Genomic DNA, 57,671 nt, shown 5'->3' on the forward strand with positions numbered 1-57,671 from the left:
CTCCACGGCGGTCTCGGCGCCGGGGTGCGGCCTTCGGTGAGGAGGCCGAGCCGCAGGCCGCCGCCGAGACCGCCGTGGAGGATGCGGCGGACGAGGCCGAGGAGCAGGCCGAGGACTCCGTCGAGAGTGACGAGGCCGAGGAGACCGGTTCGCGTCGTCGCCGTCGTCGCGGCGGTCGTCGCCGTCGCCGTGGTGAGTCCGCGGACTCGGGTGGCGAGGACGAGTCGGAGGAGGCCGAGGAGGTCGCCGCCGAGCAGGCCACGCAGGACGCCGAGGACACCGCCGAGCAGGTCGAGGAAGACGAAGAAGACGCCGAGGGCCGCGACGAGCAGGGCGGCGGGTCCGGCGGCTCCAGCAGCAGTCGGCGCCGGCGCCGTCGTCGCCGTCGCTCCGGTGACGGCGGGGATGCCGGTGAGCCGTCCGACGACGACCCCGAGCGCACCGTCGTCAAGGTCCGCGAGCCCCGCCCGAAGGCCGAGCCGTCCGACGAAGTGCAGTCCATCAAGGGCTCCACGCGTCTGGAGGCCAAGAAGCAGCGCCGCCGCGAGGGCCGTGAGCAGGGGCGCCGCCGCGTCCCGATCATCACCGAGGCCGAGTTCCTGGCCCGCCGCGAGGCCGTCGAGCGCGTCATGGTCGTACGGCAGAGCGGTGAGCGTACGCAGATCGGCGTCCTGGAGGACGGCGTGCTCGTCGAGCACTACGTCAACAAGGAGCAGGCGACCTCGTACGTCGGCAATGTCTATCTCGGCAAGGTGCAGAACGTCCTGCCGTCGATGGAGGCCGCCTTCATCGACATCGGCAAGGGCCGCAATGCCGTGCTCTACGCCGGTGAGGTCAACTTCGAGGCGCTCGGCATGGCCAACGGGCCGCGGCGTATCGAGTCCGCGCTGAAGTCGGGCCAGTCCGTCCTCGTGCAGGTCACCAAGGACCCGATCGGACACAAGGGCGCCCGGCTCACCAGCCAGGTCTCCCTCCCGGGCCGCTACCTCGTGTACGTCCCCGAGGGCTCGATGACCGGCATCAGCCGCAAGCTGCCCGACACCGAGCGGGCCCGGCTGAAGACCATCCTCAAGAAGATCGTCCCCGAGGACGCGGGCGTCATCGTGCGCACCGCCGCCGAGGGCGCGAGCGAGGACGAGCTGCGCCGGGATGTCGAGCGGCTGCAGGCGCAGTGGGAGGACATCCAGAAGAAGGCCAAGAACGGCAACGCGCCGACGCTGCTGTACGGCGAGCCGGACATGACCGTCCGCGTCGTCCGCGACATCTTCAACGAGGACTTCTCCAAGGTCATCGTCAGCGGTGACGAGGCCTGGGACACCGTCCACGGGTATGTCGCCCATGTCGCGCCCGATCTCGCGGACCGGCTGCAGAAGTGGACCTCCGAGGTCGACGTCTTCGCCACGTACCGGATCGACGAGCAGCTGATGAAGGCCCTCGACCGCAAGGTCTGGCTGCCCAGCGGCGGTTCGCTGGTGATCGACAAGACCGAAGCAATGATCGTGATCGACGTCAACACCGGCAAGTTCACCGGTCAGGGCGGCAACCTCGAAGAGACCGTGACCAGGAACAACCTGGAGGCGGCCGAGGAGATCGTGCGGCAGCTGCGGCTGCGGGACCTCGGCGGCATCGTCGTCATCGACTTCATCGACATGGTGCTGGAGAGCAACCGGGATCTGGTGCTGAGGCGCTTGCTGGAGTGCCTGGGCCGGGACCGGACCAAGCACCAGGTGGCCGAGGTGACCTCGCTGGGCCTGGTCCAGATGACCCGTAAGCGGGTCGGACAGGGGCTGCTGGAGTCCTTCTCGGAGACCTGCGTCCACTGCAACGGGCGCGGTGTCATCGTGCACATGGAGCAGCCGACCTCCACCGGAGGCGGCGGCAAGCGCCGTAAGCGCGGGCGTGGCGGTGACGGGCAGGTCCACGAGCACGAGGCCGCGGTCGTCGTCGAGGGCGCCGAGGCCTTCGAGACCGTCGAGCAGGAGGCGGAGAGCGAGGCCGAGGTGGCCGCCGAGGTCGCCGAGCCGGTCGCGCTGACCGCTCCTGACTACGCGCCGGACGAGGAGCTGTACAGCAGCGTCGCCGAGGCGGAGGCCGCGGTCGGACGAGGTCGTTCGCGGCGCCGGGCCGGCCGTCGGGCATCGGCTCCGGCCGGTGCGCCCAAACGCGAGGCGGACAAGGCCGACCGCGCCGAGCGGGCCGCCGAGGTCGAGCGGGAGGTCGAGCGTCCGGTGCAGCCGGAGTCGGCAGCCGAGGCGCACGCCGAGCCGGTCGCGGTCGAGGACCCGGTCGTTCCGGCCACGGAAGAGGCCGCGCCCAAGGGCCGTACGCGTCGCCGCGCGACCCGCAAGGTGTCCGCACCGGCCGGTTCGCCCGCGGGCGCCGAGGCTGCCGTGGTGACGGTCGCCGAGTCCGCGCCCACGGCCGTCGCCGAGCAACCGCGGGCCGAGGCTCCGGTCGAGGCTCCGGCCGCCGAGGAGAGCGCGGCTCCGGCCCGCACGCGGCGCCGTGCGGTACGGAAGGCCACCGCGCCGACCACGTCCGAGGACACGGCCGTGGTGGTCGTGCCGTCGGCCGCGGAGGCTGCCGCAGAGGCTCCTTCCGAGGCGCCTGCAGAGGGCGCCGAGGAGGCCGCTCCGGCCAAGAAGACGGCCCGTAAGACGGCCAAGAAGGCCACGGCGAAGAAGGCCGTCGCCAAGAAGACGGCGGCCACCAAGACCGCCGCCAAGAAGGCGACGGCCAAGAAGGCGGCGAAGTCCACCGCCACCAAGAAGGCCGCGAAGTCGACGGCGAAGAAGACGGCGGCGGCGGAGCAGGCCCAGTCCACGGTCTCCGCGTCGACGGAGGACTGATCCGCTTACCGCGCAAGGCAGTTGACGGCCCGTCCGGTTCTCACCGGGCGGGCCGCTTCTGTGTGCTGCCACGACATGCTCGCGATATGCCCCAGGTCTTCATGATGTAAGGGCTGCCTGTGGGGTTGCAGTGTCCTTTGTCACTCCCGGTGAAGCTATGGATGCATTGCGGTTCATGTTCATGCCACAACAGACTGACTCGGCCTTCTCAGAATCTTTTCATGTGGGGGAAAACGGGTGGCAAGAGTGGGGAAAGTGTGGCGGCGATGTGCTGCCGGAACGCTGTCGGCAGCGTTACTGACGCTTGGGCTCGGCTCAGGGGGGACACCGGCTGCGGCGGCTGTCGCCTGTCCATCGGGGGTGGATTCCGACTTCAACGGTGACGGGGCGCGGGACACGGTGATCGCCGATCCGGAGGCCACCGTGAACGGCGTGGCGCGGGCGGGCGCGGTGCATGTCGTCTACGGCGGCGGCAAGGGCAACCTTCAGCTGACTCAGGCTCTCGCCTCCGTGCCGGGGGAACCTGAGGTGGACGACCGGTACGGGTTCTCGCTCGCCGTCTACGACGCGAACCTCGACGGCTGCAGCGACCTGGTGGTCGGCATCCCCTACGAGGACATGGGGACCGTCCGGGACGGCGGCAACGTCCATCTCCTGTACGGCTCGACGGAGGGCCTCGGGAGCGGTGCCGCGGCCAAGGAGTTCTACCAGGGCACCGACAAGCCGCTCGGCAGCGGCCAGGAAGCCGGTGACTGGACCGGATACTCGGTCGCCGCCGGGAAGACCTCGGGGGGAGCGCCGTTCCTTGTGATCGGTAGCCCTGGCGAGGATGTCGGGACCGTGCAGGACGCCGGCATGGTCAGCTACGTCCGCGGGACGACATACACCGTGGCCAACTTCCACCAGGACACCGACACTGCCGGTGCCGTGCCCAGCGTCCCGGAGTTGAACGATCGCTTCGGGTGGTCGATCGCCGCAACTCCGACGCACTTCGCGATAGGAGCGCCCGGTGAAGGTGTGGGGCAAGGCCCTTTCGCGGGCATCGGCGTCATCTTCAATCACACCCTGATCTCGGGAGTTCCGGAGCCTCAGGTCGGCATAGCACAGGACTCTACGGGCGTTGACAGTGAACCCGAGATCGGCGACGGATTCGGCACTTCGCTCGCCATGGTCCCGTACCGGCCTTCCGGCGCAACCTCGACCACCGAGTCGCTGCTCGCAGTGGGAGTTCCCAACGAGGACACGGGCTCCGGAACTGACGCCGGTGTCGTCCACATCTTCCGGGTCCCTGCGACGGGGGCCGCGAGTGAACTGCAGTACGTCACCGAGGACGCGGAAAACGTGGACGGTGAGGCCGAGACCGGTGACTTCTACGGCCAGCGACTCGCAGCGGTGAACTCCGCTCCCAACTCGACCACCACCGGTACCACCGCCCGACTGGCCATCGGCGTCCCCGGTGAGGAGTCTGCGGAGGAGCACCCAGACAAAGGTGGCGTTCAGATCGTCCCGATGGTCGGCCCGCTCGGTGGCTCGGACCACTGGATCGACCCGGGGTACGGCATCGGCGACGTGGTCGAGCCCCGCATGCTCACCGGCATGAGCCTCGGGGCCAGCCCCTCCCTGCTGTACGTGGGCGTCCCCTACGGCCCAGCCTCGGCCCGCGCTGTCTACGGCTTCCCCTGGGACGTGGCCAACGGCGGGGCGCCGACGCAGACCTTCAGGCCGGGCGAGGGCGGCATCCCCGCCGGCGGCGTGGCCTTCGGCGCCGGGGTTCGGTGACGGCGGCATGACTGACTTGAAGCGATGGGGGAGTGGACGCGTGTCCGCAGACAGACCACGAGCGGTGTCCCGGATACCGAGGACCTTACGGCGCGCGGTCTTGGCAGGCATGGTCGCCGGCGCCGTACTGACCGGCACTCTGGGCGCCATGCCGGATGCCGTGCGCCCGGCGGACGGACCGGCTCCAGTCGCGGCCGACGAGCAGATCGAGACCGAGCAGGAGGCCTTGGCCGAGGCCAAGGAGAGCGGCAATCAGACAGAGGTCATCGGGCTGCGCACCGAGCACCGGGAGATCTTCGCCGAGCCCGATGGCACTTTCACGGCCCGCGAGTACACCGAGCCCGTACGTACGGTCAAGGGCGGCACGTGGGTCGACGTGGACGCGACGCTGGTGAAGCGGGCCGACGGCTCCTGGGGGCCGAAAGCCGCCACCGTCGACCTGACCTTCTCCGGCGGACAGGCCGACCGGCCCTTTGCGACGATACGACGGGCCGGTCGCGAGCTGGCTCTGACCTGGCCGTACGGCAAGCTGCCCGCCCCGAGGGTCGAGGGGGACACCGCCACCTATGTCGACGCCTTGCCCGGTGTCGACCTGACTGTCCGGGCCGAGGCCGACGGCTTCGGCCATCTGCTGGTCGTCAAGACACCCGAGGCGGCGGCCGACCCGAAGCTGACCCGGCTCGACCTCGGCTTGGCGACCGATGGCCTGAGAGTCGCGGAGAACGCCGGTGGGGCCATCGTGGCGGAGGACGCCGAGGTGGGCGGCACCGTCTTCGAGGCCGGTCGGCCCGCCATGTGGGACTCGGCCGCTGTCGAGGAGTCCGCTGCCAGAAGTCAGGGCCCCAAAGCCGTCGCCAGGGCGCTACAGGGCGCTGCAGCCGAGACCGCAACGGCTGGCCCCCAGGCCGACCAGGCCCCCGAGGCCGCCCTGGAGGGCCCGGGCGGTGGCGGACGCGTCGCGCCGCTGGATGTCGAGGTGGGCAAGGGCAAGCTGACCCTGATCCCCGACCAGAAGCTGCTGAAGGGCGAGGACACCGTCTTCCCCGTCGTCATCGACCCGATCCAGCGGACCGTCAAGCGCAGTGCCTGGACCGGCGTCATGTCGGGCATACCCGGCGAGCAGGACTGGAAGTACTCCGGCAGTGCGGGGGTCGGCAGGTGCCCCACTGACTACAACCCGGTCTCCTGCAACGGCGTCGGCGCCCGCCGCGTCATGTTCACTCTGCCGTTGTCCGCCTACAAGGGGAAGCAGATCCTGGGCACATCCTTCTCCGCCCGGGTCGAGCACATCTACAGCGCGTCCCCGACTGCCGAGCCAATCCAGCTCTACCGGATCGGCGGCCAGAACTACACCCTCAACTCGTCCAGCAACTGGTCCAACACCTCGGACGACTGGGACGACCACCTGCAGACCGTCGACAAGGCGATCTCCCCGACTTCCTGCTCCAGCCAGGCCAATCTGCACTTCGAGAGCGGGGAGACCGGCGAGCTCACCAGCGAGATCAAGACGGCTACAGCGGGTGGCTGGAACGCGATGACGCTGGGGTTGAGGGCGGCCGACGAGTCCCGCTTCGCCGAGTGGAAGCGGATCTGCGGCAACGCCTATCTGTCGATCAAGTACAACAACCTGCCGCGGCAGATCAAGACGTCCGATATGTACACCGACCCCGGCGGCACCTGCAAGTGGGGTGCGAACCGCCCGTACACCGATGTCCCGCCGAAGCTGCAGGCCATAGCCAGCGACCCGGACCACGCCGACGGCGAGACCGACAAGGTGAAGGTCCAGTTCAAGGTGGAGTGGGGCGGAGACAGCGCGGGTTCGTACACGTACACGACCCGCGACTGGCTCTCCCCGACGGACAAGACCAGGTTCACCCACACCGTCAAGTCGACGATCCCGCAGAACACCCCGATCTACTGGAGTGCGCGCGCCTACGACGGCGATGGCTACGGCCCGTGGAGCTCCACGGGCACGCAGCGCTGCGAGTTCATCTACGACAAGACGTGGCCCGGCAAGCCGGTCGTCGTGTCCATGCGGTACCCGTCCGACACCGTCTACCACGACGGCGTGGGCAGCTACGGCACGTTCACCTTTGCACCCAACCGGAACGACTCCATCCCAGACACCGATGTCGTCAAGTACCAGTACTCCTTCGACGGGGCCCCGTTGACCGACCTCCCGCCGGAGTCGCCGGGCGGCTTGGTCTCCGTCCAATGGATGCCGACACGGCCCGGTCGGCATGTGCTGGAGGTGATCGCCGTCGACAAGGCGGCGCACGCCACCAGCACTCCCTACCACTTCCTGGTGAGCGAAGGCGCCCCGGTGGTCGCCCAGTGGAACCTCGCCGACGAGGCGGGTGTCGCCGAGGCCCACGACGAGAGCGGTAAGTTCTCGGCGACGGCGGGCAGCGCCGTCACGTTCGGAGCGGGCGGCCCTGGTGGCAAGATCGACAAGGCGGCCCGTTTCGACGGGAGCGCCGAGTCGTACCTCGACACCAGCGAAACCGTGCTCGACACCGCCAAGAACTTCAGCGTCAGCGCCTGGGTGCGGCCCACCGCGCTGGACAGGGACATGGTGGTCGTCAGTCAGGACGGCACCGGCGAGCCCGGCTTCACCCTCGGCTACGACGCGGCCGCCCGGACCTGGAAGTTCGCGATCCCGGTCAACGACGTGGACACGCTCGGGGAGTGGAAGGCCGTGTCCACCGGAGCGTCCGTGGTCAAGGACCAGTGGGTGCTGCTGACCGGCGTGTACGACGGGCAGAAGAGCGATGGCGCGGAGCTCAGGCTCTACGTCAACAAGGACTCCAAGGGCGCCGCCAAGCGCCAGTCCACCTGGCAGTCGCACGGGCCACTGCAGATCGGCCGGGCCACGGCCAAGAGCGGCTACCGCGATCACTTCACGGGTGACCTCGCCGAGGTTCGCGTCTTCGACCGGGTCCTGCCGCCGGCCCAGGTCGCCGAGCTGATGACCGTCAAGCCGGAGCGCAAGGGCTACTGGCAGCTCGACGAGGTGAGCGGCGGTGCCTCCGCCGAGACCGGCGGAGGCCAGGCGCTGACCCTGGCGGGCAACGCCTCCATCTACCGCCCGGCCGGCCTGTTCGACCCCGCCGCCCTGGTCGGCGACGGCAACCTGGTCCTGGACGGCGCCGGGGACTACGCGTCCACCGCCACCGCCCCAGTCACCGGGAACAGCAGCTTCACCGTGAGCGCCCGCGTCCAGCTCACCACGCCGGACGCGGAGAAGTCGCAGACGGTGCTGTCCTTGCCTGGCGCCAACGCCAACCGCGTCCAGGTCCGCTACCAGGCGGCCACCGGCCTGTGGGAACTTGCTGTCGCCAAGACCGACGTGGCCGCCTCTGCAGTCGTCACGTTCACCGACGATCAGGAGACGCCCTCCGCAGACGGCTCCGGCCAGCATCTGGCAGTCGTCTACGACGCCTTCGCCAACTCGATCCGCCTGTATGTGGAGGGCCAACTCGTCGCTGGCGCTCACGGCAAGAACGACACCCTGTGGTCCGCCACCGGCGGTCTACAAGTGGGGCGTTCACTGCGCGGGGCGAGCGAGTACTTCGCCGGTGCCATCGACGAGGTGCGGGTCTACAGCGGGGCGGCCGACCGGATCGCCGTGCAGCAGATGGCCGCGCTGCAGGCAGTCCCCGATATGTGACGCCTCATCACATTCCCGGTGTGCCGGGCCGCTTGAGGCCCGGCACACCCCCCTTTTCTTCATGACTTTCTCCTCGACTTTCTCCTCCGACCAGGGAGTTGTCCGATGCTCTTCCGTGGCCGCTCACTGAGCCGCCGCATGCCCAGACAGATGGTCGTCGCGACAGTGCTCGGGCTCTCGCTCGCGCTGTCCGCGTCGTCGGTCCAGGCAGTGGCGCTCGACGATGGCGACCGGGGCCGTACGAGCCGCCCCGGCGTCCAGGACGATGGCGATCCCGCCCAGGGATCCGCCGCGAAGGCGAAACCCCGCCCCTCCGATCCGGCGCGCAAAGCCGCAGTCAAGGCACTCGACAAGGCGGTGTGGCCCGAGCAGGGCGGCGCCGAGGTGGCCGTGGGCGCGGCCGGTGCGACCGAGGCGGGCGGACTACCGGTCAAGGTCACCAAGGCCAGGGCGAAGGTCAAGGCCGGGCAGGCCGCCGACAAGGTCCGTGTCGACGTCTTGGACCCCAAGCGGGCCGCACAGCTCGGCGCCGGCGTCCTCCTGGGCGTCGAGCGCGCCGACGGTGAGGACAGGAGCGCCAAGGTCCGACTGACCGTCGACTACTCCGAGTTCGCCGAAGGCTTCGGCGGCTCCTACGCCTCCCGCCTCCGGCTGGTCCGGCTCCCCGCCTGTGCCACCGTCGCCGCACCCGGCAGCAAGGCCTGCCCGGAACAGCCTGAAGTGCTGCCCACGGTGAACGACGTGCTGACCGGCACCGTCTCCGCCGATGTGACCGCCGCCCCGGCCGCCAACGAGGGCGTCTCCACCATGGCGGCCGACGCGACTTCGCTGGTGGCGCTGGCGGCGGGACCGTCGAGCGCACAGGGCACCTACAAGGCGACGGCCCTGTCCCCGTCGGCCAGTTGGAATGTCGCCACCTCCTCCGGCGGGTTCAACTGGAACTATCCGCTTCGTACGGTCCCGACCCCGGGCGGCCTCGTGCCCACCGTGGGCCTCGGCTACTCCTCCCAGTCGGCGGACGGCCGCACCTCGGCCACCAACAACCAGGGCTCCTGGATCGGTGAGGGCTTCTCCTACGACCCTGGCTACATCGAGCGCCGCTACAAGCCGTGCGCCGACGACGGCCACGCCGCCTCGGGCGAGCAGTGCTGGGCGTACGACAACGCCACGGTCATGCTCAACGGCTCCGCCGGCGAACTGGTCAAGGACGACACCACTGGCAAGTGGCACATGTCGTCCGACGACGGCACCAAGGTCGAGAAGTTGACCGGTGCCACCAACGGCGACAACGGCAGCACGGACGACAAGGGCGAGCACTGGAAGATCACGACCCCGGAGGGCACCGAGTACTACTTCGGGCTCAACCGTCTGCCGGGCTGGGCCACCGGGAACGAGGAGACCAACTCCGTCTGGACGGCGCCCGTCTTCGGCGACGACTCCGGTGAGCCCTGCTACAACGCCACATTCACCAGCGCGCACTGCCAACAGGCCTGGCGCTGGAGCCTGGACTACGTCAAGGACACCCACGGCAACGTGATGTCCTATTTCTACGGCCGCGAGACCAACAACTACGCGCTCAACGGAAAGACAGACGTCGACGGCACCGAGTACCACCGCGGCGGCTACCTGAAGCGCATCGACTACGGTCAGCAGGACGGTAAGGTCTACGCGGCGAAAGCCCCGGCCCGCGTCGTCTTCAACACGGACGAACGCTGTCTGCGCACCGCCGACTTCGACTGCGCCGAGACCAAGCGCACCACGGCGAACGCCTCCCGCTGGCCGGACGTCCCGGTTGACCAGGAGTGCAAGTCCTCCGCCAAGTGCACCTCGCCGGTCCAGACCTTCTGGACCACCAAGCGCCTCAAGTCGGTCGTCACACAGATGCGCAAGGACGCCACGACCTACGCCGACGTGGACGCTTGGAACTTCGAGCACCTGTTCACCGACAACGGTGATGACTCCAAGACGTTGTGGCTGTCGAAGATCGAGCACGAGGGCCGCGCCGGCACCGCGGTGAAGCTGCCCTCCGTCGACCTCTTCGGCGAGCAGTTCGACAACCGCGTCGACGCGATCGGCGACAACATCGCACCGTTCCGCCGCTATCGGCTATCCCTGGTCCTCAGCGAGACCGGCGCCCAGCTCGACGTCAACTACGCCCCTGCCGACTGTGCCAAGGCCACGCTGCCCACGCCGGGCCAGTCGACCAAGCGCTGCTACCCGGTGAAATGGGCGCCACCGGGCTACATCGAGCCGATCACGGACTGGTTCCACAAGTACGTCGTGGCGGCGGTCATCGAGACCGACCGCACCGGCGGCAGCGACGGCATGGTCACCCGATACGACTACCAGGGCGACGCGGCCTGGCGTAAGGCGAAGCCGGACGGCATCACCGACGCCAAGTACCTGACCTGGGGCGGCTGGCAAGGCTACGGCAAGGTCAAGGTCACCAGCGGCACCGCCGATGTGCAGAAGACTCGGGTCGACTACACGTTCATGCAGGGCATGGACGGAGACAAGGACTCCGCGGGCAACACCCGTTCCGCGACGGCCAAGGACTCCACGGGAGCCACGTACACCGACGCGGAGGAGTTCACCGGGCATCAGCTGGAGGCCGCCGCCTACGACGGTGCGACGTTGGTCTCCAAGACGATCCAGACGCCCTGGAAGCACTACACCGCCACCCAGACCAAGAGCTGGGGGACCACCCGCGCGGCCATTGTGCGCACCGAGATCGGCCGTGGCTTCACTGTGAAGTCCGACGGCACTTGGCGCGAGACGAAATCCACGACCACGTACGACAAGGCGAACGGCACCGGCCGGGTCCTGGTGGTCGACGACCAAGGCGACGTCTCCACCACCAAGGACGACACCTGCACCCGCACCACGTACGCCGACAACACCGCGAAGAACATCCTCTCGCTGCCTGCGCGCAGTGAGAAAGTGTCCGTCAAGTGCTCGACGACGCCCGACCGTAAGACCCAGGTCCTGGCCGATGAGCGCACTTCGTACGACGACGGAGCGTTCGGCGCGGATCCGACGAAGGGTGACGCGACCAAGACCGAGCGGCTGGTCTCGCACAACGGCACTACTGCGACGTACCAGGTCACCGGTATCACGGATTACGACACCTTCGGCCGCCCGGAGTCCCAGAAGGACGCCAAGCAGAACGAGACGAAGACCGCCTACACCCAGACCAACGGCCTGCTGACGAAGACGGTCGTGACCAACGCGGCGGGCCATGAAACCACCACCGACTACGCCCCGGCCTGGGGCATGTCCTCGGGTCAGACCGACCCGAACGGCAAGCGGACCCAGCTCGCCTACGACGCCCTGGGACGTCTGACCTCGGTGTGGCTGGCGGACCGGGTCTCGACCCAGACGCCGAGCATCAAGTACTCGTACAACGTCCGCAAGGGCAAGGTCACCTCGATCAAGACCGAGAAGATCGAGAACGACGGTACCTACGGCGCCGAGTACCAGCTCTACGACAGCATGCTCAGGGCCCGGCAGATCCAGACCGAGGGTCCGGGCGGCACCCGGATGGTCGCCGACACGTGGTACGACGGCACCGGCAACGTCAGCAAGACCAACTCCACCTACAACGCGGCCGGTGCCGCCGAGGGCGAGTTGCTGCTCGTGCGCAACGGCGAGGTCGGCGCGCAGAGCCTGCTGGAGTACGACGGTCTGGGCCGGACCACTGCCGAGATCTTCGCGGTCGGCGGCGCCGAGCAGTGGCGTACCAAGATCACGTATGACGGCGAGCTCACGCACGTGGATCCGCCGACGGGCGCCCTGCCCACCACGACCGTCACCGACGGCCAGGGCAACACATCGGAGATCCGGCACTACCGGGGCTCCTCGCCCGGCGCGGGTGTTCCGTACGAGTCGACGAAGTACACCTACACCCCGGCCGGCAAACTGGAGACGGTCACCGACGCCAAGAGCAATGTGTGGCGCTACGCGTATGACCAGCTGGGCCGCAAGACCAAGTCGGTCGACCCGGACGCCGGCACCTCGCGCACGGAGTACGACGAACTCGACCGGCCGGTCGTCACGTACGACGGCCGCAACAAGAAGATCTCCACGGTCTACGACAAGCTCGGCCGCGTGCTGTCCACCTGGCAGGGCGATCCCGACACCGGCACCAAGCTGAGCGAGACCAGGTACGACAAGGCGGGCTGGCTGGGCCAGGCCTACGGCTTCCTGAGCTACGTGTCGCCGACGGAGTACTTCGCCACGGCCGTGCAGTCGATGGACGAGTTCTACCGCCCGCTGAAGACGGCCTACCAGGTCCCGGCGTCGCAGGGTGCGCTGGCTGGCACATACGTCTTCAGCACCACGTACAACCGGGACGGCACGGTCCAGAGCACCGGCCTGCCCGCCGTCGGCGACCTGCCGGCGGAGGCGCTGACCTATGAGTATGACGCCTTGCAGCGTCCGAGGACGATGACGGGCTCCACCTCGTACGTCACCAATACCGTCTACTCCAGGACCAGCCAGCTCCAGCAGCTGGAACTGTCCACGGGCAGCGGCAAGAAGGTCTGGCAGACCTTCAACTACGAGACGGGCACCAACCGGCTGACCCGCTCGATCGTCGACGTCTATGGCGCGACCGCCCCGGCCAAGGACTCGAAGTACTCCTACGACCAGGCGGGCAACGTTCTGTCCATCGCGGACACGGCGAATGCCGCGTCGCCGGACGTGCAGTGCTTCGCCTACGACAGCCGACAGCGTCTGTCGGACGCTTGGACCCCGGCGGCAACCGCGACCACCGCGGCCGGTTCCGGCACCCGCGGCTCCACCACGCCGGTGGACGGCACCGGGCCGACGGCGTGTAACACCACCGCCGGTTCCAGTGCGCTGGGCGGACCGGCCCCGTACTGGAAGTCGTACGCGACCGATGCGATCGGCAACCGGGTCTCCGAGACCATCCATGACACGGGACTCGACGCGGCGAAGAACATCACGCGCAGCTACGAGTACGGCGGCGCGGGTGCCCTCGGCGACGGACCGCACCAGGTCACCAGTGTCGTCGAGAAGACTCCGACCGGCACCGGAGAGTCGGCGTACCAGTACGACGACGCGGGCAACACCACCAAGCGCACCATCGGCGGTGACGCCCAGTCACTGCTCTGGAACGACTCGGGCAAGCTGAGCGAGGTCACTGAGGCGAGCGGAGCCAAGACCAGCTACGTCTACGACGGCTCCGGCAACCGTCTCGTGCGCAAGGATCCTTCCGGCACGACCGTGTATCTGCCGGGCACCGAGTTGAAGCTGTCAGCGGACGGCACCAAGAAGGAGGCCACCCGCTACTACGAATACGCCGGTCAGACGGTCGCTGTCCGCACCGCCGGGAAGCTCTCCTTCGTCGCCTCCGACCACCACGGCACAGGCGAACTGGCCATCGACGCCGCGACCGGGGCGATCTCCCAGCGGCGCTTCGATCCCTTCGGTGTCGAGCGCGGCGAGAAAACCGGTACCTGGCCGGGCGAGAAGGGCTTTGTCGGCGGCACTGTCGACGCGTCCACCGGACTGACCCATCTGGGGGCTCGGGAGTACGACCCGCAGCTCGGCAAGTTCATCTCTGTCGACCCGATCATCGACTACACCCGGCCGAGCCAGATCAACGGCTACGCGTACGCCGACAACTCCCCGGTCACCCTGTCCGATCCGTCGGGGCTGGAGAGCTGCTTTCCGCATTCCTACTGCTCCGGCTACTCGGGTACCTACACGAAGGAGAGCGGCGACAAGGACGTCGACAAGGCGCAGTCCGATGTCGACAACGCCTCCGCGAATGTGGCGTCGGCGCAGGGGCAGCAGTCCCTTGCCAAGGGGCGCATCAAGTCGGCGGGCAAGGCACTCGTCAAGATTGTCCGGGACATTCTGGGTGTGGACGCCGCCCTGGACTGCATCTCCAGCGGTGACGTCGGTGCCTGCGGCGAGACGTTGCTCAACATCGCCGGCAGCTTTGCGGGTGGTCTCGCGGGCAAGATCCTCGCCAAGTACGGCGCTCCGTGGAACTGGGCCAAGGGCATCAAGCTGGCCAAGCGGGTCACCGGGCTGATCGGGGAGCTGATCGGCGGGGCAAAGGCCCTCTACAAGGCGAACAAGAGCCTCGGCAAGGCGAAGGCCGGCCTGGCGAAGGCCAGGGACAAACTGGCAGAGGCCAGGGAGAAGGCGGCTGCAGCACTCAAGAAGAGAACGAAGTCCGAACCCGAGTGCCACAGCTTCCTGCCCGGCACGAAGGTCCTGCTGGCCGATGGCAGCACCAAGCCGATCGAGAAGGTCAAGCTCGGTGACAAGGTCGTCACCACCGACCCGAAGACCGGCAAGGCGACGGTCCGCGAGGTAGCGGGCACCATCGTCACCGAGGACGACAAGTCCTTCTCCGACCTCACGGTGAAGGATTCCTCGGGCAAGGCGCAGGCCCTGGTCGCCACGACGACCCACCCCTTCTGGGTGGAGTCCGAGCGGGCGTGGATCAAGGCCGGCGAACTCGAGCCGGGCATGACGCTGCACACTCCGTCGGGCGATACGGTCGAAGTCACGGCCACTCGCCGCTTCGAGGAACGGCAGCGGACGCACGACCTCACCGTTACCGGCATCCACGCGTACTATGTGCTGGCGGGGGCTACTCCGGTCCTCGTTCACAATTGCAATGAGTCGATGGACTTCGTGCATGGAACGAGCTCGACCCATGCCGACAACATCGAGGCAAATGGGCTCAGTGGTGATGCGGCTCGCGCGAATTCGAGTGGCGGATCTGTTGGGCAGCCAGGGAACCTGTTTACGTATCGGGTGAGTCCCGGGGATTCGGACACTCTCAGCGCTGCTGCGACATTCGGTGGAAGTCGCACCGCTTCCGGAGATCGCCCAGCCATTCTCATCTTCCGTATGTGTAAGTGCACGTACGATCGATTGACGGCAGAAGGTCATATAACTACACGGGTCACTGACGAGGTGAGCGGGAGGGTCGAGCACATCTTCGGCCCAGAAGCGCTGTCGCACCTGCAGCAGGTCTATCGCAGGAACCTATGAGTGCCGTGTGGCCCTGAAAGTGATAGGTGGTGACGTTCGCATGGTCGATCCCGCAGAGTACGACAAGGATATTCCTCGCGTTCAAGAGCATTTGCGCAAATTTGAACGCGCCTTTGGGAAGGTCCGCGGGACCCACAAGGGGCGCCCGGTGGACGAAATTCGGCAGGCCCTCCTGGAAGAATTCGAATCCGAGGGGTTGATCGTGTGGAGCGAAGTTGCGGATGACGCGGCTCGCCGCATTGCCGAAGGGCAGACGGATGAGGCGTAAGGTCTTCCGCGCGTAGGCTGCATCGGCTTCGTAGAGTTGTGACAGCAAACCTGAGGCCTTGCAGGTTGTGATTGGTGGGGCTCCAGGGGGGCTTGACGGCAGTAGTTGACGGCAACGGCGGCGGACACCTGGGTGTCCGCCGCCGTTGCTATACGTATGTCAGGGGTGGTCGAGGGCGCGGCCGAGGGAGTCGATGGCGTCTCGCTGGAGGCGGAGTCGGACGTGGGCGTAGACGGTGGCGGTGACGGCGGCTGCAGCACTCAAGAAGAGAACGAAGTCCGAACCCGAGTGCCACAGCTTCCTGCCCGGCACGAAGGTCCTGCTGGCCGACGGCAGCACCAAGCCGATCGAAAAGGTCAAGCTCGGCGACAAGGTCGTCACCACCGACCCGAAGGCCGGCAAGGCGACGGTCCGCGAGATCGCGGGCACGATCGTCACCGAGGACGACAAGTCCTTCTCCGACCTCACGGTCAAGGACGCCTCGGGCAGGGCGCAGGCCCTGGTCGCCACGACGACCCACCCCTTCTGGGTGGAGTCGGAACAGGCGTGGATCAAGGCCGGCGAACTCGAGCCGGGCATGACGCTGCACACTCCGTCGGGCGACACGGTTGACGTCACAGCCAATCGCCGCTTCGAGGAACGGCAGCGGACGCACGACCTCACCGTTACCGGCATCCACGCGTACTATGTGCTGGCCGATGCGACGCCGGTCCTGGTTCACAATTGTGGCGGTGAAGTTACAGGGCACCCGGCGAGCTGTGAATGTGCCGATGGCGGCATACCGAAGGTGCGCAATGGAAAGCTGGCAGGGGACGTTCACCCTTAGACGAATGTTCCGTTCGACGAAAACGGATTTCCTGACTTCTCGGCGTGGCGTCATCCAGATGTGTCAGATGTTCGGATCGAACTTTCAGGAAGCCGCGGAACGGATTTCGCGAGATCCAATCGTGCGGCAGGGCTCAGTGAGACACCGGATGGCTATACGTGGCATCACCACCAAGAGCCCGGTCTCATGCAGCTGATTGAGACAGAAGCCCATAAGCGGACAGCCCACACCGGCGGATTCTCTGGAGGGAGGTAGTGATGAACGAACTGTTTGAGGATGGAGAATTCCACACGGGTTCCCCGCTGAGCGGCGACATGATTCTTCGGGCGGAGGGGGTCCTGGGCCTGCGGCTTCCGCCGAGCTATGTGGCAGCACTATCGGAGAAGAACGGCGGAGTGTTGAAGCGGCGCTGTTTCCCTACAGAGTTCGCTACGTCGTGGGCTGCCGACCATTTCGAGGTCCGCGCACTTCTCGGAGTCGGAGGGAAGTGGGGAATTGATTCCTCCTCCGGGTTGGGGAGTGCCGACCTGATTTCCGAGTGGGGCTACCCAGAAATTGGCGTGGTCATCTGCGATATGCCTTCGGGTGGGCATGATGCGGTAATGCTTGACTACTCCGAGTCTGGCCCCGAAGGCGAACCATCTGTTGCCTACATCGACGAAGACCGCGTCCCTCGGAAAGTAGCGGGATCGTTCGAGGAGTTCTTGTCTCGATTGGTTCCCTGCAGCCCCCTGATTTAGGGTCGCGTCCTCTCTTCGTGGAGAGTTCGGCAGCCGTCAGGGCAGATCAAGGGCGTCCCGCTGACTCGGGCCGCCGCGCGGCGGCGGTCGGTGACCGCCGCCCGCTCCTGTCTGCCGCCCTGCTGGCGACGGCCGCCGACCACTCGGCTCGCAGAGCCCGGGAGCGTGGGCCGGACCACCAGTCGGAAGCCCCGGTCCGACCGCTCAGCAGCAGACTGGCTGGGCACCTGAGAGGCCGCCCGGCGGGTTCGCGCTGTCCCGGTCACCCTGTCCGATCCGTCGGGGCTGGAGAGTTGCTTCCCGCACTCCTACTGCTCCGGCTACTCGGGTACTTACAAGAAGGAGAGCGGCGACAAGGACGTCGACGAGGCGCAGTCCGACGTCGACGATGCCTCCGCGAACGTGGCGTCGGCGCAGGGGCAGCAGTCCCTTGCCAAGGGGCGCATCAAGTCGGCGGGCAAGGCCCTCGTCAAGATTGTCCGGGACATTCTGGGTGTGGACGCCGCAAGGCGAACAAGAGCCTCGGTAAGGCGAAGGCAGCGCGCGAGGCGGACAGGGCCGACCGTGCCGAGCGGGAGGTCGAGCGTCCGGTGCAGCCGGAGTCGGCAGCCGAGGCGCACGCCGAGCCGGTCGCGGTCGAGGACCCGGTCGTTCCGGCCACGGAAGAGGCCGCGCCCAAGGGCCGTACGCGTCGCCGCGCGACCCGCAAGGTGTCCGCACCGGCCGGTTCGCCCGCGGGCGCCGAGGCTGCCGTGGTGACGGTCGCCGAGTCCGCGCCCACGGCCGTCGCCGAGCAACCGCGGGCCGAGGCTCCGGTCGAGGCTCCGGCCGCCGAGGAGAGCGCGGCTCCGGCCCGCACGCGGCGCCGTGCGGTACGGAAGGCCACCGCGCCGACCACGTCCGAGGACACGGCCGTGGTGGTCGTGCCGTCGGCCGCGGAGGCTGCCGCAGAGGCTCCTTCCGAGGCGCCTGCAGAGGGCGCCGAGGAGGCCGCTCCGGCCAAGAAGACGGCCCGTAAGACGGCCAAGAAGGCCACGGCGAAGAAGGCCGTCGCCAAGAAGACGGCGGCCACCAAGACCGCCGCCAAGAAGGCGACGGCCAAGAAGGCGGCGAAGTCCACCGCCACCAAGAAGGCCGCGAAGTCGACGGCGAAGAAGACGGCGGCGGCGGAGCAGACGCAGTCGTCCGTCACGGCCTCCGCCGACGAGAGCTGACGCCTCTACGGACGAAGTACCTGATCCGCCCCCGGTCCGACCGGGGGCGGATCAGTTTTTTCCATTGCTTGCACAACCACTCCGGGGTTCGAGCCGTCATACAAGTGTCGAATGGGTGAACGAACGGAGAATCGGCGTTCACACCGTTCGGCTACGATGTGATCCGAGAATTGCGACAAATCAACTTAGTTGGGCTCAATACGTGAAGGCACTCGTGCTCTCCGGGGGAGCGGGCACGCGCCTCCGCCCGATCACCCACACTTCGGCCAAGCAACTCGTGCCGGTCGCCAACAAACCCGTGCTCTTCTACGGCCTGGAAGCGATCGCGGACGCCGGGATCAGCGAGGTCGGCATTGTCGTCGGTGACACCGCGGACGAGATCCGCGAGGCGGTGGGAGACGGCTCCCGGCTCGGGATCAAGGTCACCTACATCCCTCAGGAGGCACCGCTGGGGCTTGCCCACGCCGTGCTGATCGCCCGGGAGTTCCTCGGTGACGACGACTTCGTGATGTACCTCGGCGACAACTTCATCGTCGGTGGCATCACCGGTCTGGTGGAGGAGTTCCGGGCCGAGCGGCCTGACGCGCAGATCTTGCTGACCAAGGTTCCCAATCCCACCTCGTTCGGTGTCGCCGAACTCGACGGCGAGGGCCGGGTGGTGGGCCTGGAGGAGAAACCGAAGCAGCCCAAGAGCGATCTGGCGCTCGTCGGTGTCTATCTGTTCACCCGGGCCATACACCAGGCCGTCCGCTCCATCGAGCCGTCCTGGCGTGGCGAGTTGGAGATCACGCACGCCATCCAGTGGCTGATCGACGAGAAGCGTGACGTCCGCTCCACCACGATCTCCGGCTACTGGAAGGACACCGGCAACGTCACGGACATGCTGGAGGTCAACCGGTCCGTCCTGGAGACCGTGCCGCCGCTGAACGAGGGCGTGGTGGACGCGGACAGCGAGATCATCGGCCGGGTACGCATCGAGGCCGGCGCCCGCGTCGAAGGCAGCCGGATCGTCGGCCCCGCGATCATCGGTGCCGGCTCGGTGGTCGAAGACGCGTACATCGGCCCCTTCACCTCGGTCTCCGAGGACTGCCGGATCAAGGACAGCGAAATCGAGTACTCCATCGTGCTGCGCGGCTCGTCCGTGATCGGCGTGCGCCGGGTGGAGGCCTCGCTCATCGGGCGCGACGTCGAGGTCACGCCCGCTCCCCGTAACCCCTCGGCCCACCGACTCGTGCTCGGTGATCACAGCAAGGTGCAGATCTCCTCATGACAACCCGCATTCTGGTGACCGGCGGTGCCGGGTTCATCGGTTCGCACTATGTCCGTACCGTGCTCGGCCCCGAGGGCCCCGGTGATGTCGCGATCACCGTCCTGGACAAGCTGACGTACGCGGGCAACCCGGCCAACCTCGACGAGGTGCGCGAGCACCCCGGGTTCGCGTTCGTGGCGGGCGACATCTGCGACCCCGAGCTGGTCGGCAAGCTGATGGCCGAGCATGACCAGGTGGTGCACTTCGCCGCCGAGTCGCACGTCGACCGCTCCATCGACGGCGGCGCCGAGTTCGTCCGGACGAATGTGGTCGGCACGCACACGCTCATCGACGCGGCGCACCGGGCCGGGATCAAGACCTTCGTGCACATCTCCACCGACGAGGTCTACGGCTCGATCGACGAGGGCTCCTGGCCCGAGACCCACCCGCTGGAGCCCAACTCGCCCTACTCCTCGGCGAAGGCGTCCAGCGACCTGATCGCGCTGTCGTACCACCGCACCCACGGCCTGGACGTCCGCGTCACCCGCTGCTCCAACAACTACGGGCACCACCATTTCCCCGAGAAGGTCATCCCGCTCTTCGTCACGAACCTCCTCGATGGCAAGAAGGTCCCGCTGTACGGCGACGGCGGCAACGTCCGCGACTGGCTGCACATCGACGACCACGTCCAGGGCATCGAGCTGGTCCGCATCAAGGGCCGCGCGGGCGAGGTCTACAACATCGGTGGCGGCACCGAGCTGTCCAACAAGGAGCTCACCGAGCTGCTGCTGAAGGCGTGCGGCGCCGACTGGGAGACCAGCGTCGAGTACGTCGAGGACCGCAAGGGCCACGACCGCCGCTACTCCGTCGACTGCACGAAGATCCGCGAGGAGCTCGGCTACCAGCCCCACAAGAGCTTCGAGCAGGGACTCGCGGAGACCGTCCAGTGGTATCGCGACCACCGCGCCTGGTGGGAGCCGCTGAAGGAGCGGGCCGCGCTGTGACCGACGATCGCCCCTGGCTGGTCACGGGCGCGGGTGGGATGCTGGCCCAGGACGTCCTGGGCCGGCTGGCCGAGGCGGGCGAGCAGGTTGTCGCCCTGGACCGCGCGGCGCTGGACCTCACCGACCGGGTCGCCGTACAGCAGGCGCTGGAGCTGCACCGCCCTGCCGTGGTCGTCAACTGCGCGGCCTGGACCGCCGTGGACGACGCCGAGACCCGCGAGGCCGAGGCGCTCGCGATCAACGGCGACGGCCCGGCCCACCTCGCCGCCGCCTGCGCGAGCACCGGCACCGTCCTGCTCCACGTCTCCACCGACTACGTCTTCGCGGGGGACGCCGAGGAGCCGTACGCCGAGGACGCGCCCACCGCCCCCCGCAGCGCCTACGGCCGCACCAAGCTCGCCGGTGAGCAGGCCGTCCTGAAGACCCTCCCGGAGCACGGCTATGTGGTCCGCACCGCCTGGCTGTACGGCACGGGCGGCCCCAACTTCGTCCGCACCATGATCCGCCTGGCGGGCGAGCGCGAAACCCTGGACGTGGTGAACGACCAGCGCGGCCAGCCCACATGGAGCGCCGACCTGGCCGGCCTGCTGCTCGCCCTGGGGCGCGGCGCCCTGGCCGGCACCGCCCCGGCCGGCGTCTACCACGGCACCAGCTCCGGCGAGACCACCTGGTACGGCTTCACCCGGGAGATCTTCCGGCTGCTCGGCACCGACCCGGATCGGGTCCGTCCCACCACCAGCGAGGCATTCGTACGCCCGGCGCCCCGCCCGGCGTACAGCGTCCTCGGCCACGACCGCTTCCGCGCGGCCGGCATCGAGCCGCCGCGAGACTGGCGTGCGGCGCTCGCCGAGGCATTCCCGGAGATCCACCGGGCCCAGACGAAGGAGAATCCGGCGTGACGGTCAAGGTCAGCGTCGTCATCGCGGTCTACAACCCCGGCAAGTACGTGGAGGACTGCATCACGGGCCTGCTGCGGCAGAGCCTCACCCCGGACGAGTTCGAGGTCTTCTTCGTCGACGACGGGTCCACCGACGAGACCCCGGCCCGCCTGGACCGGCTGGCGGCCGAGCACTCCCACTTCCACGTCATCCACCAGGACGCCTCCGGCTGGTCCGGCCGCCCCCGCAACACCGGCATCGACGCGGCCCGGGGCGAGTACGTGATGTTCGTCGACCACGACGACTGGCTCGGCGACGAAGCCCTGGAGCGGATGTACGAGTACGGCAAGGCGAACGACGCCGACGTGGTCATCGGCAAGATGGCGGGCATCGGCCGCCCGGTCCCGCAGGAGCTGTTCCGGATCAACCGGCCGCGCGCCACGGTGGCGAACGCGCCGCTGATGGACAGCCTCACCCCGCACAAGATGTTCCGCCGGGAGTTCCTCGCGGAACACGACATGCGCTTCAAGGAGGGCCGCCGCCGACTCGAGGACCACGTCTTCGTCGTCGAGGCGTACCTGCGGGCGAAGAGCGTCGCTGTCCTCGGCGACTACCTGTGCTACTACCACATCACCCGCGACGACGGCTCCAACGCGGGCTTCCAGCGCTTCGACCCGGTCGGCTACTTCAACAACCTCCGCGAGGCCCTCGACGTGGTCGAGGAGCTCACCGAGCCAGGCCCGCTGCGCGACCAGATGTTCAGCCGCTGGCTGCGCAACGAGATGGTCGAGCGGCTGCGCGGCAACCGGCTCCTGAAGCTCCCTGAGGACTACGCCGAGGAGCTCTACCGCGAGATCCGCGGCGTGGTCGTCGAACGCTTCGGACCGGGCGTCTTCGCCCATATCGCTCCGACGCAGCGGGTGGTGGCCGGGCTGATCGCCGCCGACCTCTACCAGGACATCCGGGAACTGGCCCGCTGGGAGGCCGGGATCAAGCCCACCGGCACCCTGGACTCCCTGGCCTGGGAGAACGGCACCCTGACCATCGGCTTCAGTGCCGAGTACGAGGTCGACGGCACGCCGATGACCTTCCGCCGGGACGGCGAGCGCGACCTGCTCGGCCTGCCGCTCTCCGACAAGGCGCTCGAGGCCCTGGCCGGACAGGGCATCACCCTGGACGCCCCGGTGGACGCCAGTGACGTCGACCTGGTGGTCCGGCACCGCGAGGAGGCCACCCAGTTCTACCTCCCGCTGGACAGCGAGCGGCACCGCGCGGACGCCGGGGACGGCTCCTTCCGCCAGCGGATCACCGCGCGTGCCGTGCTCGACCCGGAGACCGCGGCCGGCGGTACGCCCCTGACCCGGGGCATCTGGGACCTGCATCTGCGCATCAAGACCTGCGGCTGGAGCAAGGAGACCCGGCTCGGCGCCGTACGCGGAGAGGACGTGGAGGCCGGGCGGCTTGCCGCGCTCACCGGTGAGCCGCGGCGGCTGGTCCTCCCGTACTGGACCGACGGACCCGGCAACCTCTCCCTCGACGTCGACCAGCACACCGACAAGCTGGAGCGTGAGGCCGTGGCGCTGATGGACCCGGCTGCGGCCGTGGTCGACGGCTCCACCGTGCGGCTCCGGCTGCCGCTGCACCTCGCGGCGGACGTGGGAGACCCGGTGCGGCTCCGCTTCGAGCGCAAGAACGTGGGCAAGTACCCCGCCGACGCCGTGCTGGACGGCCGAACGGTGAGCGCCCCGCTGCCGCTGGAGAAGCTCACCGGGATGCGCTGGGCGGTGCGGATCGGTGTGCCGTCCGCCGCCCGGGGTCAGGCGAAATGGACCCGGCTTCCGGTCGACGTGGTGGTGGACGCCGATGGCAACGCCCAGGTGATCGACCGGCACACCCCGCCGGCCAAGCCCGCGCCGAAGCCCGTGCCGAAGAAGCAGCCCGCACCGCCGCGTCCGCTGTGGCGCCGAGCTGCGGGGCGGCTCAGGCGTGCCCTGTCGAACCAGCAGAAGAAGAGCTGAGGACCCCGTAATGCGACCTCTTTCGATCGATGGCGCATGGGTGCACGAGCCGAAGGTCTTCCCCGACGGCCGGGGCAGCTTCCACGAGTGGTTCAAGGCACCCCTCTTCACCGAGGCAGCCGGCCACCCGCTCACCCTGGCCCAGGCCAACATGTCCGTCTCCGCTCGGGGCACCCTGCGCGGCATCCACTTCGCCGATGTGCCGCCCGGCCAGGCCAAGTACGTCAAGTGCGTGCGCGGCACGGTCCTCGACGTGATCGTGGACATCCGGACCGGCTCGCCCACCTTCGGCCAGTGGGAGATCGTCCGCCTCGACGACCGGGACCACCACGCCGTCTACCTCTCCGAGGGCCTCGGCCACGGCTTCATGGCACTCACCGACGACGCCACCGTGGTCTACCTCTGCTCCGAGGGCTACGCCCCCGAGCGCGAGCACGGCATTCACCCGCTCGACCCGGCCCTCGGCATCGACTGGCCGGCCGATCTCGCGCCGCTGCTCTCCGCCAAGGACGAGCAGGCGCCCACCCTGGCCGAGGCCCGGGAACAGGGCCTACTGCCCTCCTACGAGCAGTGCGTGGCCTACCGGGCGAGCCTCGGGCGCCGGGGCCCGGTTTGACCCGTTCGGCCGTGGCCCCGTAACCTTGACCGTCGGCGTGTCCACAGATGACGTGCCACATCCCCGTAAACCTCTTCCTCTCGGGCCAGCACCGGCCGGGAGAGGCTGCTCGCTCTGCCGGGCGGCTGGACTGCGGGGGTGCCGTTCCCGAGCGAGAGAGTGAGATCCGCGTGTACGCCATCGTGCGCAGCGGTGGTCGCCAGCACAAGGTTGCTGTCGGCGACATCGTTGAGGTTGACAAGATTTCCACTGCCCAGGTAGGCGACACGGTCGAGCTCTCGACCCTGCTCGTTGTCGACGGCGACGCTGTGACCAGCGACCCGTGGGTGCTGGCCGGCATCAAGGTCCAGGCCGAGGTCGTGGACCACCACAAGGGCCAGAAGATCGACATTCTGCGCTACAAGAACAAGACCGGCTACCGTCGTCGTCAGGGCCACCGCCAGCAGTACACGGCGATCAAGGTCACTGAGATCCCCGCGGCTGCGAAGTAAGGGACTGAGGAGAAATGGCACACAAGAAGGGCGCATCGTCCACCCGTAACGGTCGTGACTCCAACGCTCAGCGCCTCGGCGTGAAGCGCTACGGCGGTCAGGTCGTCAACGCGGGCGAGATCCTGGTCCGCCAGCGCGGTACCCACTTCCACCCCGGTGCGGGCGTCGGCCGTGGCGGCGACGACACGCTGTTCGCGCTGCAGGCCGGTGCGGTGGAGTTCGGCACCAGCCGTGGCCGCAAGGTCGTGAACATCGTTCCGGTCGCCTGATCGGAAGCTTTCGCGAGGCGGACCTCACTTCCCTCACGGGAAGCGGGTCCGCCTTTCGCGTGTTGATCAGAAGACATTCGCGTACGTAACTGGAGGCACCACACATGACCACCTTCGTGGACCGCGTCGAACTGCATGTCGCCGCGGGTAACGGAGGCCACGGCTGTGCCTCCGTTCACCGTGAGAAGTTCAAGCCGCTCGGCGGGCCCGACGGCGGCAACGGCGGGCGCGGTGGCGATGTCATCCTCACCGTCGACCAGTCCGTCACCACGTTGCTCGACTACCACCACTCCCCGCACCGCAAGGCCACCAACGGCAAGCCCGGCGAGGGCGGCAACCGCTCCGGCAAGGACGGGCAGGACCTGATCCTTCCCGTGCCGGACGGCACCGTCGTCCTCGACAAGGCGGGCAATGTGCTCGCCGACCTGGTCGGACACGGCACGTCGTACGTCGCCGCGCAGGGCGGCCGGGGCGGGCTCGGCAACGCCGCTCTCGCCTCCGCCCGCCGCAAGGCGCCCGGCTTCGCGCTGCTCGGTGAGCCGGGCGATCTGCAGGACATCGTCCTGGAGCTGAAGACCGTTGCTGACGTGGCGCTGGTCGGCTATCCGAGCGCAGGCAAGTCCTCGCTGATTTCCGTGCTGAGCGCCGCCAAGCCCAAGATCGCCGACTATCCGTTCACCACCCTCGTCCCGAACCTGGGTGTCGTGACCGCCGGGTCCACCGTCTACACCATCGCGGACGTGCCGGGACTCATTCCCGGTGCCAGCCAGGGCAAGGGCCTCGGCCTGGAGTTCCTGCGCCACGTGGAGCGGTGCAGCGTGCTCGTGCACGTCCTCGACACCGCCACCCTGGAGTCCGAGCGTGATCCGCTGTCCGACCTCGATGTCATCGAGGCCGAGCTGCGGCAGTACGGCGGGCTGGACAACCGGCCCCGGATGATCGTCCTCAACAAGGTCGACGTACCGGACGGCAAGGACCTCGCCGAGATGGTGCGGCCGGATCTGGAGGCTCGTGGTTACCGGGTCTTCGAGGTGTCCGCGGTCGCACACATCGGGCTGAAGGAACTGTCCTTCGCGCTCGCGGAGTTGGTGGCGCAGGCGCGCGCCGCCAAGCCGAAGGAGGAGGCGACGCGGATCGTCATCCGGCCCAAGGCCGTGGACGACGCGGGCTTCACCGTCACGCGCGAGGAAGACGGGCTGTTCCGGGTCCGGGGCGAGAAGCCCGAACGCTGGGTGCGCCAGACCGACTTCAACAACGACGAGGCCGTGGGCTATCTCGCCGACCGGCTCAACCGCCTTGGTGTGGAAGAGGAGTTGATGAAGGCGGGCGCCCGGAACGGAGACGGTGTCGCCATCGGGCCCGAGGAGAACGCGGTCGTCTTCGACTGGGAGCCGTCGGTGATGGCCGGTGCGGAGATGCTGGGCCGACGCGGCGAGGACCATCGCCTCGAGGCGCCGAGGCCCGCGGCACAGCGGCGGCGGGACCGGCAGGCGGAGCGGGACGAGGCGGAGCAGGAGTTCGACGACTTCGATCCGTTCTAGGCGCAGCCGAAGGGGCGGGCCGTGGGGGCGTCGGCTGGCGAATTTGGTTAACGGCGGGGAAAGTTGGCGCTGCTTCGGGGCAACCCCGTGGCTTGTGGGTGGGTCGTAGAAAGTGACAGCTCTACCCCCTGCCCCAGGAGCCTCATGAGTTACCGCACGTCGTTCCGTCGTATCGGACTTGCCGCTGCCATCGCCGTCGCCGCTGCCGTCATCGCGCCGGTGACCGCGACGGCGGCCGAGGCGCAGCCCACCGCGGTGAAGCTGCGCAGCGACTTCGACGGGGACGGATATCAGGACGTCGCCGTCGCCGCGCCCCGCGCGAAGGTCGACGGGAAGGTGCGTGCCGGGTACGTCGCCGTGGTGTACGGCTCGGCCGAGGGGCTCGACCTCGCGCACCGGCAGGTCATCAGCCAGAACAGCCCCGGTGTGCCTGGTGTCGCCGAGGCCGACGACTACTACGGCGACAGCCTCGCCACCGGTGACCTCGACGGCGACGGCTATGCGGACCTCGTGGTCGGCTCCTCCGGCGAGGATGTCGGGGAGGTCCGCGACCCGGGCACGCTCGCGGTGCTCTGGGGCGGATCGGAGGGGCTGTCCGGTGGAACCGGGGTCGCGACCGGCGAACAGACCGACGACCTCGACGTCCGGACCGCCGTGGGCGACTTCGACGGCGACGGCCACCTCGACATCGCCACGCCCGACCGCGTTCTGGCCGGGCCCTTCAGTCGTACGACGGGTGCGGCCGGCGTCACCGCCCTGCAGCTCGACGCCTCCTACGTCACGGACGACATGGCGGCCGGCGACGTGGACCACGACGGCGTCACGGACCTCGTCGCGCTCATCCATGACCCCAGCGACAGCGACACGCACGACCCGGATGCCTTCAACCGCCGCGCCGTCCACCTGCGCGGTACCCCGGACGGCCTGTCCGCCCCGGTCACCCTGAAGAACCCCGACGGGACCGTGATGCGCGGCGGCGAGAGCGTGGGTGTCGGCGATGTGGACAAGGACGGGTACGGCGATGTCGTCGTCGGCCGGACCAAGGACGGGTGGGGCGAGGTCCCGGACGTCGATCCGCAGCTGATCGGCGGTCAGGTCGGCGTCGTGTACGGCTCGGCCGCCGGCCCCGACACCTCCCGTACGACGACCGTCACGCAGGACACCCCGGGCGTGCCCGGCGCCGCCGAGTACAGCGACTTGTTCGGCTCGGACGTCGCGGTGGCCGACGTCGACGGCGACGGTTACGCGGATGTCGCCGCGGGCTCGGCGGGCGAGGATCTCGGCAGCGTGATCGCGGCGGGCCAGGTGAACGTGTTGCGCGGCAGTGCGGCCGGGCTCACCGGGACCGGCGCGAAGTCCTTCAGTCAGAACACCGCGAACGTGCCCGGCACGGCGGAGCAGAACGACTACTTCGGCGCCCGCACCGCGCTGGTCGACACCGATAGCGACGGCCGGGCCGAGCTGTACGCCGGCGCCGCGAGCGAGAACCAGGGCGACGGCGCCGTCTGGGCCTTCCGCTCCACCGCCACCGGCCCGACCGCGACCGGCTCCCTCAGCTTCGGCGCGGGGACGCTGGGCGCTGAGCCGGCGGACGCGAACCTCGGCGGTGAGTTCGCGCGGTAGCGCTCCGCGGGGCCGTCCTTCGTCTGCGGGTGCGTGGGGGCTGGTCGCGCCCACGCGGCGGAGCCGCAAATCGATACGGCCCCGCGCCCCTTCGGGGCGCTGCCCTCATCGCCTGACGGCCCATCAGGGCGTTACGGCGCGATCACTTCCGTCGTTTCTCCATCCATGCCGCAACGGGTCTCCTCTTGTCTCCCTATTTGTCATGCACGCGAACCCCTCTGTTCAACGGGTGGACCGCCCGGAAGCGTGAGCCTTGCAGTGTCCAAGAGGCCAGCGAGGCAAGGGAGTTCGCGCATGACCCCAGCCGTATCCCCCGACCGACGCCGCTTTCTGACCGCGGGCGCCGCCGTCCTGGGCGCCGCCGCCTCCGCCCAGCTGTGGCTGCCGTCGGCGGCCCGAGCAGCCGAAACCCCGCTTCCCGGCGGCGTGTTCAGCCTCGGCGTCGCCTCCGGTGACCCGCTGCCCGACGGCATCGTGCTGTGGACCCGGCTCGCCCCCGACCCGCTGAACGGCGGCGGTATGCCCGCGCGCACCGTGCCGGTGGAGTGGGAGATCGCCGAGGACGAGCGGTTCCGCAAGGGAGTGCGCCGGGGGCTCGCCCAGGCCCGGCCCGAGTACGGGCACAGCGTTCACGTCGATGTACGGGGACTGCGCCCGGGCCGTACGTACTGGTATCGCTTCCGCACCTCCGGCCAGCTCTCGCCCGTCGGCCGCACCCGCACCGCGCCCTCCCGCCTCAGCTCCGGCGGACAACTGCGCGTCGCGCTCGCCTCCTGCCAGAACTGGCAGCACGGCTACTTCACGCCGTACGCCGACATGCTCGCGCAGGACCCGGACGTCGTGGTGTTCGTCGGTGACTACATCTACGAGTCGACGCCGTCGGCGACGGCGCTGCGCAAACACGAGGGGACCGGTGAGCCGTACAGCCTCACCCAGTACCGCAACCGGTACGCGCAGTACCGCACCGACCCCGATCTCGCGGCGATGCACGCGAGCGCGCCCTTCGTGGTCAGCTTCGACGACCACGAGATCGACAACGACTTCGCCGGCGAGATCCCGCAGGACCCGGACAAGCAGACCCACGACGCGTTCGTGGCCCGGCTGACCGCGGGCTACCAGGCGTTCTACGAGCACATGCCGGTCCGGGCGAGCGCGATCCCCAGCGGACCGCACATCCAGATGTACCGCCGCCTGGAGTTCGGCCGTCTCGCCCGGCTCAATGTGCTGGACACCCGGCAGTACCGCAGCGACCAGGTGACCAGCCAGGAAGCCGCCAAGAACCCGTCGCTCACCATGCTCGGCGCCGAGCAGAAGCAGTGGCTGCTGGGCGGGCTGCACGGCTCGCCCGCCCGCTGGAACCTGGTCGCCTCGCAGATAATGGTCGCCGAGACGGATCTGCTGATCGGCGACGGCAAGCAGTGGTTCTACGACGCCTGGGACGGCTACCAGGTCGAACGCAACGCGCTGATGGCCGAGTTCGCCGAGGTCCGCAACCCGGTCGTGCTCACCGGTGACCGCCATCTGACGATGATCAGCGACCTGAAGAAGGACTACGCGGACCCGGACTCCGACGTCGTCGGCGCCGAGTTCGTGGGCACGTCCATCTCCAGCAACGGCGACCAGGACCAGGCGGCCTTCCGCAAGGAGTGGGACCCGCGGATGCCGGACAACCCGCACTGGAAGCTGCTCGACGCCCACCGCGGCTACCACCTCTTCGACCTCCGCCGCGACGGGATCGACGCGCAGGTGCGGGTCGTGGACACGGTGCGGCAGCCGACGGCGGCGGCGAGCACGCTTGCCAAGCTGCGAGTGGAGTCCGGGAAGCCGGGCGTCCACGTGGTGTAACCGTTCGCAGAGGAGAGCCTGGGACTCAGCAGAGTTCCAGGCTCTTCTTAATGTGGAATTCCGGAGCAGCGGACTTCCGGCGAGTTCTATTCGCGGCCCGTCCGATATGGCGCCGTGATGCATATGAAGAACACGTGCGTCCCCGGCCCCGATGACGTGAAGATCCGCACTCCGCGGTGGGGCTGCGGAGGCGCTGAGCCGTCCGATGTCACGCTCCGCAACGCCGATCACCTGTGGAGTTACTCACAGCAATTGCCCGGGGGTTCATGGAACCTCCGCGTCCATGACCAGGCCTGCAAGGTGAATGCCAGGTTGCGCGCACATATGCAGTGGAGGTCGCTCACCTTGCACTGCGGTAACCACAAGTGGGACCATTTCGAAGTCCCCAGTCGCCCCAAGGTAGGTCACCTGTGTCACAGCACAATGCCAAGCCCCGTACCACCGCAGTGATCCTGGCCGGTGGCACCGGCCAGCGTGTGGGTCTCTCGATCCCCAAGCAGCTGCTGAAGATCGCCGGCAAGGCAGTCATCGAGCACACCCTGACCACCTTCGAGAAGGCCGACTCGATCGACGACGTCATCGTCCTGATGGCGCCGGGCTATGTGCCGGACATTGAGAAGATCGTCGCCAAGGCCGGATTCCAGAAGGTCTCCAGGATCATCGAGGGCGGCTCCACGCGGAACGAGACCACGGAGCGCGCCATCGAGGCGCTCAGCGAGGGCCTGGCCGAGGGCGAGGACCGCAATGTCCTGTTCCATGACGCCGTACGCCCCCTGCTGTCGCAGCGCGTGATCGACGACTGCGTGACCGCGCTGGAGCGTTACCAGGCCGTCGACGTCGCCATCCCGTCCGCTGACACCATCATCGTGACCCGCACCCACGGCGAGGACGGCGAGTTCATCACCGAGATCCCGGACCGCTCCCGGCTGCGCCGCGGCCAGACGCCCCAGGCGTTCAAGCTGTCCACGATCAAGCGGGCCTACGAGGTCGCGGCCGGCGACCCCAACTTCCAGGCCACGGACGACTGCACGGTGGTCCTGCGCTATCTGCCGGACGTGCCGATCCACGTCGTCGCGGGCGACGAGTACAACATGAAGGTCACCCAGCCCGTCGACGTGTTCATCGCCGACAAGCTGTTCCAGCTGGCCTCCACCGCCACGCCCGAGCAGTTCGGCGAGGAGGCCTACCGTGAGCTGCTCGGCGGCAAGACGGTCGTCGTCTTCGGCGGCTCGTACGGCATCGGCAAGGACATCTGCGAACTCGCGCAGGCGTACGGTGCCCACGTCTACGCGCTGGGCCGCTCCACCACCGGCACGCATGTGGAGAACCCGGAGGAGGTCGACGACGCGCTGTCCAAGGCGTACGCCGAGACCGGGCGCATCGACTACGTCGTCAACACGGCGGGCGTGTTGCGCATCGGCAAGCTCGCCGAGACCGACAACGCCACCATCGAGGAAGCGCTGAAGGTCAACTACCTGGCCCCGGTGCAGATCGCGCGCTCCTCGTACAAGTACCTCGCGGAGACCAAGGGCCAGCTGCTGCTCTACACCTCCAGCAGCTACACCCGCGGCCGTGCCGAGTACAGCCTCTACTCCTCGACCAAGGCCGCCATGGTGAACCTCACCCAGGCCCTGTCCGACGAGTGGGCCGGCGACGGCATCCGCGTCAACTGCATCAACCCGGAGCGCACCGCCACCCCGATGCGCACCAAGGCCTTCGGCCAGGAGCCCGCGGGCAGCCTGCTCTCCTCCGAGGCCGTCGCCCGTACCTCGCTCGACGTGCTGCTGTCCGAGCTGACCGGCCATGTCATCGACGTCCGCCAGCAGGACCCGACGGCGGGCGCGGCGAAGGCCTCCGGCTTCGATGCGGCGCTGGCCTCGGTCCTCGACCGCCAGGACGGCGTGTAATAATTACCGCCTAGTAGATCTTGAATTCAGGCCTTTGTGGGTGCCCATTTACGGGGTGTTCACAGAGGCCTGAAGCCGTACAGAACAAAACCGGCATTCCCCCTCCAGGAGCAGGTTTCTCCGTGATTTCCACCGCTATTCGCGTCGCCCGGGTGGGCAGCGCGGCCGAGCTGGCCGCGGCGGCCTTCATGATGCTGGGCTTCCCGGCGCTCATGCTGGCCGCGCTCGTCCCGAGCGTTCCTGCCTTCGCGGCCGCGGCCGCCGTGACGTATCTGGCGGACCACTATCTGCACCACAAGGGCAGCTATCTGATCAACCGCCTGAGCAAGGTGCGCGCGGGTCTGTCGATCCGCTTCCTGATCCGGCAGCTCCTGCTGGTCCTGCTGCTGGCCCGCCTCTCCCTCGCGGACGACCTGATCTTCTACGGTGCGGTCGCGGGTTTCATCGCCTTCTACGGCCTCCAGGCCCCGCACGGCGCGCTGGTCACCCTCATCCGCAACCGCCGCCGGATGCCGGTCGCCACCCGCAATGTCGACCTGGCCTCCCGCATCCGCATCCCGGACGCCCCGCCGCGCCCGCTGCTGCACCGCTCCGCCGAGAAGATGCTCCACCTCGACCTCGCGGCCGTCACCGGCGTGATCGTCTCCGCGGGCATGAAGTCGGCCGCGGCCGGCTTCATCGGCATCGGCGTGACGCTGTTCCTGGGCTGCCTGTACGTCCTCGCGCTGGTGCCCTATGTCCGCGGCTCGAAGATCCCGCCGAACGCGGAGAAGGTGCTGGCCGCCGTCGACGACTGGCTGGGCGAGTACCGGCCGGAGACGGCGCTGTACTTCTCCGGGTCCAAGGACTCCGCGTACCAGGTCAACATGTGGCTGGAGACCATGGAGCAGCTGGACTCCAGGCCGCTGATCATCCTGCGTGAGCGCGCCATACTGGAACGGATGGCGCCCACCACGGTCCCCGTCATCTGCGTGCCCGGAGGGGTGCACCTGATGAACATGGACCTCTCCACGGTGCGCGTCACGCTGTACGCGGCGAACGTCGGCAAGAACATCCACATGCTGCGCGTCCCGACCATGAAGCACGTCTTCATCGGCCACGGCGACAGCGACAAGCTGGCCAGCGTCAACCCGTTCAGCAAGGTGTACGACGAGGTGTGGACCGCCGGGCGCGCGGGCCGCGACCGTTACGCCATCGCCGACGTCGGGGTCCGCGACGAGGACATCGTGGAGGTCGGCCGCCCGCAGCTGGCGCCGATCGAGACGTGGCAGGGCGTGCCGGAGGGCCGTATCCCGACGGTGCTCTACGCCCCCACCTGGGAGGGCTGGGACGACAACCCCGGCAACACCTCGATCCTGCTCGCCGGCGAGAACATCGTCCGCACCCTGATCACCGCCGACCCGCCGGTCCGCGTCCTGTACAAGCCGCATCCCTTCACCGGCACCCGCAGCGCCGTGGCCAAGGCCGCCCACCAGCGCATCACCGCGCTGGTCGAGAAGGCCGCCGCCGGGGCCCGGGGCCCGGTGGATGCCGCCGCGCAGGACGCCGCCAAGGCCGAGCTGGCCCGCATCGAGGCCCGTATCGCGGAGCTGTCCGGCACCGGCGCCGAGAAGCGCGACGAGGCCGAGGCCACCCGGGACGGCGTGGTCGACGTGGCCCAGCACGAGGAGATCGCCCGGCTGCGTGCCGAGTGGAACGACGCCTACTGGCGCTCCTTCCCCGCCCATGAGCACCGCGTCATCACGGGCGCCGAACCGCGCCTGTACGACTGCTTCAACGTCTCCGACGCGATGGTCTCCGACATCTCCAGCGTGGTCTCGGACTTCATCGCCAGCGGGAAGCCGTACGCGGTCACCGACTCGGCCGAGCTGGGCGAGGAGGAGTTCAAGCGGCAGAACACCGCCGTGCGCGCCGCCGTCATCCTCAGCAACAGCGCCGCCGAGCTGGGCGGGCTGCTGGCCGCCGTCCGCGACGCAGCGGCCGACCCGCTGGCCGCGGACCGCAAGGAGCTGAAGCGGTATCTGCTCGGCCCGGACGAGCCGACATCCATCGACCAGTTCAACACCGCCGTGGCGAACCTGGCGTTGAAGGCCCAGACCCGCAACCTCGGCCAGGAGTCACGGATCGCGGCGACGGAGGCGGAGCTGACGGGCTGACCGACCGTCACAAGCCCGACAGGGCCCCCGAGGAGCGAATCCTCGGGGGCCCTTTCCGTGCCCGATGAACAGACGTCACCTGGAATTCGTATGACGTAGGTCACTAATTCATGGTCTTGAGGCAACCGCTTCACTTGCTCGCCCGTCTACAAGGTTGCGAATAAAGAGATACGGGGGGAATGTCCCGTTAGCGAGGGGGAAAACGTGACCGTGGCGCAGCCTGATGTGAGCGTGATCATCGGGGCGTACGAAGCGATGCCGTATCTGGTCGAGTGCCTGGCATCCGTCGAGGCACAGACCATCGACCCGGAGCGCATCGAGGTCATCGCGGTCGACGACGGTTCGACGGACGGCACGGGGGAGTATCTGGAGGAGTTCGCGGCCCGCGCGCCGATGCACGTGACCGTGATCCGGCAGGAGAACTCGGGCGGCCCCAGCGGCCCGCGCAACGTCGGGCTGGCCAAGGCGTCCGGGCGGTACGTCTTCTTCCTCGACGCCGACGACCGGCTGGGCGCCGAGGCCCTGGAGCGGATGGTCGCGATGGCCGACCGCAACGGCACGGACGTCGTCCTCGGCAAGGTCGAGGGCATCAACCGCAAGCCGCCCAGGTCGATGTGGGGCAAGACGCTGGAGCGTACCGACGTCTACTCCTCCAACATCAAGTTCACGCTCAGTGCCCAGAAGCTGTTCCGCCGCGCGCTGCTGGACCGGCACGGCATGCGGTTCGACGAGTCCCTGTGGACCGGCGAGGACGCGCTGTTCACGATGGAGGCGTATCTGCGGGCCGACGGCGTCTCGGTGGTCGCGGACTACGTCTGCTACTACCTGGTCGGCCGTGACGACGGCAAGCATGTGACGAAGAGCGGCGGCTACACCCTGCGCTTCGACTCCGCCCGCGCCCTGATGCGCCTGATCGCCGATCTCGTTCCGGCGGGCCCGCGCCGCGACACGCTCATGGTCCGGCCCTTCCTGATCACGCTGCTGCCGCAGTTCGGCCCCAAGTACCTCAAGGACAGCGAGGAGGTACGGCTCCACAAGATGGAGCTGGCCAAGCCGCTGATGGAGGCCTACTGGACCGAAGAGGTCGCCCGCCGCCTCAAGGTCGAGGAGCGGCTGCGGCTGCACCTGGTGGCCGGGCAGCGGTCCGAACTCCTCGTCGAGGTCCTGGAGTTCCTCCGGGCGAAGAAGCAGGCCGCCGCCCTGCTGGAGAAGAAGGGCCGCCGCGTCTACCTCGCCTACCCCCTCTTCCGCGACCGCACGGCCGCCATACCCGACTCCGTCTACCTCGCAGAACCCCGCGAGGCCCGCGTCTTCCCCGGCTACCGCGAGGGCGGCGCCGACTCATTCGCCCGCAAGGTGATCCGCCGGGTACGCCGAGTGCTGCCCGCATCCGGGATGCGGACGGCGGCCTGACACTCCCTGCGGGGCCGGCGCGAAGTCAGCTGCGGTTCAGCCGCGCCCCGTAGGGGCGCGGGGAACTGCGCGACCAGCCACAACGGACCCGCGGACGAACACCGGACCCCAGCGAAGCTCAGCGTCCCGACTGAAGCGCCCGGCGGATCGGCCGACCAACGACCCGCCGGGCCTTGCGGTAGACCGAGGTCGGGGGCGGCGTCACGGCAGGCTTGGCGGAGCGTTTGAGCTCCCGCTTCAACTTGGCGTTGTCCGCGGCCAGTTCGGCGATACGGCTGTGCAGCCAGCCGAACCGGGAGGTGAGCGAGGCGATGTCCGTGTCGTTCCAGGGGCGGATGCCGGCCGGGAAGGACAGCGCGCGCATGCGCTCCTCGAAGGCCGCGCCGCCGTCGCCGTGCGTGAAGGTGTTCCGCAGTCCGTTGCGGTCCAGGAACGCCGTGAACCGCTCGAAGCGTTCCGGGTGGCCGCCCGTCAGCTCGGTGAAGTCGGCCTCCTCGTACAGCCGCGCGGGGTCCGTGGCTCCGGGGTCCTCGGGCAGCTGGTCGATCCTGCGGTGCGGGATGCCGAAGTAGCGGCACAGCTCCAGCGTGCGCGAGTCACCGCACAGCACGGTCGCGGGCGTGCCGGCCAGCAGCGCCGCGATGTTGCCGTGGATACGGGAGCCGAAGGAGAAGTCGAACGGGCGCAGATCGTCGATCCACGTGACCGGGTCGACGTAGACGCGGACCTTGTCCTCCCGGTACATCGGATGGTCCGGGTGCGTCGGCATCGCGGTGATCCGGCCGTTGGGGTCCGACAGATCCCGCCAGTGCAACTGCCGTGCGTCGCTGAGGTTCTGGCCGATGAACCGGAGATGCGGGTAGCGCTCGTGGGCGTGACGGATGATCCGGTCCAGGCCCTGCGACCGTACCGCGCTGTGCGAGCCGTTGACGGCGATCCGGGATGCGGCGGACAGCTCCGGCTGCCGCTTGGACACGGCGAGTTCCTTGCCGTGGAGGAACAGCGACGGGCAGCCGATCACCTCGACGTCCCTGAACCCCATGTCCTTGAGGTACGTCTCCGTGAACTCGCCCCGCACGCCGATCGAGGCGCTGCGGTCCAGCACCGCCGAGACGAACTCGCGCACGGCCGGCTCGATGGGCTTCAGCCGCGCCGGGTCGTAGGTCAGCCCGGTCTGCGCGCCGACACCCATCACGACGACCGGGATCCGCAGCTGGGCAATGAGCCGCGTCAGCCGCCTCAACTGCGGCTCGAACGACGGCCGGAAGGCGTTGGCCAGCGGCACGACGAAGGCGTCGTACTCCTCGTTGATCCGGGCCGCCGCGGAGACGTCCGTACGGATGCCGTTGGAGACGACCTCGGTATCCGGTGTCTCGAGGATCTTGTGCGCGGCGTCGCTGAAGATCAGGTTGCCGGAGTTGGTGGCGAACACGTCCCGGTGGAGGGCTTCCTCGATGGGGACGACGTCGTACGGGCTCTTCCCGGAACGGAGCAGAATGCGCTGCACGCAGGCGCCGTGGCGATCTTTAGGTGGCACGGCGTTCACGTTAAATTTGCATGGCGTTTGATTACTAGAAGCAACCGGTACAACCTTTTTACCGTGTGCGACCTGTGAGGACACGGTTACCGGACGCACGTCCAGGGACTGATATCGATGCGCGGTTCCTGGCCCCCTTCGCGTAGATTGCGGACAGCCGAGTGCGAGGGGACGGAAAGCGAAGTGGCAGGGGCAAGGCAGGCCGTGAGCGAGGCCCGCAGGATCGTCGTCAAGGTGGGATCCTCGTCGCTGACCACCGCGTCCGGCGGCCTGGACGCCGACCGCGTCGACGCACTCGTGGACGTCCTCGCCAAGTGCCGCAGCGGCGGGGAGCGGGAGATCGTCCTCGTCTCCTCCGGCGCCATCGCGGCCGGACTCGCCCCGCTGGGCCTGCGCCGCCGCCCCAAGGACCTGGCCCGGCAGCAGGCCGCCGCCAGCGTCGGCCAGGGGCTGCTCGTCGCCCGCTACACCGCCTCCTTCGCCCGCTACGGCGTCCGCGTCGGCCAGGTGCTGCTGACCAGCGACGACATGAGCCGCCGCGCCCACCACCGCAACGCGCAGCGCACCCTCGACAAGCTCCTCGCGATGGGCGCCCTGCCGGTCGTCAACGAGAACGACACCGTCGCCACGGACGAGATCCGCTTCGGCGACAACGACCGGCTCGCCGCCCTCGTCGCCCACCTCGTACGGGCCGACCTGCTGGTGCTGCTCTCCGACATCGACGGCGTGTACGACGGCGACCCGAGCAAGCCGGGTACCGCGCGGATAGCGGAGGTGCGTGAGCCGTCGGACCTTGCGCACGTGGAGATCGGCAGCGCGGGCAAGGCCGGAGTCGGCACCGGCGGCATGGTCACCAAGGTCGAGGCCGCCCGCATCGCCGCTGCGGCCGGCATCTCCGTCGTGCTGACCAGCGCCATCCATGCCACCGAGGCGCTGTCCGGCGGTGACACCGGCACGTACTTCCACCCCACCGGCAAGCGCTCCGCCGACCGACTGCTGTGGCTGCAGCACGCGTCCACCCCGCAGGGCTCGCTGACCCTGGACGACGGGGCGGTGCGGGCGGTCGTCGAGCGCCGCACGTCGCTGCTGCCGGCCGGAATCGCCGCCGTCGAGGGCGAGTTCAGCGCGGGCGACCCCGTCGAGCTGCGCGACACCGCGGGGCGTGCGGTGGCCCGCGGGCTGGTCAGCTTCGACGCCAAGGAGATCCCCCAGCTGCTCGGCCGCTCGACCCGGGAACTCGCCCGTGAACTGGGCCCGGCGTACGAACGCGAAGTCGTACACCGGGACGACCTCGTGATCCTGCACCCGTAAAAGGTGACCGTTGCGCAAAACAGCCCCGCGGCGGCTTGCGGCCTGCTCAACTTTGTCTTAAGGACCAATCCCTTGGGGACCCATTCCGCACGACCATCGTAAGGAGGCCGTCGTGAGACGAGTGCGCCCTGGGGCGGCGGCGTCCCGCGACGGTGTTCCCTCCCGCGCGGGCGGCGAGGAGCGCGCCCTGACCAGCGTCGCGGCCGGCGACCGGTACGAGGAGCCCAAGGACGCGCCCCGCCTGTGGCATGTCACCTTGAGCGTCTCCGGCGCCGAGACCCCGCTGAAGGAGGTACGGCGCTGCCTCGAGCAGCTCGCCCACGACCACCCCTTTCTGCTGACCAGCCGCTACGCGGTCGACCACGCCGAGATCCGCTACTGGGAAGAGGCCCGCGACCTGCACGACGCCGCCGCCGTCGCGCTGCGCCTGTGGGGCGAACACCGCCAGTCCGCGGGGCTGCCGCCCTGGGAGATCGTCGGCCTGGAGGTCATCGACCGCGAGACCTACCACCAGCGGATCGCGGAGGGGTACGGACCGCCACCGGCGTCACCGGTAGGCGTCCACCCGTATTGAGCGGTCGTTTTGCCGAGTCTGGGCGGCTTGTCTCGGGGTTTGGGATGACTGCCGGACGCGCCCGTCCGGCGCACTACGCTTCCCTCATGACCACGCTTTCGCCGTACGACTCGATGTCCCCGGTCACCCGGGCCGCCTACCGCGCCAAGGCCGCCGCAGCCGACCTCGCGCCGCTGCCGCGGGCCGAGAAGGACGACGCGCTGCTCGCCATCGCGGACGCGCTGGAGGTCCGTACGAGCGAGATCGTCGAGGCCAACGCAAAGGACATCGCCAAGGCCCGTGAGGCCGGCACCAGCGAGGCCATCGTCGACCGGCTGACGCTGACGCCGGAGCGGGTCCGGGCGATCGCCTCCGACGTGCGGGACGTCGTGGCCCTGCCCGACCCGGTCGGCGAGGTCGTCCGCGGCTCGACCCTCCCGAACGGCATCGACCTGCGCCAGGTCCGCGTCCCGCTCGGCGTCGTCGGGATCATCTACGAGGCCCGCCCGAACGTCACCGTGGACGCCGCCGCCCTCTGCCTGAAGTCCGGGAACGCCGTGCTGCTGCGGGGCTCCGCCTCCGCGTACGAGTCGAACAGTGCCCTGGTCCGGGTGCTGCGCGACGCCGTGGGCGGTGCGGGGCTGCCCGCCGACGCCGTCCAGCTCGTGCCCGGCGAGAGCCGCGAGAGCGTGCGCGAGCTGATGCGTGCGCGCGGTCTGGTCGACGTACTGATCCCGCGCGGCGGTGCCTCGCTGATCCAGACGGTCGTCCAGGAGTCCGTCGTCCCGGTCATCGAGACCGGCACCGGCAACTGCCACGTCTACGTCGACGCGCACGCCGACCTCGACATGGCCATCGACATCCTGATCAACTCCAAGGCGCAGCGCGTCAGCGTCTGCAACGCCGCCGAGACGCTCCTGGTCCACCAGGACATCGCGCCGGAGTTCCTGCCACGCGCCCTGGACGCCCTCGCGGAGGCCGGGGTCACCGTGCACGCCGACGAGCGGGTGCTGGCGTACGCGAAGGACTCCAAGGCCACGGTCGTCGAGGCCACGCCGGAGGACTGGGAGACCGAGTACCTGTCGTACGACATCGCCGCGGCGGTCGTCGACTCCCTCGACAAGGCCGTCGAGCACATCCGGCTGTGGACCTCCGGTCACACCGAGGCGATCGTGACGACCTCGCAGCAGGCCGCCCGCCGCTTCACCCAGCTGGTCGACTCCACCACGGTCGCCGTGAACGCCTCCACGCGCTTCACCGACGGCGGCCAGTTCGGCTTCGGCGCGGAGATCGGCATCTCCACGCAGAAGCTGCACGCACGCGGCCCGATGGGCCTGCCGGAGCTGACCAGCACGAAGTACATCGTCACGGGGGACGGGCACGTACGGCGCTGAGCGCGCCCCCGGCTCGCGCCGATGCCGTCACGAGAGCTGTCTCACAAGGCGGATGAATTTCCATACCGTCTGCCCAAATTGACCCCCCAGGTCTACTCTGGATCCGTGCCGGAGGACGTGGGGGGCACGCCGTTCCCTGACGGCTGGGAGCCCGACGACGACCACGACCGCGGGGTGTCGGACGAAGAGTTCGCCTCCGTGGTCTTCGACGAGGCCTTCGTGCGGGCGGCCGTGGTGCACGAGCCGACCGCCGTCGAACGCCTCCTGGCCGCCGCCCAGGCCAGAGCCGAGGCCTCCGAGGCAGAGGCCCGCCGGGCCCACCGCAGAGGCGAGCGCTACGACGACGGCTACGGCCCCGACGATCGCGGCGGTTTCGGCCATGATCCGGACTTCGACGACCTGGACGACCCCGACACCCTCAACGGCCGCTACGGCGCTCCGGGGACCTATGGCAAGCAGGTCCGCTGGCACCGCCCGGTCGCCTGGATGCTCGCCATCCTGATGGGCATCGGCATGGTCGCGCTGGCCTTCACGGCGGTCTACCGGGGCGCGTCCTCGGGTAACCGGGACAGGGTCCCGCCACCCGCCTCCACCGGCCTCGAACAGGGCAGTGCGGCGGCACCCTCCGCTTCCGCCAGCTATTCCCAGCCACCGGTCCCCGCGACCCCGCGCACCCCCTGACACCTGCCCGGACAGACCCTGACCATCCTGGTGAGAACCTGTCAGAACTTGTCGTGTACCAGGGCGTTTACCGGGCCTTCCGGAGACCTACTCTGAAGATATGGGAGGGCCTTCAGACCCACCCGAGGGGACACCCGAGGGCGGCCCCGGAGGTGGCGAGGACGAATACCGATCCGTCGTCTTCGACGAGTCGTTCGTCCGGGCTGCCCGCCTCCAGGAGTTCTCCGCACAGGAGCGCATGGCCGACCACGCACCCGCCGTACGGCGCCGTCCGCCGGTGCGCCGGGGCCTGTCCCGGCAGGCGCTGATCCTGGTCCTGCTGATCGCGGTCGCCTTCGGCACCGCGATCTATATGGGCGTACGACACCCCTACCAGACCCCGCCGACCCGGCAGCCCGCCGAGCCCTTGCGGATGACCGTCATCCCGCTCGCTCCGCAGGGCAAGGTGCCCGGCGCCGCCGACCCCGAGGAGCTGTTCGCGCACAGCCCCGCCGCGCAGTACCGCGTCGGCGCCGAGGGCATACCACTGCCCGCCACCCGGCGCACCGAGCACTTCTCGGACAGCCAGGTCGTAAGCGCCCTGAACACCGCCAAGGACTACCTCGTCCGCTCCTCCCTCTACCCGGAGGTGCTCACCGGCGGACAGGTCCGGCCCGTGCGGGTCCTGGTCGCCCCCGACCAACTCGACCAGTTCGACCAGAGTTTCCGGCAGCCGACCGCCGACGGCAGGCATGCGCCGACCGGATGGTTGGTTCGCTTCGATCCGAACAGGGTCGAGCTGGCCGACGACAAGATCCGCGTCCAGGGCAGCCTGCATGCGGCCGAGGCCGACTCGTCCACGCTGGAGGTCACCTCGGACCACACCTTCGTGTACGCGCTACGGCCCACCGGCGCCGGCGAGAAGGCCGAGGCGTCGCTGTTCACCGTCCGCCGTGAGCTGCACTTCCGCTTCGACCGCGACGACCTGCGCCTCCAGCAGGCCCAGCTGGCCGTCTCCTACGTCCAGGCCGGGCCGGTCTCCTGCGCGGACGACTCCACGAACCATCTGCGCCCGCTGCTGGCCGGCCAGACCGCCAAGGGCGGCGGCCCGGCCGGCACGGACCCCTACGCCACGGGCAGCGCGACGGCGCTGTGCGGGACGCTGGCGCAGAGCGCGCAGCCGAAGGTGTGAACCCCGGAGCCGCGGTCTCAGCGGCCCGCAGTGGCTGGGCTGCCTCGGTGACGTCAGCGGTTCGTCAGCGGTTGTCGCCGTCCCGGCCCGTGCTGTCGTCGCCGTCCGGGCCCGTGCTGTCGTCGCGCGGAGGCTGGTCCTTCGGCGTGGACTCGGCCGAGCCGCCCGCCGGGCCGGCGAAGCCGCTGAAGCCGCGGCGCACCCGGCCGCCCAGGTCCCCCGCCCCGCCGGCGAGATCGCTGACCAGCTTCATCAGCGGGTCCTTGGAGGTCCTGACGTGCGTGGCGTAGTGCGACGCCGAGTCCCGGAACGAGTCCGAGACCGAGGTGTCCTTGTCCTCGCTGCGCCGCGGGTAGTGGCCGTCCATGATCCGCTGGTAGTCGCGGGACTCCGACCACTTCTTCAGCTCGGCCGCCCGGATGGTGGTGAAGGGGTGGGAGCGGGGCAGCACGTTCAGGATCTTCAGCACGGAGTCGCGCAGGTCGCCGCCCGCCTCGTACTCCTCGGCCTGCTTCAGGAACGCGTCCACGTTCATCTCGTGCAGGTGGTTGCCGCCGGCCAGCTTCATCAGGCCGCGCATCGAGGCCGTGAGGTCCTGGCCGACCAGGAGGCCCGCGCGGTCCGCGGACAGCTCCGACTTGCGGAACCACTCGCGCAGCGCGGTCACGATCGCCATGATCGCCAGGTTGCCCAGCGGGATCCAGGCGACCCTGAGCGCGAGGTTGGTCAGGAACAGCAGGATGGTCCGGTACACGGCGTGGCCGGACAGGGCGTGGCCCACCTCGTGCCCGATGACCGCCCGCATCTCCTCCTCGTCGAGCAGCTCGACGAGGCCGGTGGTGACGACGATGATCGGCTCGTCCAGGCCGATGCACATCGCGTTCGGCTGCGGGTCCTGGTTGACGTACATCGGCGGGACCTTCTCCAGGTCCAGGATGTAACAGGCGTCCCGCAGCATGTCGTTGAGGTGTGCGAACTGCTGGTCCGAGACGCGCACCGAGTCGGACAGGAACAGCAGCCTGAGGCTGCGCTCGGGCAGCAGACCGCTGAGCGCCTTGAAGACCGTGTCGAAGCCGCTCAGCTTGCGCAGCGCCACCAGGGCGGAGCGGTCGGCCGGATGCTCGTACGCACGCGAGGAGATTCCAGGGAAGCGCCTGCGCTGCCTGCTCGGCACGTTCTCGTGCCCGTTGTGCTCGTGGCCGTCGGACATGTCTTCCCCCATGTGCGTGTGTGTGGCCCTTTGCGGACCCTTGTGCGGCCCTTTGCGCCCCCGAAGCAGAGCCCAGCCTAGGCGGATATACCGTGGACGGGCAGTACAGCGAAGGAGTCCGTCATGGAGCACAGCCCCGCGTCCGCCTGGCTCACCGGAGCCGCGAACGCCGCCGAACAGCAAGGGGCGGGGAATCTGCTCCGGGTCGTACTGATCGTGATGGTGCTGGGCTGTGTCCTGACCGCGTGGTTCCTGCTGCGGGGGTACAAACAAAAGGACGACTGAGACGGCCGGGAAGTTCCGTCGGCCCGCCTGCCGAGTACCGACGGCGGAGTCGGCGTGAGGGCCGCCGGGCCGCCCGCTTACCATGGGCCGACGTCTTTATCCCGCCCACACCGGATAGGTACTGCCGAAGATGAGCTTCCACAGCACCGCAGCCCAGTTGGTCACCCTCGCCGCCGAGGGCGAAGAGCACAGCGGCAACCACGAGAGCCTCAGCCCTTATCTGACGGGTGGCGCCGCGCTCTTCATCCTGCTGCTCCTGCTGTGGATCACCACCCGCTTCAACCGCGACCGCTGAAGCCTCCGGCCGGTGTCCTCAGGACGGGCCGGTAGGGTCTGCACGCATGGGAGAGCAGGACATGCCTACCGGCCCGACGAATGCGGGCAAGCGCCGCCTCGGCGTCATGGGCGGGACGTTTGACCCGATCCACCACGGTCACCTCGTGGCGGCCAGCGAGGTCGCCGCGCAGTTCCACCTGGACGAAGTGGTGTTCGTCCCGACCGGCCAGCCATGGCAGAAGAGCCACCGCAACGTCTCCCCGGCCGAGGACCGCTATCTGATGACGGTCATCGCGACCGCCGAGAACCCGCAGTTCTCGGTGAGCCGTATCGACATCGACCGCGGCGGGCCGACGTACACCGTCGACACCCTGCGCGACCTGCGCGCGCTCAACCCCGACACGGACCTGTTCTTCATCACGGGCGCCGACGCCCTCGCCCAGCTCCTCACCTGGCGGGACACCGAGGAGTTGTTCTCCCTCGCGCACTTCATCGGGGTCACCCGACCCGGCCACCATCTGACGGACGCCGGTCTCCCGGAGGGTGGTGTCTCTCTCGTGGAGGTTCCCGCGCTGGCCATCTCGTCCACCGATTGCCGTGCGAGAGTCGCCAAGGGAGACCCCATCTGGTACATGGTGCCGGACGGAGTCGTGCGCTACATCGACAAGCGCGAGCTGTACCGCGGCGAGTGAGCCGAGAGGGGCACCGGTGAACGACCGATACGACGCGGGGTACCCCGGCGATCACGGCGACCAGTACGAAATCGTCGGCTACGACGAGTACGGCCGGCCGATGTACCGGCAGGTCCCGGCCCAGCAGCTCCCGCAGCAGCAGTCGTACGACCCGTACGCGCAGCAACAGCACGGCGGCCAGCAGGGCTACGGCTACGACCCGTACAACACGGGCCAACAGCCGCCGGTGCCCTCCTACGACCCGTACGACACGGGCGTGCAGCAACCGGTTCCTCCCTATGACACGGGTTCACAGCAACCGGTTTCGTCGTACGACCCCTACGACACCGGTCAGCAGGCGCCCACCGCCTCTTCCTTCGACGCCTTCGGCAACCGCGGCCGAGGGGGCACCGAAACCGCCACGCCCTACGACCCCTACGGCCAGGCCGCGACCAGCGGCCGGCAGCCGCGCGTCGAGCAGCGCACCGCCGAGCAGACCGCCTACATCCCGCAGCAGGCCGGTCCGGCCGAGCACGAGGCCGCCGCCTCCGCGCAGCCCGAACGGGACTACCACACCGAGCAGTTCGCCTTCGTCGAGGATCCCGACGTCGACTCCGAGGACGTCATCGACTGGCTGGCGTTCACGGAGAACCGCACCGAGCGCCGTGAGGAGGCCCGGCGCCGCGCCCGCAGCCGGGTCGTCGCCCTGGTCGTCGTACTCGCCCTGGTCGCGGTCGGCGGAGTCGGCTACCTCTGGTACGCGGGCAAGCTGCCCGGCCTGTCCTCCTCCGACGACTCGAAGACGGGCGAGGCGACGGCCGTGGGCGCCCAGAAACGGGACGTGATCGTCGTCCATCTGCACGACACCAAGCAGGGCGGCACCGCCACGGCGCTGCTCGTCGACAACACCACCACCAAGCAGGGCACCACGGTGCTGTTGCCCAACTCCCTCGCCATGACCGGCGACGACGGCACCACGTCCACCCTCGCCAAGTCCGTCGAGGACGACGGCTCCTCCGGAACGCGCGAGGCCCTCGACACCGTCCTCGGCACCCAGATCCAGGGCACCTGGAGGCTGGACACCCCGTATCTGCAGAACCTGGTGGACCTGGTCGGCAACATCGACGTCACCACCAACACCGACGTGCCCGACCCCGACGCCAAGAAGAAGGGCGCCGCGCCCCTGGTGAGCAAGGGCGAGGACCAGACCCTCAGCGGCAAGATGGCCGTCGCCTACGCCACCTACCGCGCCTCCGGCGAGGCCCAGAACGCCCAGCTGGAGCGGTTCGGGCAGGTCATGCAGGCCGTGCTGCGCAAGCTGTCCTCCGACGCGACGGCGGCCACGACCACCGTGCAGACGCTGGCGCAGATCCTCGACCCGTCGCTGACCGACAAGGACCTCGGCACCTTCCTCGCCAAGCTCGCCGACCTCGCCAAGGGCGGCGACTACAAGACGGCGCTGCTGCCCGTCCAGACGGACGGCACGCTCAGCGCGCAGGCGAGCGACAGCGTGGTCAAGGACGTCCTCGGCGGCACCGCGAAGAGCCCCGACAAGGACGCGGCCGTCCGCGTCTCCGTCCAGAACGCCAGCGGCGTCAAGGACAACACCGAGAAGGCCCGCGTGGTGCTCCTCAACGGCGGTTTCACCTTCCTGGAGGGCGGTACGGCGTCCGGCGCCCAGGCGGCGTCCAAGGTCACCTACACCGATGCCGCCGACAAGGAGAACGCCACCGAGGTCGCCAAGACCCTGGGCCTGCCCACCAGCGCCGTCACCAAGGGCAAGGGGTCCTCGAACGCGGACGTGTCGGTGGTGCTGGGCCAGGACTACGAGCCGTCCTCGTCGTGAGCCCCGCAGCGAGCGATCAGGAGCTGATCGGGAGTGATCGGGAGTGATCCCTTAATCACGTGGGGTGCCGTCGGCGGTCGTGAGACCCTTGATGTCAAGTGACCGCCGACCGAAAGCCACGTAGTGACCGCGACTGACCGCTCCACCGAGCTCATCAACACCGCCGCGCAGGCGGCCGCAGACAAGCTCGCCCACGACATCATCGCCTACGACGTCAGCGATGTGCTGTCGATCACGGACGCCTTCCTGCTGGCCTCCGCGCCCAACGACCGCCAGGTCAAGTCGATCGTCGACGAGATCGAGGAGCGCCTGCAGAAGGAACTCGGCGTCAAGCCGGTGCGCCGCGAGGGCGACCGCGAGGCCCGCTGGGTGCTGCTCGACTATGTCGACATCGTCGTCCACGTCCAGCACAGCGAGGAGCGGGTCTTCTACGCCCTGGAGCGGCTCTGGAAGGACTGCCCCGAGCTCGAGCTGCCCGCCGACGCCAAGGCCACCCGCGGCAAGGCCGCCGAGCACGCCAAGCTGCAGGCCGAGGAGGACGCCGCCGAGTTCGGAGGGCTGCGGTGAGCGCCCCCGCCGGCGCGAGGCCGGGCCGGGGCCGCCGCGTCATCCTGTGGCGGCACGGCCAGACCGCGTGGAACGTGGAGCGCCGTTTTCAGGGCACCACCGACGTCGCCCTGACCGAGGCCGGCCTCGCCCAGGCCCGCCGCGCCGCCCGGCTGCTGGCTTCGCTGCAGCCCGACGCGATCGTCGCCTCGGACCTGGAGCGGGCCGCCCACACGGCCGCCGAGCTCTCCGTGCTCACCGGCCTGGAGGTGACCCACGACGAGGGGCTGCGCGAGACCTACGCGGGCGTCTGGCAGGGGCTGACGCACGAGGAGATCATCGCCCGGCACGGCGAGGAGTACGCAGCGTGGAAGCGCGGTGAGCCGGTGCGCCGCGGCGGCGGCGAACTGGAGACGGAGGTCGCCGACCGCGCCGCCCCCGTCGTGCTCCGGCACGCCGAGAAACTGCCCGACGACGGCACGCTCGTGGTGGTCAGCCACGGCGGCACGATCCGCACCACGATAGGCCGCCTCCTCGGCCTGGAGGCTCACCACTGGGAGAGCCTCGGCGGTCTGTCCAACTGCTGTTGGTCCGTTCTGGGCGAGGGCGCCCGCGGCTGGCGGCTGCTGGAGCACAACGCCGGGACGCTGCCGGAGCCGGTGCTCGGCGACGACGACTGAGCCCTGCTCAGGGCTCGTGACCCGGATTTCACTTTCCGGCAGGTCGCAGGCTAAAGTTCTTCTTGTTCGCCCGCCGAGCGGGAGGAACGCGCGGGGCTATAGCTCAGTTGGTAGAGCGCCTGCATGGCATGCAGGAGGTCAGGAGTTCAATTCTCCTTAGCTCCACAGGACGAAGATCCCGTCCCCCTCGGGGACGGGATCTTTTTGTTGGCACCGGCTTGAGTGAGTTGGGCCCCGGAGGCGTATACCTCTAAGGAGACGCTGCTGGCGTGCAGGTTCGCGCTGGCCGGGAGGGTCGCGGCGAGTGCCGTGTCCGGACTGGTACTGAGGCGTCGCTGACCGTATCGGTCCGGCCGTGGCAGAATCAAACGGCCGGAAGGGGGCGCGGCCCGACGGGAGGGAGCCAGTGATGCCTGCGAGCATCCGTGAGGCGGTCGGTGACCACCTCGACGCAGCGATGACACGGGACACGGTGACCCGGCTCAGCTGCCCTTCCTGCGGTTCCCTCCATGTCGCTCAGGTCCTCGGCGACAACGGCGGAATTTCCTACGTGTGCACGGCCTGCGGCCACAGCTGGAGCTGATCGATGGGTGCACACAGGCGAAAGTGCGACTGGTGCGGCAGCGGGACGCCGATCGTCCGCGACATGGAACCGGTCAACCCCGACTACCAGTACTGGTGCGAGGAATGCGCGCGGGCGCTGATCATAAAGGGCGACCCCATTGAGACGTACCGTGAGCTGGAGGGCGAGCCGATCTACGGACGGCTCCTCGAGGAGCACTGCACACTCAAGCGGTTCTATTCGTTCGTCACGGCTTGACGCCCTCGGCCCTGCCGTGGCGGACCTCTGGGCCGACGGAAACGATTTGGTGTTCCCCCCGGTCGACCGTGTAATGTTGGCGTCGCCGCCGGGGGAAACCGGCAGGGCAGCGCGGGGCTATAGCTCAGTTGGTAGAGCGCCTGCATGGCATGCAGGAGGTCAGGAGTTCAATTCTCCTTAGCTCCACAGAAATTGAGGGCGGGCCATCCGATCGGATGGCCCGCCCTCGTCGTATCTCTGTGCTCAGCGGCCCAGCGCGCGGCGTCCGCGGCCCTGGGACAGGACCGGGAGGTTGCGGGCCGGCGCCTTGTCGCGCTGGGTCTCTTCCTCGATGCGCAGGGCGAGGGCCGGGCAACGGCGCACCGCTCGCACCGCCTTGGCCTCCGCATAGCGCGGCACCTGTGCCTGCGCGACGGTCGGGAAGCCGTCCGCGCCCAGTTCGAAGACCTCCGGGAGGATGTCCGCGCACAGGCCGTGGCCGCGGCAGAGCGTCCAGTCGACGTAGATCTTCTGGCGGCTGGGGCCGTTCTCCTCGGACTCGCCGCCGCCCGGGAGGCCCGTCGGGGTCCTGCCGCCCTCGAAGAGCGGCAGAACGCCCTCCACGGGGCGTCCGCAGCCGTTTCCGAGGACGTGCGCCGCGAGGTCGTCGGTGAAGGCCTTGACGGTCGATTCGAGGAACATCGCGGAGCCGTCGGGGTGGGAGCACGCGCCGCGCCGCTTCACGTTCTTGGCGACCTGCTTGAGGGCCTCCAGGGCGGCCGGGCCGCCGCCGTTGAGGATGTCCTCCATGCCGCGCGCCGCGGCCGGCAGCCCGAGGTAGCAGGGACCGCACTGTCCCGCGCTCTCCTCGGCCAGCCACTGGGCCACGCGCAGCGACTCGCCCAGCGGGCAGGTCTCCTGGCTGATCGGCAGAATCGCGCCGGCGCCGAGCGAACCGCCCACCGCGTCCAGGGAGTTGCGGGAGACGATCGCCTCGTTGACCGTCGCGGCGTCGATCCACTTGCCGTGGTAGCCGCCGGTCAGCACGCCCTGCGGGACCGGCGGGGCGCCGGCGAGCTGCAGGACGTAACGCAGCGGCACTCCGGTGGGGACCTCGATCACCATGGGGCGGGCGACCGCGCCGGAGACCGTGAGCATGACCGTGCCGGGTTCGTCGTACAGGCCGGTGTTGCCGTAGCGCTCCGGGCCGATGCGGGCGGCGATGGCGAGTTGGGCGAACGTCTCGGCGTTGGACAGCAGGGTGGGTGCGCCGCCGACGCCGTTCTGGGAGGCGCTGACCTTGCGGCCGGGCGGGATCGCCGGGCCGCCGTCGATGGACCGGATCAGCGACGCTGCCGCTCCGGTGACCATCCGTACGGGATTGCGCTGCACGCGCGCGCGGAGCGCCGACCTACGGCCGTTGCTCAGGCCGCGTTCGGCGAGTGCGGCTTCCATGGAGCGCTGGGTGGACTCCCGGGTGACCCCCACCACGAGCGTGCGGGCACCGAGGGCTTCGGCGCACAACAAGGCGCCGTCCAGGATCAGATGAGGGGCACGGTTGATGAGCACCGTGTCCTTGCGGCAGGCCGGTTCGTCCTCGCTTCCGTTGACGACGACGACCGGGCGCACACCGCGCTTGATCGCCGCCTCGGCGACCGAACGCAGCTTCTTGTGGAAGGGGAAGCCCGCGCCGCCGCGGCCCTTCAGGCTGATGTTCTCGGCGAGCTTGGCGAGTTGCTCGCCGCCCATGGGTTCAAGCGGCCCGTGCACCTTCAGGTGCATGGGCAGATCAAGTCTTTCGACAAGGTCGAAGCCAGACGTGAGCTGCGGAAGGCCGACCACGCGGACTTCGGGTACGTCGGGCAGGGCCTCGTTCACCTATAGCCTCCGGAAGGCGTGTTCCAAGGTTCGCCCGGGCCCGGTGAGTCGAAGTCGTACGCATCGCCGGGCGTTGGTTCATTGGCGGGACCGCTGTTGTACGTGTCATCGGGGTTGTACGTGCCGTAGAGGGTGTTCGTCTCACCGGTGTCGTACACATCACTCTGGCCGTACCCGCCAGTGCTCGAATTGTCATAGGCCGGGATGTTGTATCCCGTGTCGGTGAGCGGGTCGTACGCCGAGGGGGGCGCCTCGCCGACCGGCGGCGGCGACGGGATCGGCCAGCTGCCCGAGGTGCTGCCGCCGCTGTCGACGCGCGGGATCGCCTCCGTGGCCTGCATGTCCAGCGGCAGGTCCATGCGGGCGGTCTGGTCGGCCGCGTACGGCTGCTGGGGGCGCGGGGGTGTGACGGCGCGGTAGGCGGCCGCGAAGCCGTTCGCGGGCTCCGGGGCGGGCTGCTCGTACAGGGGCGCCGTGGGGGGTGCCATGCCGGGTGTCATACGCGGCTGGGGGCCCGTCGCGTCGGCTCGCTCGTAGCCGGGCAGGGTGGCGCCGCCCGCGACCCGGGCTCGGCTCTCCTCCAGGTTCTCGCGGCCCGGCTTCTCCTCGGTGCCGAGGATCGCGGCGGCCTTGTCCATGACCTGGCGCTTGAACGGGCGCGGTGCCGCGCGCAGAGCAAGGGCCGCCATGACGCCGAGCACGCAGAGGGCGTACATGACCGTGAAGATCGGGCTCTGCACCGCGCGTCCCGCGTACAGGCCGTGCAGCAGGGCGGCGCACCAGGCCGGATAGGCCAGCATGTGCATCGCCCGCCAGCGAGCCGCGATCGGTGCCGGGGACGCGAATCGGTTGCGCAGCGCGCCGGTGATCCCCACGAAGATCATGAGCTGGCCGGCCAGCGTGCCGAGCCCGATGAGGGCGGCGTTGCCCTGGATTTCCTCGCCGCCGGAGAGCACCAGCCCGAAGGGGATGAACACGCCGAGCCAGCCGACGTGGTCGAGCGCCACCTTCACTCCGATGTGCAGGAGCAGAAACGCGATCGAGCCCACGGCGGTCACCCGGTGGATGCCCTGCGCGATGATCCGCTGCCTGGTGTTGAGGATCATCCGGTCCTGGGCCACGAGGCCCCAGATCACGGAGCAGGTGAGCAGGACGAGCGACAACACGCCCGCCCCGAAGTTGAGGAAGTCCTGGAGCCAGAAGCCTCCGTACACCACGACGAGGGGTATGGCCAGCAGAAAGACAGCCGACGCCACCCCGTAGGCCGACCGGCCCGACTGGGGGAGCGAGCTGTTACTACGACGAGGGTTCATGGGGGCAACTCCGAGCGGTTCGGGAAAGCGGTCCCGCTGCCGCACTCTAAGTCCAGTCAAACTGACCGGTACGCCGTTTGAGTTATTGCGTTGTTATCTACGGGCCCTGCGGGGCTTGTGTTGTCCATTAGCGACTGTTACGCCGGGTAATAGTTGAACCTTGTTCAGCTTTTCGGAATCTTCACAAGCGGCCGTGAGGCGTCAGTGTGCCCCATGGAAGCCCGTCGCGGCCTCCTCGGCGGCTGCGGTACCCTGACGCCATGCGTGCCGTACGCCTTCTGCTTAGCGAGCCGCGCTGATCAGTCCCGACCAAGGCGAGACCTGGTGGTCGGAATCGGCGCGGCGTCCCCTCCTGTGCGAGGGGATTTTTCGTTTCTTGAATGTCGCCGCTGGCAGAGACGATCGATGGAGCTTTGAGGATCATGAGCGAGACGAACCCCGCTGCCGCCGCCGAGGTGGCCGCGCCGCACCGCTACACCGCGGCCCTGGCCGCGGAGATCGAGGCACGCTGGCAGGACTTCTGGGACGCCGACGGCACCTACGCGGCGCCGAACCCCAAGGGCGACCTGGCGGGCGACCCCGAACTGGCCGCCAAGCCCAAGAAGTTCATCATGGACATGTTCCCGTACCCCTCCGGTGCGGGCCTGCACGTCGGTCACCCCCTGGGCTACATCGCCACCGATGTCTTCGCCCGGTTCCAGCGCATGACCGGCCACAACGTCCTGCACACCCTGGGCTTCGACGCCTTCGGCCTGCCCGCCGAGCAGTATGCCGTGCAGACCGGCACGCATCCGCGCGTGTCCACCGAGGCCAACATCGAGAACATGAAGATCCAGCTGCGCCGGCTGGGCCTGGGCCACGACAAGCGCCGGTCGTTCGCCACGATCGACCCGGACTACTACAAGTGGACCCAGTGGATCTTCCTGCAGATCTTCAACTCCTGGTACGACGACGAGGCGCGCAGGGCCCGCCCGATCGCGGACCTGGTCGCCCAGTTCGAGAGCGGTGAGCGCGCACTGCCCGGCGGGCGCTCCTGGAACGAGCTGAGCGCCGTCGAGCGCGCCGACGTCCTGAGCGAGTACCGCCTGGCGTACGCCTCGGACGCGCCGGTCAACTGGTGCCCCGGCCTGGGCACCGTGCTGGCCAACGAGGAGGTCACCGCCGACGGCCGTTCCGAGCGCGGCAACTTCCCCGTCTTCAAGGCCAAGCTGCGCCAGTGGAACATGCGCATCACCGCCTACGCCGACCGGCTGCTGGACGACCTGGACGCGCTGGACTGGCCCGAGGCCATCAAGCTGCAGCAGCGCAACTGGATCGGCCGCTCCGAGGGCGCCCGCGTCGACTTCCCGATCGACGGCGAGCGCATCACGGTCTTCACCACCCGCCCGGACACCCTGTTCGGCGCGACCTACATGGTGCTGGCCCCCGAGCACCCGCTGGTCGAGAAGTTCACGCCGCAGGAGTGGCCCGAGGGCACGCACCAGGTGTGGACCGGCGGCCACGCGACCCCCTCCGAGGCCGTCGCCGCGTACCGCGCGCAGGCCGCCTCGAAGTCCGACGTCGAGCGGCAGGCCGAGGCCAAGGACAAGACCGGCGTCTTCATCGGCGCGTACGCGACCAACCCGGTCAACGGCGAGCGGATCCCCGTCTTCATCGCCGACTACGTGCTGATGGGCTACGGCACCGGCGCGATCATGGCCGTACCGGCGCACGACGGCCGTGACTTCGAGTTCGCGCGCGCCTTCGAGCTGCCGATCACCTGTGTGGTCGAGCCGACGGACGGTCGTGGCACGGACACCTCCGCGTGGGACGAGGCCTTCGTGTCGTACGACGCGAAGATCGTCAACTCCACCGGTGACGGTGTCTCCCTGGACGGCCTGGGCGTCGTCGACGCCAAGGCGCGCATCACCGAGTGGCTGGAGCGCACCGGCATCGGCGAGGGCACGGTCAACTTCCGGCTGCGCGACTGGCTGTTCAGCCGCCAGCGCTACTGGGGCGAGCCCTTCCCGATCGTCTACGACGAGGAGGGCATCGCCCACGCGCTGCCCGAGTCGATGCTGCCGCTGGAGCTGCCGGAGGTCGAGGACTACAGCCCGCGCACCTTCGAGCCGGACGACGCCGACACCCAGCCCGAGACGCCGCTGTCCCGCAACGAGGAGTGGGTGAACGTCACCCTGGACCTGGGCGACGGGCGCGGTCCGCGCACCTACCGGCGTGAGACCAACACCATGCCCAACTGGGCCGGTTCCTGCTGGTACGAGCTGCGCTACCTGGACCCGCACAACTCCGAGAAGCTGGTCGACCCGGAGATCGAGCAGTACTGGATGGGCCCGCGCGCGGGTCAGCCGCACGGCGGTGTCGACCTGTATGTGGGCGGCGCCGAGCACGCCGTCCTGCACCTGCTGTACGCGCGCTTCTGGTCCAAGGTGCTGCACGACCTGGGGCATGTGTCGTCGGCCGAGCCGTTCCACAAGCTGTTCAACCAGGGCATGATCCAGGCCTACGTCTACCGCGACAGCCGTGGCATCGCGGTGCCGGCCGCCGAGGTGGAGGAGCGCGACGGCGCCTACTACTACCAGGGCGAGAAGGTCTCCCGGCTGCTGGGCAAGATGGGCAAGTCCCTGAAGAACGCGGTCACTCCGGACGAGATCGCCGCCGAGTACGGCGCCGACACGCTGCGTCTGTACGAGATGGCGATGGGCCCGCTGGACGTGTCCCGGCCGTGGGACACGCGCGCGGTGGTGGGCCAGTTCCGGCTGCTGCAGCGGCTGTGGCGCAACATCGTCGACGAGGCGACCGGTGGGGTCACCGTTGTCGACGCGGAGCCCGACGAGGGCACCCTGCGCGCCCTGCACAAGGCCATCGACGGGGTGCGCGGTGACCTGGAGGGCCTGCGGTTCAACACCGCCATCGCCAAGGTCACCGAGCTGAACAACCACCTGACCAAGGCCGGAGGTGCGGTGTCGCGGTCCGTCGCCGAGCCGCTGGTGCTGCTGGTCGCGCCGCTGGCCCCGCACATCGCCGAGGAGCTGTGGCGCAAGCTGGGCCATGAGGACTCGGTGGTGCACCAGGACTTCCCGGTCGCCGACCCGTCGTACGTCGTCGACGAGACCGTGACCTGCGTGGTCCAGGTCAAGGGCAAGGTCAAGGCCCGCCTGGAGGTCTCGCCGGCCATCTCCGAGGAGGAGCTGGAGAAGGTCGCGCTGGCGGACGAGAAGGTCGTCGCGGCGCTGGACGGCGCCGGGATCCGGAAGGTGATCGTGCGGGCGCCGAAGCTGGTGAACATCGTTCCCGCGTAGGCGTCGTTTCCGGGCGGGCGCCGGGCGGGCGCCGGGCGGGCGTCGGTGCGGGCGCGGGTGTTGCGCCGGGTTTGTGCCTCCGGCTAAGGGTGGTCCCCTACGGGCAGGTTCGGGGTTTTTCTGGAACTCCGGGCCTGCCCGCTGCGTTTACCGTTGAAGAGTGGCGCGGCGCGAGTGCTGGGCCCGTCCGGAGGAGGAGCGCCGTGGAAGCAGTCGTCGCAGTTTTCGCCCTGCTCTTCGTGCTCTTCCTGGGACTCGGCGCCTACGCCACGGTGAAGGCGGTCGGCGCGGCCAAGCGCGGCGTGGACCGCACCCTCACCCAGGCCCGCCGCACGGTGGAGGACCACACCCTGCGGGCCAAGTCCCTCGCCCAGATCGGCCCCGCGGGCGAGATCGCCCAGCTCCGGCTGAAGCTGCGCACCTCGATGCGTGCCACCCAGGACGCGCTGCACGCACGCGTGGCGGAGGACGAGTCCCTCAAGGAGTCGATCGGCCTCTTCGAGCGCCTCAGCGTGCACGGCCATGAGCTGGACGACGACCTCAAGCGCCTGGAGTCCGAGCCCGACCGGGCGACCCTCGCCGAGCGGCTGCCCGCGCTGCGCGAGCGCACCAAGCGCATCATCGACTCGGCGGACTCACTGCGCTGGGCGGCCCGGGACCGGGCCCACCGCTTCGCGGACGACGACCTGGACTCGCTCAGCACCCAGATCGACGTGGAGACCGGCGCCCTGCGACACTGGACCACCTCGGAACCCGCGCCGCCCCCGTGGCCCGAAGCGCCCGCCGCCGAGAGCCCCGCCGCCCAGCAGACCTGGCCGGAGACACCCCGGTCGGAACCGGCCGAGGAGGAGCCGGCCCGACCCGCCATCACCCCGCCGGCCCCGCGTCCCACGTACCCCTGGCAGAAGAAGCCCCGTCCTGAGAGCACCACTTGATCCGGTTCCGGCCCGCCCGAGTCAGCGGGGCCGGGCTGCCGCCCGGGCGCTACGCCAGGTAACCTCCAGCTCATGTCCCGCCATGTCGCGATCGTCACCGATTCAACGGCCTACCTGCCGCCGCGGACGATGGAGCGCCACGGCATCACATCGGTGCCCCTGACCGTCGTCCTCGGCGACCGGGCCCTGGAAGAGGGCACCGAGATCTCCACCCGTTCCCTCGCCCAGGCGCTCCAGAAGCGCCGCCCCGTCACCACCTCACGCCCCAGCCCCGAGCTGTTCGCCGAGACCTATCGCAGGGTCGCCGAGTCCGGGGCCACCGGCATCGTCTCGCTGCATCTGTCCGCCGAGCTCTCCGGCACGTATGACGCGGCGCTCGTCGCGGCGCGCGAGGCGCCGGTGCCGGTGCGGGTCGTGGACACCGGGATGGTCGCGATGGCGCTCGGGTTCTGTGCGCTGGCCGCCGCCGAGGTGGCGGAGTCCGGCGGCACGGTGGACGAGGCGGTCACAGCCGCGGAGAAGCGGGCCGCGGGCACGTCCGCCTACTTCTACGTCGACACCCTCGACTATCTGCGCCGCGGCGGCCGGATCGGCGCAGCGCAGGCCCTGCTCGGCTCCGCCCTGGCGGTGAAGCCGCTGCTGAAACTGGAGGGCGGCCGTATCGAACTCCTGGAGAAGGTACGGACGGCGTCGAAGGCCATCGCCCGCCTCGAAGAGATCGTCGCCGACCGGGCGGGCGGCGCTCAGGTCGACATCGCCGTCCACCATCTGTCAGCCCCTGAGCGTGCGTCGGCACTGGAGGACCGGCTGCGGGCGCGGGTGCCCGGGCTCGCCGACCTGCATGTGAGCGAGGTGGGGGCGGTGATCGGGGCGCATACCGGGCCCGGGTTGCTGGGGGTCGTGGTGTCGCCGCGGTGACTCGGCTGCCCCGCACGTGTGGGTGATGGAGTTATCCACAACTGGGCGGTAATCCCCGGGATTTGACCAAGATCATCGCGAGTGGGGCGGGTTGCCCGATCCTCGTCGCATGACACTTCGATCACGTTCACGCACAGCGATTGCAAGCAGCGGCCCTGGTCGCGGCCCCGCTTCCGACGGCCGCACCCGCCATCGCCGCCCACACCCCCGGGGCCGGGCCCGGTACCGATACGCGTCGGCGGAGGAGCTTCGCCGACGCGCGGAGGTTCTGTTCGGCGAACGGGGCGGGCGGCGACGGGAGTTGGGAGAGGAGACGGCGGGTCGGGACTCGGGCGTGGGCGCCCCTGATGTCCCGTATGCCGAACCTCACATCCCGTACGCCGACATGGATGTCGGCGACGATGTGCCGCCGGCCGGCGGAGGAGTCGGCGACCATGGCCCGCCCGCCGCCGCGGACGTCGATGCCGGTGCCCGGGCCCGAGATGGCGTGAGTGCTTGGCGGGGCCGGGTCGGGCCGGTGTTGCGGGAGCGGATGCCGGTGTGGCTGCAGGCGCGGTGCGGGCTGGAGCGCAGGAGCGTGGTCGCACTCACCGCGCTGCTGGTCGTCGCCGCGGCCTTCGCCGTGCAGCACTTCTGGACCGGGCGGACCCAGCCCGTGCGCCCGCCCGAGGTCGTACAGGCGGTTGCTCCGTTTGCGGAAGCAGCGCAAGCGGAAGGCGAGCCGAGCAAGGCTCCCGGCGGCCCCACCGCGGGCGGGACCGCGGCGGCCGAGATCGTGGTGGACGTCAGCGGCAAGGTCCGGGAGCCCGGGATCCAGCGGCTGCCCGCGGGCTCGCGGGTCGTCGACGCGCTCCGTGCGGCCGGTGGGGTGCGTCCCGGGACGGACACCGACGGTCTCAACCGCGCCCGCTTCCTTGTGGACGGGGAGCAGGTGATCGTCGGTGGTCCCGTCACAGGCTCGGGCTCCGGCCCGG

General features: G+C 69.2%; 42 protein-coding genes, 2 tRNA genes and 1 pseudogene (1 of these 45 running past the window's edge). 41 read left to right on the forward strand and 4 right to left on the reverse strand.

Annotated features, from left to right (window positions below; translation table 11 throughout):
* From ACTWQO_RS27345 to ACTWQO_RS27450, 22 genes and pseudogenes are all read left to right on the forward strand, one after another.
* Positions 1 to 2,849, forward strand: a 2,849-nt coding sequence (locus ACTWQO_RS27345) for an Rne/Rng family ribonuclease (protein ID WP_443240025.1), incomplete at its 5' end; no start/stop codon positions are given.
* Between the two features lie 360 nt (positions 2,850 to 3,209).
* Positions 3,210 to 4,628, forward strand: a complete 1,419-nt coding sequence (locus ACTWQO_RS27350; RefSeq protein ID WP_443240026.1) for an FG-GAP repeat domain-containing protein — start codon at positions 3,210 to 3,212, stop codon at positions 4,626 to 4,628.
* A 109-nt stretch (positions 4,629 to 4,737) separates the two neighbouring features.
* The gene (locus ACTWQO_RS27355) at positions 4,738 to 8,298 is read left to right on the forward strand and encodes a LamG domain-containing protein (protein WP_443240101.1); all 3,561 of its coding nucleotides are present in this window, start codon (positions 4,738 to 4,740) and stop codon (positions 8,296 to 8,298) included.
* Positions 8,299 to 8,436: 138 nt separating this feature from the next.
* Positions 8,437 to 15,336 carry a polymorphic toxin-type HINT domain-containing protein gene (locus ACTWQO_RS27360; protein ID WP_443240027.1) on the forward strand — a complete coding sequence of 2,300 codons (6,900 nt, stop codon included), beginning with the start codon at positions 8,437 to 8,439 and terminating at the stop codon, positions 15,334 to 15,336.
* A gap of 40 nt (positions 15,337 to 15,376) precedes the next feature.
* On the forward strand, positions 15,377 to 15,604 hold the full coding sequence (locus ACTWQO_RS27365; protein WP_443240028.1) for a hypothetical protein: 228 nt from the start codon (positions 15,377 to 15,379) through the stop codon (positions 15,602 to 15,604).
* 235 nt (positions 15,605 to 15,839) lie between these two features.
* A complete protein-coding gene (locus ACTWQO_RS27370; protein ID WP_443240029.1) occupies positions 15,840 to 16,430 on the forward strand; it encodes a polymorphic toxin-type HINT domain-containing protein in 591 nt (196 codons plus the stop codon).
* 24 nt (positions 16,431 to 16,454) lie between these two features.
* Positions 16,455 to 16,685 (forward strand): annotated as a pseudogene (locus tag ACTWQO_RS27375) (HNH endonuclease); the annotation flags it as partial.
* Positions 16,686 to 16,687: 2 nt separating this feature from the next.
* Positions 16,688 to 17,170 (forward strand): SMI1/KNR4 family protein, encoded by a 483-nt coding sequence (locus ACTWQO_RS27380; protein WP_443240030.1) that lies wholly within the window; start codon positions 16,688 to 16,690, stop codon positions 17,168 to 17,170.
* Between the two features lie 590 nt (positions 17,171 to 17,760).
* The gene (locus ACTWQO_RS27385; RefSeq protein WP_443240031.1) at positions 17,761 to 18,384 is read left to right on the forward strand and encodes a hypothetical protein; all 624 of its coding nucleotides are present in this window, start codon (positions 17,761 to 17,763) and stop codon (positions 18,382 to 18,384) included.
* A 202-nt stretch (positions 18,385 to 18,586) separates the two neighbouring features.
* Entirely contained in the window at positions 18,587 to 19,654 is a 1,068-nt protein-coding gene (locus ACTWQO_RS27390) for a glucose-1-phosphate thymidylyltransferase (protein ID WP_443240032.1), read from the forward strand.
* Positions 19,651 to 20,637: a dTDP-glucose 4,6-dehydratase gene (gene rfbB, locus ACTWQO_RS27395; RefSeq protein WP_443240033.1), complete on the forward strand. Its 987-nt coding sequence runs from the start codon at positions 19,651 to 19,653 to the stop codon at positions 20,635 to 20,637. Before ACTWQO_RS27390 ends, rfbB begins: the two co-directional genes overlap by 4 nt.
* The gene (gene rfbD / locus ACTWQO_RS27400) at positions 20,634 to 21,536 is read left to right on the forward strand and encodes a dTDP-4-dehydrorhamnose reductase (protein ID WP_443240034.1); all 903 of its coding nucleotides are present in this window, start codon (positions 20,634 to 20,636) and stop codon (positions 21,534 to 21,536) included. The genes rfbB and rfbD overlap by 4 nt, the downstream gene beginning before the upstream one ends.
* Entirely contained in the window at positions 21,533 to 23,533 is a 2,001-nt protein-coding gene (locus ACTWQO_RS27405) for a glycosyltransferase family 2 protein (protein ID WP_443240035.1), read from the forward strand. The genes rfbD and ACTWQO_RS27405 overlap by 4 nt, the downstream gene beginning before the upstream one ends.
* A gap of 10 nt (positions 23,534 to 23,543) precedes the next feature.
* Positions 23,544 to 24,149, forward strand: coding sequence for a dTDP-4-dehydrorhamnose 3,5-epimerase (rfbC, locus tag ACTWQO_RS27410; RefSeq protein WP_443240036.1), 606 nt, complete (start codon positions 23,544 to 23,546; stop codon positions 24,147 to 24,149).
* Positions 24,150 to 24,319: 170 nt separating this feature from the next.
* Positions 24,320 to 24,640, forward strand: a complete 321-nt coding sequence (gene rplU, locus ACTWQO_RS27415) for a 50S ribosomal protein L21 (protein WP_007449531.1) — start codon at positions 24,320 to 24,322, stop codon at positions 24,638 to 24,640.
* Positions 24,641 to 24,654: 14 nt separating this feature from the next.
* Entirely contained in the window at positions 24,655 to 24,909 is a 255-nt protein-coding gene (rpmA, locus tag ACTWQO_RS27420) for a 50S ribosomal protein L27 (RefSeq protein ID WP_067016788.1), read from the forward strand.
* Between the two features lie 104 nt (positions 24,910 to 25,013).
* The gene (gene obgE, locus ACTWQO_RS27425; RefSeq protein ID WP_443240037.1) at positions 25,014 to 26,450 is read left to right on the forward strand and encodes a GTPase ObgE; all 1,437 of its coding nucleotides are present in this window, start codon (positions 25,014 to 25,016) and stop codon (positions 26,448 to 26,450) included.
* 144 nt (positions 26,451 to 26,594) lie between these two features.
* Positions 26,595 to 28,073 (forward strand): FG-GAP-like repeat-containing protein, encoded by a 1,479-nt coding sequence (locus ACTWQO_RS27430; protein ID WP_443240038.1) that lies wholly within the window; start codon positions 26,595 to 26,597, stop codon positions 28,071 to 28,073.
* Positions 28,074 to 28,367: 294 nt separating this feature from the next.
* Complete coding sequence (locus ACTWQO_RS27435) at positions 28,368 to 29,918, forward strand: alkaline phosphatase D family protein (RefSeq protein ID WP_443240039.1); 1,551 nt, start codon at positions 28,368 to 28,370, stop codon at positions 29,916 to 29,918.
* 410 nt (positions 29,919 to 30,328) lie between these two features.
* Complete coding sequence (locus ACTWQO_RS27440) at positions 30,329 to 31,825, forward strand: bifunctional cytidylyltransferase/SDR family oxidoreductase (protein WP_362935551.1); 1,497 nt, start codon at positions 30,329 to 30,331, stop codon at positions 31,823 to 31,825.
* A gap of 122 nt (positions 31,826 to 31,947) precedes the next feature.
* Complete coding sequence (locus ACTWQO_RS27445) at positions 31,948 to 33,981, forward strand: hypothetical protein (protein ID WP_443240040.1); 2,034 nt, start codon at positions 31,948 to 31,950, stop codon at positions 33,979 to 33,981.
* A gap of 204 nt (positions 33,982 to 34,185) precedes the next feature.
* Positions 34,186 to 35,394: a glycosyltransferase family 2 protein gene (locus tag ACTWQO_RS27450; RefSeq protein ID WP_443240041.1), complete on the forward strand. Its 1,209-nt coding sequence runs from the start codon at positions 34,186 to 34,188 to the stop codon at positions 35,392 to 35,394.
* A gap of 118 nt (positions 35,395 to 35,512) precedes the next feature.
* On the opposite strand, the gene ACTWQO_RS27455 is transcribed toward ACTWQO_RS27450, so the two are convergent.
* Positions 35,513 to 36,931: a polysaccharide pyruvyl transferase family protein gene (locus tag ACTWQO_RS27455; RefSeq protein ID WP_443240042.1), complete on the reverse strand. Its 1,419-nt coding sequence runs from the start codon at positions 36,929 to 36,931 to the stop codon at positions 35,513 to 35,515.
* Between the two features lie 204 nt (positions 36,932 to 37,135).
* Between ACTWQO_RS27455 and proB the strand changes: the two genes are divergently transcribed.
* From proB to ACTWQO_RS27480, 5 genes are all read left to right on the forward strand, one after another.
* On the forward strand, positions 37,136 to 38,242 hold the full coding sequence (gene proB, locus ACTWQO_RS27460) for a glutamate 5-kinase (protein ID WP_443240043.1): 1,107 nt from the start codon (positions 37,136 to 37,138) through the stop codon (positions 38,240 to 38,242).
* 121 nt (positions 38,243 to 38,363) lie between these two features.
* Entirely contained in the window at positions 38,364 to 38,816 is a 453-nt protein-coding gene (locus tag ACTWQO_RS27465; protein WP_301987333.1) for a hypothetical protein, read from the forward strand.
* 86 nt (positions 38,817 to 38,902) lie between these two features.
* Positions 38,903 to 40,189: a glutamate-5-semialdehyde dehydrogenase gene (locus ACTWQO_RS27470; RefSeq protein WP_443240044.1), complete on the forward strand. Its 1,287-nt coding sequence runs from the start codon at positions 38,903 to 38,905 to the stop codon at positions 40,187 to 40,189.
* A 105-nt stretch (positions 40,190 to 40,294) separates the two neighbouring features.
* On the forward strand, positions 40,295 to 40,870 hold the full coding sequence (locus ACTWQO_RS27475) for an SCO2584 family spore wall biosynthesis protein (protein WP_443240045.1): 576 nt from the start codon (positions 40,295 to 40,297) through the stop codon (positions 40,868 to 40,870).
* 100 nt (positions 40,871 to 40,970) lie between these two features.
* A complete protein-coding gene (locus ACTWQO_RS27480) occupies positions 40,971 to 42,041 on the forward strand; it encodes an SCO2583 family membrane protein (protein ID WP_443240046.1) in 1,071 nt (356 codons plus the stop codon).
* Between the two features lie 64 nt (positions 42,042 to 42,105).
* Here the strand turns inward: ACTWQO_RS27480 and ACTWQO_RS27485 are convergent, their stop codons facing one another.
* On the reverse strand, positions 42,106 to 43,263 hold the full coding sequence (locus tag ACTWQO_RS27485; RefSeq protein WP_443240047.1) for a M48 family metallopeptidase: 1,158 nt from the start codon (positions 43,261 to 43,263) through the stop codon (positions 42,106 to 42,108).
* Positions 43,264 to 43,374: 111 nt separating this feature from the next.
* On the opposite strand from ACTWQO_RS27485, the gene ACTWQO_RS27490 reads away from it, so the two are divergent.
* The 10 genes from ACTWQO_RS27490 (at position 43,375) to ACTWQO_RS27535 (ending at position 48,561) form a co-directional block, all read left to right on the forward strand.
* Entirely contained in the window at positions 43,375 to 43,536 is a 162-nt protein-coding gene (locus ACTWQO_RS27490) for a hypothetical protein (RefSeq protein WP_443240048.1), read from the forward strand.
* A 130-nt stretch (positions 43,537 to 43,666) separates the two neighbouring features.
* Positions 43,667 to 43,831 carry a hypothetical protein gene (locus tag ACTWQO_RS27495; protein WP_443240049.1) on the forward strand — a complete coding sequence of 55 codons (165 nt, stop codon included), beginning with the start codon at positions 43,667 to 43,669 and terminating at the stop codon, positions 43,829 to 43,831.
* 46 nt (positions 43,832 to 43,877) lie between these two features.
* Entirely contained in the window at positions 43,878 to 44,504 is a 627-nt protein-coding gene (gene nadD / locus ACTWQO_RS27500; protein ID WP_443240050.1) for a nicotinate-nucleotide adenylyltransferase, read from the forward strand.
* Positions 44,505 to 44,520: 16 nt separating this feature from the next.
* Positions 44,521 to 46,329 carry an LCP family protein gene (locus ACTWQO_RS27505; protein ID WP_443240051.1) on the forward strand — a complete coding sequence of 603 codons (1,809 nt, stop codon included), beginning with the start codon at positions 44,521 to 44,523 and terminating at the stop codon, positions 46,327 to 46,329.
* A 123-nt stretch (positions 46,330 to 46,452) separates the two neighbouring features.
* Positions 46,453 to 46,896, forward strand: a complete 444-nt coding sequence (gene rsfS / locus ACTWQO_RS27510) for a ribosome silencing factor (protein WP_301980975.1) — start codon at positions 46,453 to 46,455, stop codon at positions 46,894 to 46,896.
* Positions 46,893 to 47,555, forward strand: a complete 663-nt coding sequence (locus ACTWQO_RS27515; RefSeq protein WP_443240052.1) for a histidine phosphatase family protein — start codon at positions 46,893 to 46,895, stop codon at positions 47,553 to 47,555. Before rsfS ends, ACTWQO_RS27515 begins: the two co-directional genes overlap by 4 nt.
* Positions 47,556 to 47,647: 92 nt before the next feature.
* Positions 47,648 to 47,720: transfer RNA gene (locus ACTWQO_RS27520), tRNA-Ala, on the forward strand.
* 244 nt (positions 47,721 to 47,964) lie between these two features.
* Positions 47,965 to 48,138 (forward strand): hypothetical protein, encoded by a 174-nt coding sequence (locus tag ACTWQO_RS27525; RefSeq protein ID WP_210574530.1) that lies wholly within the window; start codon positions 47,965 to 47,967, stop codon positions 48,136 to 48,138.
* 3 nt (positions 48,139 to 48,141) lie between these two features.
* Positions 48,142 to 48,375: a hypothetical protein gene (locus ACTWQO_RS27530; RefSeq protein WP_003976229.1), complete on the forward strand. Its 234-nt coding sequence runs from the start codon at positions 48,142 to 48,144 to the stop codon at positions 48,373 to 48,375.
* Positions 48,376 to 48,488: 113 nt separating this feature from the next.
* Positions 48,489 to 48,561: transfer RNA gene (locus tag ACTWQO_RS27535), tRNA-Ala, on the forward strand.
* Positions 48,562 to 48,618: 57 nt separating this feature from the next.
* Here the strand turns inward: ACTWQO_RS27535 and ACTWQO_RS27540 are convergent.
* Both ACTWQO_RS27540 and ACTWQO_RS27545 read right to left on the reverse strand, forming a co-directional pair.
* Entirely contained in the window at positions 48,619 to 50,232 is a 1,614-nt protein-coding gene (locus ACTWQO_RS27540; protein ID WP_328364567.1) for an NADH-ubiquinone oxidoreductase-F iron-sulfur binding region domain-containing protein, read from the reverse strand.
* Positions 50,229 to 51,545: a cytochrome b/b6 domain-containing protein gene (locus ACTWQO_RS27545; RefSeq protein WP_443240053.1), complete on the reverse strand. Its 1,317-nt coding sequence runs from the start codon at positions 51,543 to 51,545 to the stop codon at positions 50,229 to 50,231. The genes ACTWQO_RS27540 and ACTWQO_RS27545 overlap by 4 nt, the downstream gene beginning before the upstream one ends.
* 422 nt (positions 51,546 to 51,967) lie before the next feature.
* Between ACTWQO_RS27545 and leuS the strand changes: the two genes are divergently transcribed.
* The 4 genes from leuS to ACTWQO_RS27565 form a co-directional block, all read left to right on the forward strand.
* Positions 51,968 to 54,844, forward strand: a complete 2,877-nt coding sequence (gene leuS, locus ACTWQO_RS27550; protein ID WP_443240054.1) for a leucine--tRNA ligase — start codon at positions 51,968 to 51,970, stop codon at positions 54,842 to 54,844.
* Positions 54,845 to 55,047: 203 nt separating this feature from the next.
* The gene (locus ACTWQO_RS27555) at positions 55,048 to 55,779 is read left to right on the forward strand and encodes a hypothetical protein (protein WP_443240055.1); all 732 of its coding nucleotides are present in this window, start codon (positions 55,048 to 55,050) and stop codon (positions 55,777 to 55,779) included.
* A gap of 72 nt (positions 55,780 to 55,851) precedes the next feature.
* Complete coding sequence (locus ACTWQO_RS27560) at positions 55,852 to 56,697, forward strand: DegV family protein (protein WP_443240056.1); 846 nt, start codon at positions 55,852 to 55,854, stop codon at positions 56,695 to 56,697.
* A 109-nt stretch (positions 56,698 to 56,806) separates the two neighbouring features.
* Positions 56,807 to 57,671, forward strand: partial view of a helix-hairpin-helix domain-containing protein gene (locus ACTWQO_RS27565; protein WP_443240057.1) — the 5' portion only. Its footprint extends 251 nt past the window's final position; 865 of the gene's 1,116 nt are visible here — the first part of the coding sequence; it begins with the start codon at positions 56,807 to 56,809; its stop codon lies beyond the right edge, outside the window.

This window comes from Streptomyces sp. 4N124 (assembly GCF_052245395.1).
GTDB lineage: Bacteria > Actinomycetota > Actinomycetes > Streptomycetales > Streptomycetaceae > Streptomyces.

What these genes read in the sequence shown, in the direction of transcription:
- ACTWQO_RS27545 (WP_443240053.1), bottom strand. Translation starts at nt 51,545, where the DNA reads ATGAACCCTCGTCGTAGTAACAGCTCGCTCCCCCAGTCGGGCCGGTCG.
- leuS (WP_443240054.1), top strand. Translation starts at nt 51,968, where the DNA reads ATGAGCGAGACGAACCCCGCTGCCGCCGCCGAGGTGGCCGCGCCGCAC.
- ACTWQO_RS27485 (WP_443240047.1), bottom strand. Translation starts at nt 43,263, where the DNA reads ATGGGGGAAGACATGTCCGACGGCCACGAGCACAACGGGCACGAGAAC.
- ACTWQO_RS27430 (WP_443240038.1), top strand. Translation starts at nt 26,595, where the DNA reads ATGAGTTACCGCACGTCGTTCCGTCGTATCGGACTTGCCGCTGCCATC.
- ACTWQO_RS27360 (WP_443240027.1), top strand. Translation starts at nt 8,437, where the DNA reads ATGCCCAGACAGATGGTCGTCGCGACAGTGCTCGGGCTCTCGCTCGCG.
- rfbB (WP_443240033.1), top strand. Translation starts at nt 19,651, where the DNA reads ATGACAACCCGCATTCTGGTGACCGGCGGTGCCGGGTTCATCGGTTCG.
- ACTWQO_RS27355 (WP_443240101.1), top strand. Translation starts at nt 4,738, where the DNA reads ATGGTCGCCGGCGCCGTACTGACCGGCACTCTGGGCGCCATGCCGGAT.
- ACTWQO_RS27365 (WP_443240028.1), top strand. Translation starts at nt 15,377, where the DNA reads ATGGTCGATCCCGCAGAGTACGACAAGGATATTCCTCGCGTTCAAGAG.
- obgE (WP_443240037.1), top strand. Translation starts at nt 25,014, where the DNA reads ATGACCACCTTCGTGGACCGCGTCGAACTGCATGTCGCCGCGGGTAAC.
- rpmA (WP_067016788.1), top strand. Translation starts at nt 24,655, where the DNA reads ATGGCACACAAGAAGGGCGCATCGTCCACCCGTAACGGTCGTGACTCC.
- ACTWQO_RS27480 (WP_443240046.1), top strand. Translation starts at nt 40,971, where the DNA reads ATGGGAGGGCCTTCAGACCCACCCGAGGGGACACCCGAGGGCGGCCCC.
- rfbC (WP_443240036.1), top strand. Translation starts at nt 23,544, where the DNA reads ATGCGACCTCTTTCGATCGATGGCGCATGGGTGCACGAGCCGAAGGTC.
- ACTWQO_RS27470 (WP_443240044.1), top strand. Translation starts at nt 38,903, where the DNA reads ATGACCACGCTTTCGCCGTACGACTCGATGTCCCCGGTCACCCGGGCC.
- ACTWQO_RS27380 (WP_443240030.1), top strand. Translation starts at nt 16,688, where the DNA reads ATGAACGAACTGTTTGAGGATGGAGAATTCCACACGGGTTCCCCGCTG.
- ACTWQO_RS27530 (WP_003976229.1), top strand. Translation starts at nt 48,142, where the DNA reads ATGGGTGCACACAGGCGAAAGTGCGACTGGTGCGGCAGCGGGACGCCG.
- ACTWQO_RS27490 (WP_443240048.1), top strand. Translation starts at nt 43,375, where the DNA reads ATGGAGCACAGCCCCGCGTCCGCCTGGCTCACCGGAGCCGCGAACGCC.
- ACTWQO_RS27495 (WP_443240049.1), top strand. Translation starts at nt 43,667, where the DNA reads ATGAGCTTCCACAGCACCGCAGCCCAGTTGGTCACCCTCGCCGCCGAG.
- ACTWQO_RS27435 (WP_443240039.1), top strand. Translation starts at nt 28,368, where the DNA reads ATGACCCCAGCCGTATCCCCCGACCGACGCCGCTTTCTGACCGCGGGC.
- nadD (WP_443240050.1), top strand. Translation starts at nt 43,878, where the DNA reads ATGGGAGAGCAGGACATGCCTACCGGCCCGACGAATGCGGGCAAGCGC.
- ACTWQO_RS27525 (WP_210574530.1), top strand. Translation starts at nt 47,965, where the DNA reads ATGCCTGCGAGCATCCGTGAGGCGGTCGGTGACCACCTCGACGCAGCG.
- ACTWQO_RS27560 (WP_443240056.1), top strand. Translation starts at nt 55,852, where the DNA reads ATGTCCCGCCATGTCGCGATCGTCACCGATTCAACGGCCTACCTGCCG.